This window comes from Marinoscillum furvescens DSM 4134 (assembly GCF_003386095.1).
Classification (GTDB): domain Bacteria; phylum Bacteroidota; class Bacteroidia; order Cytophagales; family Cyclobacteriaceae; genus Marinoscillum; species Marinoscillum furvescens.
Genome location: NZ_QREG01000014.1, coordinates 57,672 through 115,342, shown reverse-complemented (window position 1 = coordinate 115,342; position 57,671 = coordinate 57,672). Strand labels below are relative to the sequence as shown.

49 protein-coding genes (2 of these 49 cut by a window edge) are annotated in these 57,671 nt (G+C 43.9%); 28 read left to right on the top strand and 21 right to left on the bottom strand.

Annotated elements, in window-relative coordinates:
• A protein-coding gene (gene miaA, locus C7460_RS14920; protein WP_115868917.1) for a tRNA (adenosine(37)-N6)-dimethylallyltransferase MiaA crosses the window boundary here: on the top strand, positions 1-266 show its end. The gene continues 658 nt to the left of window position 1, outside the view; 266 of the gene's 924 nt are visible here — the last part of the coding sequence; its start codon lies beyond the left edge, outside the window; the stop codon is at positions 264-266.
• On the opposite strand, the gene pfkA is transcribed toward miaA, so the two are convergent.
• Complete coding sequence (pfkA, locus tag C7460_RS14915) at positions 255-1,226, bottom strand: 6-phosphofructokinase (protein ID WP_115868916.1); 972 nt, start codon at positions 1,224-1,226, stop codon at positions 255-257. The genes miaA and pfkA overlap by 12 nt on opposite strands.
• Positions 1,227-1,371: 145 nt before the next feature.
• Here pfkA and C7460_RS14910 point away from each other — a divergent pair, with 145 nt between their 5' ends.
• Genes C7460_RS14910 through C7460_RS14890 form a run of 5 tightly spaced genes read left to right on the top strand, consistent with a single transcriptional unit; the run spans position 1,372 to position 6,452 of the window.
• Positions 1,372-2,685, top strand: coding sequence for a glycosyltransferase family 4 protein (locus tag C7460_RS14910; RefSeq protein WP_115868915.1), 1,314 nt, complete (start codon positions 1,372-1,374; stop codon positions 2,683-2,685).
• Positions 2,682-3,722 (top strand): Gfo/Idh/MocA family protein, encoded by a 1,041-nt coding sequence (locus C7460_RS14905; protein WP_115868914.1) that lies wholly within the window; start codon positions 2,682-2,684, stop codon positions 3,720-3,722. The genes C7460_RS14910 and C7460_RS14905 overlap by 4 nt, the downstream gene beginning before the upstream one ends.
• Positions 3,688-4,152 (top strand): acyltransferase, encoded by a 465-nt coding sequence (locus C7460_RS14900; protein WP_115868913.1) that lies wholly within the window; start codon positions 3,688-3,690, stop codon positions 4,150-4,152. The genes C7460_RS14905 and C7460_RS14900 overlap by 35 nt, the downstream gene beginning before the upstream one ends.
• Positions 4,149-5,249, top strand: coding sequence for a DegT/DnrJ/EryC1/StrS family aminotransferase (locus C7460_RS14895; protein WP_115868912.1), 1,101 nt, complete (start codon positions 4,149-4,151; stop codon positions 5,247-5,249). Before C7460_RS14900 ends, C7460_RS14895 begins: the two co-directional genes overlap by 4 nt.
• Positions 5,250-5,276: 27 nt before the next feature.
• On the top strand, positions 5,277-6,452 hold the full coding sequence (locus C7460_RS14890; RefSeq protein WP_115868911.1) for a glycosyltransferase family 4 protein: 1,176 nt from the start codon (positions 5,277-5,279) through the stop codon (positions 6,450-6,452).
• A gap of 10 nt (positions 6,453-6,462) precedes the next feature.
• On the opposite strand, the gene C7460_RS14885 is transcribed toward C7460_RS14890, so the two are convergent.
• The 12 genes from C7460_RS14885 to folK form a co-directional block, all read right to left on the bottom strand.
• Complete coding sequence (locus C7460_RS14885) at positions 6,463-7,386, bottom strand: sulfotransferase family protein (protein WP_115868910.1); 924 nt, start codon at positions 7,384-7,386, stop codon at positions 6,463-6,465.
• 48 nt (positions 7,387-7,434) lie between these two features.
• Positions 7,435-8,262, bottom strand: coding sequence for a glycosyltransferase family 2 protein (locus C7460_RS14880; RefSeq protein ID WP_115868909.1), 828 nt, complete (start codon positions 8,260-8,262; stop codon positions 7,435-7,437).
• An 18-nt stretch (positions 8,263-8,280) separates the two neighbouring features.
• Positions 8,281-9,018 carry a cephalosporin hydroxylase family protein gene (locus C7460_RS14875; protein WP_115868908.1) on the bottom strand — a complete coding sequence of 246 codons (738 nt, stop codon included), beginning with the start codon at positions 9,016-9,018 and terminating at the stop codon, positions 8,281-8,283.
• A gap of 7 nt (positions 9,019-9,025) precedes the next feature.
• Positions 9,026-9,820: an NAD-dependent epimerase/dehydratase family protein gene (locus C7460_RS14870; protein WP_115868907.1), complete on the bottom strand. Its 795-nt coding sequence runs from the start codon at positions 9,818-9,820 to the stop codon at positions 9,026-9,028.
• Positions 9,817-11,043, bottom strand: coding sequence for a class I SAM-dependent methyltransferase (locus C7460_RS14865; protein WP_115868906.1), 1,227 nt, complete (start codon positions 11,041-11,043; stop codon positions 9,817-9,819). Before C7460_RS14865 ends, C7460_RS14870 begins: the two co-directional genes overlap by 4 nt.
• Before the next feature lie 10 nt (positions 11,044-11,053).
• Positions 11,054-11,593 (bottom strand): dTDP-4-dehydrorhamnose 3,5-epimerase, encoded by a 540-nt coding sequence (rfbC, locus tag C7460_RS14860; RefSeq protein ID WP_115868905.1) that lies wholly within the window; start codon positions 11,591-11,593, stop codon positions 11,054-11,056.
• Positions 11,590-12,675 carry a CDP-glucose 4,6-dehydratase gene (gene rfbG / locus C7460_RS14855; protein ID WP_115868974.1) on the bottom strand — a complete coding sequence of 362 codons (1,086 nt, stop codon included), beginning with the start codon at positions 12,673-12,675 and terminating at the stop codon, positions 11,590-11,592. The genes rfbC and rfbG overlap by 4 nt, the downstream gene beginning before the upstream one ends.
• On the bottom strand, positions 12,675-13,454 hold the full coding sequence (gene rfbF, locus C7460_RS14850; protein ID WP_115868904.1) for a glucose-1-phosphate cytidylyltransferase: 780 nt from the start codon (positions 13,452-13,454) through the stop codon (positions 12,675-12,677). The genes rfbG and rfbF overlap by 1 nt, the downstream gene beginning before the upstream one ends.
• A gap of 48 nt (positions 13,455-13,502) precedes the next feature.
• Positions 13,503-14,684 carry a lipopolysaccharide biosynthesis protein gene (locus C7460_RS14845; protein WP_170148030.1) on the bottom strand — a complete coding sequence of 394 codons (1,182 nt, stop codon included), beginning with the start codon at positions 14,682-14,684 and terminating at the stop codon, positions 13,503-13,505.
• A 306-nt stretch (positions 14,685-14,990) separates the two neighbouring features.
• Positions 14,991-17,306 (bottom strand): YfhO family protein, encoded by a 2,316-nt coding sequence (locus C7460_RS14840; RefSeq protein ID WP_221409538.1) that lies wholly within the window; start codon positions 17,304-17,306, stop codon positions 14,991-14,993.
• Between the two features lie 238 nt (positions 17,307-17,544).
• The gene (locus C7460_RS14835; protein WP_115868901.1) at positions 17,545-18,294 is read right to left on the bottom strand and encodes a sulfite exporter TauE/SafE family protein; all 750 of its coding nucleotides are present in this window, start codon (positions 18,292-18,294) and stop codon (positions 17,545-17,547) included.
• On the bottom strand, positions 18,291-18,788 hold the full coding sequence (gene folK / locus C7460_RS14830) for a 2-amino-4-hydroxy-6-hydroxymethyldihydropteridine diphosphokinase (protein ID WP_115868900.1): 498 nt from the start codon (positions 18,786-18,788) through the stop codon (positions 18,291-18,293). The genes C7460_RS14835 and folK overlap by 4 nt, the downstream gene beginning before the upstream one ends.
• A gap of 93 nt (positions 18,789-18,881) precedes the next feature.
• Between folK and sppA the strand changes: the two genes are divergently transcribed.
• The 7 genes from sppA to cydB all read left to right on the top strand — a co-directional run bounded on the left by sppA (position 18,882) and on the right by cydB (position 27,517).
• On the top strand, positions 18,882-20,615 hold the full coding sequence (gene sppA / locus C7460_RS14825) for a signal peptide peptidase SppA (RefSeq protein WP_115868899.1): 1,734 nt from the start codon (positions 18,882-18,884) through the stop codon (positions 20,613-20,615).
• Between the two features lie 336 nt (positions 20,616-20,951).
• On the top strand, positions 20,952-21,935 hold the full coding sequence (gene bioB / locus C7460_RS14820; RefSeq protein WP_115868898.1) for a biotin synthase BioB: 984 nt from the start codon (positions 20,952-20,954) through the stop codon (positions 21,933-21,935).
• 5 nt (positions 21,936-21,940) lie between these two features.
• Positions 21,941-23,647 (top strand): ATP-binding protein, encoded by a 1,707-nt coding sequence (locus tag C7460_RS14815; RefSeq protein WP_115868897.1) that lies wholly within the window; start codon positions 21,941-21,943, stop codon positions 23,645-23,647.
• A complete protein-coding gene (locus tag C7460_RS14810; RefSeq protein ID WP_115868896.1) occupies positions 23,644-24,273 on the top strand; it encodes a response regulator in 630 nt (209 codons plus the stop codon). Before C7460_RS14815 ends, C7460_RS14810 begins: the two co-directional genes overlap by 4 nt.
• Positions 24,274-24,409: 136 nt before the next feature.
• Positions 24,410-24,694, top strand: a complete 285-nt coding sequence (locus tag C7460_RS14805) for a hypothetical protein (protein ID WP_147302967.1) — start codon at positions 24,410-24,412, stop codon at positions 24,692-24,694.
• Between the two features lie 402 nt (positions 24,695-25,096).
• Entirely contained in the window at positions 25,097-26,473 is a 1,377-nt protein-coding gene (locus C7460_RS14800; RefSeq protein WP_115868894.1) for a cytochrome ubiquinol oxidase subunit I, read from the top strand.
• 9 nt (positions 26,474-26,482) lie between these two features.
• Positions 26,483-27,517 carry a cytochrome d ubiquinol oxidase subunit II gene (gene cydB / locus C7460_RS14795; RefSeq protein ID WP_115868893.1) on the top strand — a complete coding sequence of 345 codons (1,035 nt, stop codon included), beginning with the start codon at positions 26,483-26,485 and terminating at the stop codon, positions 27,515-27,517.
• On the opposite strand, the gene C7460_RS14790 is transcribed toward cydB, so the two are convergent.
• Genes C7460_RS14790 through C7460_RS14775 form a run of 4 tightly spaced genes read right to left on the bottom strand, consistent with a single transcriptional unit; the run spans position 27,514 to position 29,604 of the window.
• Entirely contained in the window at positions 27,514-28,428 is a 915-nt protein-coding gene (locus tag C7460_RS14790; protein WP_115868892.1) for an EamA family transporter, read from the bottom strand. The two genes, cydB and C7460_RS14790, sit on opposite strands and share 4 nt — an antisense overlap.
• On the bottom strand, positions 28,425-28,643 hold the full coding sequence (locus tag C7460_RS14785; RefSeq protein ID WP_170148028.1) for a YgjV family protein: 219 nt from the start codon (positions 28,641-28,643) through the stop codon (positions 28,425-28,427). The genes C7460_RS14790 and C7460_RS14785 overlap by 4 nt, the downstream gene beginning before the upstream one ends.
• On the bottom strand, positions 28,640-29,125 hold the full coding sequence (locus C7460_RS14780) for a GNAT family N-acetyltransferase (RefSeq protein WP_115868890.1): 486 nt from the start codon (positions 29,123-29,125) through the stop codon (positions 28,640-28,642). The genes C7460_RS14785 and C7460_RS14780 overlap by 4 nt, the downstream gene beginning before the upstream one ends.
• Positions 29,122-29,604 carry a MarR family winged helix-turn-helix transcriptional regulator gene (locus tag C7460_RS14775; protein WP_115868889.1) on the bottom strand — a complete coding sequence of 161 codons (483 nt, stop codon included), beginning with the start codon at positions 29,602-29,604 and terminating at the stop codon, positions 29,122-29,124. The genes C7460_RS14780 and C7460_RS14775 overlap by 4 nt, the downstream gene beginning before the upstream one ends.
• A gap of 156 nt (positions 29,605-29,760) precedes the next feature.
• On the opposite strand from C7460_RS14775, the gene C7460_RS14770 reads away from it, so the two are divergent.
• Together C7460_RS14770 and C7460_RS14765 are read left to right on the top strand one after the other, a co-directional pair.
• The gene (locus tag C7460_RS14770) at positions 29,761-31,857 is read left to right on the top strand and encodes an OmpA family protein (protein WP_115868888.1); all 2,097 of its coding nucleotides are present in this window, start codon (positions 29,761-29,763) and stop codon (positions 31,855-31,857) included.
• A 23-nt stretch (positions 31,858-31,880) separates the two neighbouring features.
• Entirely contained in the window at positions 31,881-32,063 is a 183-nt protein-coding gene (locus C7460_RS14765) for a hypothetical protein (RefSeq protein WP_115868887.1), read from the top strand.
• Positions 32,064-32,067: 4 nt separating this feature from the next.
• Here C7460_RS14765 and C7460_RS14760 read toward each other — a convergent pair whose 3' ends face one another.
• Together C7460_RS14760 and C7460_RS14755 are read right to left on the bottom strand one after the other, a co-directional pair.
• On the bottom strand, positions 32,068-33,207 hold the full coding sequence (locus tag C7460_RS14760; RefSeq protein ID WP_115868886.1) for an MFS transporter: 1,140 nt from the start codon (positions 33,205-33,207) through the stop codon (positions 32,068-32,070).
• 139 nt (positions 33,208-33,346) lie between these two features.
• On the bottom strand, positions 33,347-35,074 hold the full coding sequence (locus C7460_RS14755) for a polysaccharide lyase family 7 protein (protein ID WP_317127698.1): 1,728 nt from the start codon (positions 35,072-35,074) through the stop codon (positions 33,347-33,349).
• A gap of 469 nt (positions 35,075-35,543) precedes the next feature.
• On the opposite strand from C7460_RS14755, the gene C7460_RS14750 reads away from it, so the two are divergent.
• From C7460_RS14750 to C7460_RS14700, 11 genes are all read left to right on the top strand, one after another.
• The gene (locus C7460_RS14750; RefSeq protein ID WP_115868973.1) at positions 35,544-36,284 is read left to right on the top strand and encodes a FadR/GntR family transcriptional regulator; all 741 of its coding nucleotides are present in this window, start codon (positions 35,544-35,546) and stop codon (positions 36,282-36,284) included.
• 197 nt (positions 36,285-36,481) lie between these two features.
• The gene (locus C7460_RS14745) at positions 36,482-39,619 is read left to right on the top strand and encodes a SusC/RagA family TonB-linked outer membrane protein (RefSeq protein WP_221409536.1); all 3,138 of its coding nucleotides are present in this window, start codon (positions 36,482-36,484) and stop codon (positions 39,617-39,619) included.
• Between the two features lie 19 nt (positions 39,620-39,638).
• Positions 39,639-41,072 carry a RagB/SusD family nutrient uptake outer membrane protein gene (locus tag C7460_RS14740; protein ID WP_115868971.1) on the top strand — a complete coding sequence of 478 codons (1,434 nt, stop codon included), beginning with the start codon at positions 39,639-39,641 and terminating at the stop codon, positions 41,070-41,072.
• A 19-nt stretch (positions 41,073-41,091) separates the two neighbouring features.
• Complete coding sequence (locus C7460_RS24405; RefSeq protein WP_170148027.1) at positions 41,092-43,470, top strand: PKD domain-containing protein; 2,379 nt, start codon at positions 41,092-41,094, stop codon at positions 43,468-43,470.
• Positions 43,471-43,472: 2 nt separating this feature from the next.
• Positions 43,473-44,435 (top strand): polysaccharide lyase family 7 protein, encoded by a 963-nt coding sequence (locus C7460_RS14730; RefSeq protein ID WP_115868883.1) that lies wholly within the window; start codon positions 43,473-43,475, stop codon positions 44,433-44,435.
• A 73-nt stretch (positions 44,436-44,508) separates the two neighbouring features.
• A complete protein-coding gene (locus C7460_RS14725) occupies positions 44,509-46,749 on the top strand; it encodes a polysaccharide lyase 6 family protein (protein WP_115868882.1) in 2,241 nt (746 codons plus the stop codon).
• Positions 46,746-48,971, top strand: coding sequence for a heparinase II/III domain-containing protein (locus C7460_RS14720; RefSeq protein ID WP_115868881.1), 2,226 nt, complete (start codon positions 46,746-46,748; stop codon positions 48,969-48,971). Before C7460_RS14725 ends, C7460_RS14720 begins: the two co-directional genes overlap by 4 nt.
• 1 nt (position 48,972) lies before the next feature.
• Positions 48,973-49,347 (top strand): cupin domain-containing protein, encoded by a 375-nt coding sequence (locus tag C7460_RS14715; RefSeq protein ID WP_115868880.1) that lies wholly within the window; start codon positions 48,973-48,975, stop codon positions 49,345-49,347.
• Between the two features lie 21 nt (positions 49,348-49,368).
• Positions 49,369-50,631, top strand: coding sequence for an MFS transporter (locus tag C7460_RS14710; RefSeq protein ID WP_115868879.1), 1,263 nt, complete (start codon positions 49,369-49,371; stop codon positions 50,629-50,631).
• Positions 50,632-50,666: 35 nt separating this feature from the next.
• A complete protein-coding gene (locus tag C7460_RS14705) occupies positions 50,667-51,431 on the top strand; it encodes an SDR family NAD(P)-dependent oxidoreductase (protein ID WP_115868878.1) in 765 nt (254 codons plus the stop codon).
• Positions 51,432-51,488: 57 nt separating this feature from the next.
• On the top strand, positions 51,489-52,241 hold the full coding sequence (locus C7460_RS14700; protein WP_115868877.1) for an SDR family NAD(P)-dependent oxidoreductase: 753 nt from the start codon (positions 51,489-51,491) through the stop codon (positions 52,239-52,241).
• 83 nt (positions 52,242-52,324) lie between these two features.
• On the opposite strand, the gene C7460_RS14695 is transcribed toward C7460_RS14700, so the two are convergent.
• Both C7460_RS14695 and C7460_RS14690 read right to left on the bottom strand, forming a co-directional pair.
• Entirely contained in the window at positions 52,325-53,359 is a 1,035-nt protein-coding gene (locus C7460_RS14695; RefSeq protein ID WP_115868876.1) for an agmatine deiminase family protein, read from the bottom strand.
• Complete coding sequence (locus C7460_RS14690; protein ID WP_115868875.1) at positions 53,356-54,234, bottom strand: carbon-nitrogen hydrolase; 879 nt, start codon at positions 54,232-54,234, stop codon at positions 53,356-53,358. The genes C7460_RS14695 and C7460_RS14690 overlap by 4 nt, the downstream gene beginning before the upstream one ends.
• 256 nt (positions 54,235-54,490) lie before the next feature.
• On the opposite strand from C7460_RS14690, the gene C7460_RS14685 reads away from it, so the two are divergent.
• Complete coding sequence (locus C7460_RS14685; protein WP_115868874.1) at positions 54,491-55,573, top strand: glycoside hydrolase family 43 protein; 1,083 nt, start codon at positions 54,491-54,493, stop codon at positions 55,571-55,573.
• Positions 55,574-55,641: 68 nt separating this feature from the next.
• Positions 55,642-57,671, top strand: the 5' portion of a protein-coding gene (locus C7460_RS14680; RefSeq protein WP_115868873.1) for a TonB-dependent receptor plug domain-containing protein. Its footprint extends 292 nt past the window's final position; the window shows 2,030 of its 2,322 coding nt (coding positions 1-2,030); the start codon lies at positions 55,642-55,644; its stop codon lies beyond the right edge, outside the window.

Sequence of the window (57,671 nt, the reverse complement as noted above, 5' to 3'; positions counted from 1 at the left end):
TTGCTCAGGGATTGTTTAAAGAAGCAATGGATCTCATGCCGTATAAGGATCATAATGCATTGCAGACCGTGGGCTATACGGAGATTTTCAGGTATCTGGAAGGTGCTTACGATAAAGAAGAAGCTATTCGTTTGCTCAAACGCAATAGCAGAAGATATGCTAAACGTCAGATGACGTGGTTTCGGAGAGATGAGGAAATCAAATGGGTAAAACCGGATGACTTCCAAGAAGTCATCCGGAGTGTATCTGAGCTATTAGATGCTTAGTATCTCTACCAGGCGCATGAGCTCCTGGTTGATAGGTTTGGCTTTTGATATAGCCAGTTTAAAGCTTGTGTAAGTGATTTTGTCGTTGATCACACCTACCATTACGTTTTTCTCACCGTTGATGAGTCCTTCCACCGCAGCCATTCCCAGGCGAGAAGAAAGAATCCTGTCGTAAGAGGTAGGGGAGCCGCCACGCTGGATGTGCCCGAGTGTAGACACTCTAATGTCCAGGTCGGGTAGCTCTTTGATTACATGAGAAGCGATCTGGTGTGCATCGCCCTGGTCTCCACCTTCAGCCACTACTACGATAGATGACGTCTTCTGTTTGTCACGTCCTTCTTTGAGTGTGTTGATCACGTCTTCCATCGTGATGGAAGTTTCAGGTACTACCACGAGTTCAGCACCTCCACCTATACCACTTTGTATAGCGATATAGCCAGAGTGTCTACCCATCACTTCGATGAAAAACACCCTGTCATGGGAGTTGGCTGTGTCACGTATCTTGTCGATTGCATCGAGGGCAGTGTTTACCGCAGTATCAAAACCAATGGTATAGTCTGACCCGTAGAGGTCATTGTCGATCGTGCCAGGCGCTCCTACGATAGGAATACCAAACTCTTCATGGAAGATATTAGCACCTGTGAAGGTACCATCACCACCGATAGCCACCAGGCCTTCGATTCCACGCTTGGTGAGCTGCTCGTAGGCTTTGGCTCTGCCTTCTTTGGTCATAAACTCTTTCGAACGGGCCGACTTGAGTATAGTACCTCCACGCTGTACAATATTGGATACCGAATAGGACTTCATCTTGTAGATGTCCCCATCGATCATGCCATTGTAACCGTATTTGATACCATATACGTCCAGACCCAAAGATAGCCCTGTTCGCACCACGGAGCGTATACACGCATTCATACCGGGCGCATCACCTCCTGATGTAAAAACACCAATACTTTTCATATTCCTTCAATCAATTAAAAATTAGGGGCTATGTTGTTAATTTGCCTTTCGGGGCTCAATATTAGTGAAAATAAAAAAGGTATAAAATGGATTTGGGACTCACGTTGAATGAAATCGATAATAGAATGATGAATGCCAATAAAATATGAGTAAAAAACGGGTTTTAATAATTACTTATTATTGGCCACCAAGTGCGGGTGTGGGCGTTCAGCGGTGGATGCATTTTGCTCTAAACCTTGTAAAAGAAGGTTATGAACCAATTGTTTTTACTCCTTCTAACCCCCAATTTGATTTGACTGATCAGGGGTTGTGTGATAAGGTAGCTAGTATAGAAACTATAACAGCACCAATATGGGAGCCGTTTAATTTTTTTCATAATGTAACAGGGGGAAGAAATAAGCAAAACGTTAAGCAAGGGCTCGTACTCGAAAAGAGCAAAAAGAGCTTGTTGGATTCTATGATCATATGGGGTAGAGGTAATTTGTTCTTGCCCGATCCTCGGGTGTTTTGGGTGAACTCATCAGTTAAGAAACTTCAAAAAATAATCATACAGCGGGATGTTGACACGATAATCACGACAGGACCTCCACATAGTGTTCATTTAATAGGATTAAAGCTCAAAAAACTCCATTCTTTCGTTAGGTGGTTTGCAGATTTTAGAGATCCCTGGTCAGATTGGGATGTGTTGGATAAGCTCAAGGTAGGGCGCTTGGCCAGATCGTATCATCAGAAAATGGAGCGTAAAGTACTTCAAAATGCTGATCAGGTAATCACCGTCAGTAATCGATTGGCATCCGAACTGGCTTTGAAAGCTGTCACGAAGAAACCTATTGAAGTAATTGCAAATGGGATATCTGACCATCGAACTAACATAAATCATCAAACTTCTAATACCTCCAATAAGTTTGTGGTCGGCTATTTTGGGATGTTGAATGAACTTCGTGATCCTAGTTCATTCTGGGATGTTCTAGAGAGTTTATGCAAATCACATCCAGATTTCCATGATGCTTTAGAAATTCGAATAGGAGGGATAGTGTCCCAATCAATTAGAGAAAGGCTAGAGCAAAATGATATATTGAAAAGTAAGGTTCGTTTTTTGGGGTATTTGACACATGAAGAAGTGTTTAAAGAATATGCCAATTGTAGTTTACTCTTGCTACTGTTGAATAAATCCTCGAATGCAAAATGGATTTTGCCAATGAAATTTTTTGAGTATCTCACAGTGGCAAAGCCCATACTAGCGCTAGGGCCACTAGATAGTGATTTAGCTGAAATTATGGAGGGAAAAAGCATTGGTCGAATATTGGAATTTGACCAGCAATCAGAAATGCGTTCTTTCCTGCTCTCTATATTTTCAAACACACATCAACTTAATCAAGAGGATTATATAGGTTTGTTGAAGGCTTTTTCTAGGAGCCAACAGACAAAAGAACTTACCAGACTTTTAGATAAAAAATGACATCAGTGGTCAAATTTGGAATTGTAGGATGCGGAAGAATAGCATTTCGTCATGCAAAGCATATTAGTAATTTGGGTAAACTCGTGGCGGCTTGTGATGTAGATGAAAATAGGGCTGAGACTCTTACAGACAAGTATGGTGGTCGTGCATATGGATCCTATGAAGAAATGCTTGATGCTTGTGGCGAAATTGATGTGATTTCAGTTTGTTCACCAAATGGATTGCATTCAGAACATAGTATTACGGCTTTGAAAAGGGGATTTCATGTCTTGTGTGAAAAACCAATGGCAATTTCAGTCCAAGATTGTGGAGAAATGATAAAAGCTGCCGAAAAAGCTAACAAGCGATTGTTTATTGTTAAGCAAAACCGGTTCAATCCCGCAATCGCTGAAGTAAAACGATTAGTGGATGAGGGTAAACTTGGGCGTATACTATCAGTACAGTTAAACTGTTTTTGGAATAGAAACTTTGATTATTATCGAAACTCAGAGTGGAAAGGGACCAAAACTCTGGATGGAGGTACTCTTTACACACAATTCAGCCATTTTATTGACTTGCTTTATTGGATAGTAGGGGATGTGAAAGAGGTTCGAGCAATCACTGGAAATTTTATTCATCAAGATATTATAGATTTTGAAGATAGTGGAGTAGTTCTATTAGAGTTTTTTAGTGGAACAATAGGAACGGTGAATTACACCGTTAATTCATATGAGAAAAATATGGAAGGTTCCCTTACCCTCTTTGGGGAAAAAGGTACCGTAAAAGTTGGAGGACAGTATTTAAACAAGCTTGAATATCAGAACATTGAAAACTACACTATAGGTGAGCTCTCTGAGGGAAATCCAGCCAATGAATACGGCGATTATCAAGGGTCAATGTCTAATCATAATCAAGTGTATGAGAATGTCATTTCAGTTTTGACTGATAGTGGGGAGATAGCGACTAATGGTTTTGAAGGTCTGAAAACAGTGGAGATAATTGATAAAATATATAGAGCAGCTCATGTATACTCCCAAACAACTTCAAATAGGCATTAAAGATGTTCATTTTGGGCCGGATGTGACTGTGGTCAATCCTGTGAACCTGTACGGATGCGAAATAGGGGCAGAATGCTTTATTGGTCCATTTGTAGAGATTCAGAAGGGAGTTAAGATAGGGGCAGGTACTAAGGTGCAATCGCATGCTTTTATTTGTGAACTGGTGCGAATCGGGCAGAGATGTTTTATTGGTCATGGAGTGATGTTTATCAATGATTTATTTCAGAATGGCGGTCCTGCAGGAGGTGATAAGGCAATGTGGAAATCGACCAACATTGGAAATCATGTTTCGATAGGTTCGAATGCCACAATTCTACCTGTGGCTATTTGTGATCATGTGGTGATTGGGGCAGGAAGTGTCGTTACAAAGTCCATAGAGTCACCAGGGGTTTATGCTGGAAACCCAGCCAGGAAAATTAGAAATTTATGAAAATACCCTTTGTAGATTTAAAAGCTCAATATGAGTCAATTAAATCAGAAATTGATAGTGCTATCACGGAAGTTATCTCCAATTCTTCTTTTGTAGGTGGAAGAGTGGTTCAAGAATTTGAAGAGGCATTTGCTAGCTACATTGGTGTCGATTATTGTGTTTCTTGTGCCAATGGTACAGACTCCATGGAGATCATCCTTAAAGCCATGGGCATCGGGTCAGGTGATGAAGTAATTGTACCTGCTAATAGTTGGATTTCCACTGCAGAAGTCGTGAACAATGTAGGTGCTGAACCAGTCTTTGTGGATGTTTTGCCAGATGAGTATACCATAAACCCTGAACTGATAGAGTTAGCCATCACCTCCAAAACCAGAGCCATTATTCCAGTTCACCTATATGGACTACCGGCACGTATGCCAGAAATTATGAAGTTGGCCGCTCGATTTGGCCTAAAGGTTATTGAAGATTGCGCTCAGGCACATGGTGCAGAAATAGCAGGGAAAAAAGTAGGTGCTTTTGGTCATGCGGGATCATTTAGTTTTTACCCTGGTAAAAATTTGGGGGCTTATGGTGATGCGGGTGGTATTGTTACTGATGATCAGGAACTGGCTATTAGATGTAAGCAAATCGGAAATCATGGGCAATTAAAAAAGCATGATCATCAGGTAATTGGTCGTAATAGCCGCATGGATGCCATTCAAGCTGCGGTGTTAAATGTAAAGTTGACATACTTAAACGAATGGAGCCAAAAGCGAATTATTGCTGCCCACTGTTATTCCGATCTATTGGCAGAGAAGATTTGCTGTCCTACAACACCCAAAGAATATAAGCATGTTTTTCATTTATACGTGGTAAGGTTGGGGGATAGGAAACGAGTCATGGAGGCCTTTACAAATGCAGGGATTGGATATGGAATACATTATCCACGACCTCTTCCATTTGTTTCGGCGTATGCTTATCAAGGACATGAACCTTCGGAATACCCGGTGGCTGATGCTCTATCCAAACAAATATTGTCATTACCTATTTTCCCCGAGATTAGTGAGCTTCAATTGAAACAGGTTAGTGAGGCCCTTATCCATTCCAGAGGTGAATGAGTAATTTTTACAGAAAGGAAGTACACTATGGGTAGAAGAATAGCTATGATACTGGATATGCCTTTCCCTCATGACGCTCGTGTGGAGCGTGAGGCGCTAGCATTGGTAGAGGAAGGTCATGATGTATTTTTATGGGCATTCTCCGCAGGTGGATATCCTGAAAAATTCGACTGGAAGGGTATTCAGGTTACTACCTTTAAACCCTCTATTTGGGATATTAAGTTCTCCGCATTGGCCAACGATTGGCCCCTGTACCATTTTCTCATGAGAAAACACCTTCTAAAGTTTTTGAAAGTGGTAAAGCCGGATGTGACTCACGTACATGATATCGTTATTGCAAATGCTGTTTTCAAATTAAAGGCAAATGCTGGCAAGATTGTACTCGACCTCCATGAGAATAGACCCGAAATCATGAAGCATTATCCTCACCTTCACCGTTTTCCAGGAAATATCCTGATTAGTCCTAATAGATGGAAGAGAGTAGAACGTGATTTGGTGGCTGGTGCTGATGCCGTGGTTGTAGTTACTCAAGAGGCGAAGGAAGAATACAGCGAGTGGAACCGCAGAGTTTACACCGTGCCGAATACTCTGAGTATGTCTATGGTAGACGATATTTCTATAGATGAAGCTATTGTTGAGCGCTTTAAGAATTGTTTTGGTGTCGTTTATATTGGGGATCTTGGGCGGAGAAGGGGCATCATGGATGCCTTAAAAGCTATTAATGAGCTTAAAAGGGAGGTGCCAGAGATTCGATTGGTGTTAGTAGGGGACTCCAGTCAAATGGGTGATTATCAAGAATACATTGAAGCAAATTCACTTCATGAATATGTGTCCCTGGAAGGCTTTCAGCCATACGCTAAACTATTTTCATATATCAAAGCATGTCAAGTTGGTATAAGCCCACTCCACCGCAATGCTCATCACGACACCACCTTTGCCAATAAAATTTTTCAATACATGAGTATGGGTGTTCCTCAGGTAGTAAGTGACTGTCCAGCACAAGCTAGAGTAGTGATGGAGTCAAATGCTGGTTTGGTGCATAGGGCTGAGGATTATCATGATTTAGCTAAAAAGCTTCTTAATCTTTATAAAAATTCGGATGAAGCGAAAGCAATGGGCGAAAACGGGGAAAGAGCCATTCGTGATGAATGGGAGTGGGGTAAACAACAAAAAGACCTACTAAGGTTGTATACAGAGATATAAAATGAACTGCCTAACACTTCCAGTGAGAAAGGTTTCGCTCCGTAATGCTTTCTATAATTTCAACTTCTTCCCGAAATATGTCAATTAACTCGTTCCTGAATTCTTCTCTTAAAGGAGGTCTTTCTACTTGTTTTTGATTGAAGGAGTTCCACCAGGTAATCACAGCAAATTCATTTATATTAAATGCTTGTTTGATTGCAGTAGTTATTTTTTTAATTGGTGACGGCAGGTTGTGCAAGAATGCCTGAATTGATTTGAGCTTATAGGAGCGGTTTTTATTGTGTATAGTGAATGATTTTCTGCCATCATCGGGGATGTTTAGGAAAGACAAGGTGTCAAGGTAAAGGTCTCGAGGAGCTGATTTTAAGTCTTCGAAAAAAAGGAAGCGTACTCTTGATCTATCAACCATGCTGAGCAGGGTTGTAATCTGGGAGCCTACTTTAGCCAGATCATGGTATAAAAGTTCTTCCTTCATAGAGCAATTTTTAGGTATGTTTTTACCTTCTCTACGTTGCTCCTGTAGTCTCCATGCTTTCTCAAAATCTTGGATGTCTTCATCACCACTCCGCAGACGCTGTGAATGATGTGCCTGGGCTACCTCTATTAGATTTCTGATAATGACCAAAAATTTAGCATCAGGTCTATACTCCAAAATTTGTTTGATTGCCTCTGGAGAATGGAGATAGGAAACTGACCCTTCTACCAGTGTTTCACATTCCTTGGCATGCCCGAAGCATTGGAAGTACTTTTCCCAGGTATTGATTTTTCTGTACGAATCAGGAAAATGAGTAGCGAAAAAATTAGTTTCTTTTGGTTGGGAAAAACATATGTTAGGGTGCTCTCTGAGGTAGATGCTTAACGAAGTGGTGCCACTTTTGGGAACACCTATTAGGAAATGTTTGGGTATTCTGTTCGGATCGATTTCCAGACTCATGAATTTGATATTCGAAAATTAAAAAGGCTATTTGATCGGATGCTTTGATTAAAGGGAAATCCAATTGAATTTTAGTCCATATCTACGAACCAGGCTCCAGTAAATCATAAGTTTATCGATTAGAGATATTTCCTCCATTTTGTTGATTAGGGTGAATAACCTTTTAATGTACCGATTCATCTCTTTTGAAGCATTCGCTTGTGTTATTTTGGCCTCCTTATACCTTTCTGATTTAGCTTGTTTGGATTCTTTTCGGACTATCCGTCGATTTAGTCCTTGAGATAATTGTTTTATTTCCCCTTTTTCGGCCGTTTGATAGATGATCAAATTATCGAATCCTACTCCTTTGTGAAATTTTAAGTTGAGAAGTGTTTCTAGTTTGAAAATTCCATGAATTGAAGAACAGTCATACAAGTTTCTACTTATTTTATAAATCGCTTTGCCTCTGGAAAGCCCGATTGTGTCAATGTCACTTGATGGTATAGGTAAAGTGCCACTTTCATCAAAAAACACCGTGTTTGGGTAGGCCAATACCGATTCAGGGTTCTGTTCTAAATATTCAACACCTTCTTTGAAATAATGACTTTCGAATATGTCATGACCTCCGGCCCACATGAAGTATTTGCTTTTGGCTCGTTTTAAAACACTGATAAAGTTATCAATCACCCCAATGTTTTCCTCCTGCTTTACCACCGTCACCCGGTCATCTTTTTTCGCATATTCTTTGGCTATTTCATAGGTATAGTCTGTGGAGCAGTTGTCAGAAACAATAAGGTTAAAGTCTTTAAAACTCTGACTTAAAAGTGAGTCTAAAGTAGCCCTTATAAATTTCTCCTCATTGTAAACTGGTACACCTATTGTCAAAAGCGGTTGCATGTGAGTGAAATTTTACGACTACACCTTTAATAAATACCCACTAGGGGCTACAGATAGAAGTAGCTGATTGTCAATCTGCTCATTTATCACAAAGGTATCATTGCCCTTCAAAAACTCCTTTACCGCTGTTTTGGGGTTATTTCCTACGGCCCATGGGCGGTCGTGATTGAGCGAATCATCAAAGTCTTCCACCATTGTGTCCATGACAGCCAGGTAATTTCCCTTTGTTACCAGAGTGGAGTACAACTTCAGTTCGTCTAGAACATGCTCGTGGGTATGGTTGCTATCCAGTATTACCATCACTTTGGAATGGCTCTTTGCAAAGGATTTTATCTTATCAAAAATTGTTTGGTCTATGGACGAACCTTCAATCATCTCTATCCAACCTTCTTTATATAAGGGGTGCTCCATAATCGCCTCTTTATTATGGTTTCGAATGTCAATATCCACTCCCAGTACTTTTCCTTTGCCCGTGGTGAGTTTGAGCATTGAAGCACTAAAGATCAATGAGCCACCATGTGCGATACCGGTTTCGATGATCAGGTCTGGCTTAGTAGTCCAGATGATCTCCTGGAGTGCCATGATATCCTGTGGGTATTGGATAATGGGTCTGCCTAGCCAGGAAAAGTTGTAAGAGTACTTTTCCTTAATGCTTTCCAGCATAAAATCCTTTGCTGTTGCTTTTAGCCTTTGATTATCTTGATAAGATGCAATTCTGTTTTTTACTTCCTTCTTGAAGTTTTCAATTTGATCCATGTTTGTTCTATTTAGCCCAAAACCTCATTGGTTCATAATCTGGGTAATCATAAAATCCTAAATCTAATTTGATGGGAGAGTTTTGTCTTTTAATCTCCATCTCTACAAATTCTTTGACGGTCAGAGGCTTTCCTGAACCGATATTGGTGATTTTAGTTGTTTTTAGCTCGGCTAAACTAACTAATCTTTTGGCTACAGTCTCTACTTCTACGAAATCCCTTTGTTGATCCCCTTTTGACATTCTAAAGACGGTTTCTTTGGCATGAATGGCGCGTCTAAGCTGCGGAAGTAAAGAGGTTTTTGACTGTCCTTTTCCGTAGACGTAAAATATGCGTCCCCACTTTAGGTAACGAAGTGAAGGGTGATGCTCCAGGTATCTTCTGAGCGTATCTTTAGCCAGTCCATAGGGGGTTGTAGGGGCTGTGGGCGTGTTGGGCGAAATGGCACCCTCTACCAGTCCGTATTCTAGACACGTGCCTGTGAATACGATATTGTCAATACCATATCGGATCAGCTTTTCTAACACATTAATGGTTTGCGGTAAGGTTTCTGTGAGGTGTTCTACAGCTTTGAAGTTGCTGAGGTGAGGCCAAGTCAGGAAAATTAAGGCGTCCGCTTGCGCTATTAGGTGCAAATCCTCTTCACTACAGTCATATACATCTATTTTGAAGCTTTCCAAGTTCTTGTCTGAAAAGTTCAATCCGTTTCTGGAAATGGCTTTCACATGATGTCCTTGTAGCAAAAGCTCTCTCACAGTGTGCTGCCCGATAAATCCGGAGGCTCCTATTACTGATACTTTCATTTGACCACAGTAAGCTCAGGTATTGGAATTATAAATTGACCTCCCCATGACTTTATATAGGACAATTGATCTGTGATTTCAGTCTGTAGGTTCCATGGTAATATAAGTATGTAATCAGGTTGATCTTTTTTAATTTCACTTTCTGCCACCACCGGAATGTGACTTCCTGGTAAAAACTTCCCTATTTTATGAGGAGAAGCATCGATTACTTTTGGCAATAGATCCTGTTTTACACCGCAATAATTAAGTAGTGTATTTCCTTTGGCGGCAGCCCCATAGCCGTATACCGTTTTGTTATGCTTTTTGCAGTCAACTAAGAACTCCAGAAGCTGTAATTTTATATTCAGGACTTTTTTCGGGAACTCTCTATAGGTGGACAGTTTGTTTAACCCAAACTTGATCTCTTCGTCTAGTGTGTTACCTACAGAAGGTAGTGTTTTCTTAGATGTATCACCGTTATGGGCTATGTACAAGCGTAAAGAGCCGCCATGCGTTTTGAGTTGCTCTACGTCATATACAAATAGGTCATGAGCTTCAAAAACCGGAAGCAAGGCATATAATGAGAAATACCAAAAGTGTTCATGATATACAGTGTCAAATTGTCCTTCGCGCATTAAGCACAACAAATGAGGAAATTCGAGGTTAATTGTTCCTTTCTCAGATAGAAGGGTTTTCAGCCCCGAAACGAAATCGTTGATATCTGGTACGTGAGCGAAAACATTATTTCCTATGATAAGATCAGCTTTTTTATCTTCTGCTAGTTCGTTGGCTAAGTTCTTTCCAAAGAACTTTGTTATGGTTCGAATTCCAAGTTTTTCTGCTGCAGCTGCAGTGTTAGCTGTAGGTTCTATCCCAAGGCAAGGTATTTGTTTGGATACGAAATTTCTTAACAAGTACCCGTCATTCGAAGCTATCTCAACGACAAAGGAATCTTGGGTGAGATTCAGTGTGTCTACAATTTTTTCTACATATGTTTTGGCATGATCTAACCATGAAGAGGAGTATGATGAGAAGTAAACATAATCATGATCAAATATTTCTCCAGCTTTTTTATACTCTTCCAATTGCACCAAAAATGTGCGCTCACTAACGTAAAGCTTTAAGGGGTAAAAAACTTCTGGCTTATCTAAATCTTCTTCAGCCAAAAATGAGTTTGATGGAGGTGAATTAAATAAATCTAAAAACTCAGTTTCAATCGGTTTTTTATCAAATCTGCAGATCATATTATTTTAGTCAAAGTCCTTCAAAGTCTGATTGGATAAATGGCGTGTTTTTGTCTTTTTCTGAAATAACTTGAACGTCCTTTGGGAGTTGAATTTCCAATGCTGGATCGTTTAGGTTAAGGGCTCCTTCGTGATTCGGTGTGTAATACTCGGAGTGGAAGTAGATTAGATGGGTGTCTGGTTTTAATGTGAGGAAACCATGAGCAAATCCGTGGGGGATATAGATAGACTTGCAGTTTTCCTCAGTCAGGTTTACCATCAAATGTTTCAGGTAAGTATCAGAGTTTTTTCTAAGGTCAACCACTATGTCCACGATTGCTCCAGAAATACATTTCACCAATTTGTTTTCCATAAACGGGGGGTATTGAAAATGTAGCCCTCTGAATGTTCCCTGCTGTTTGTTGTATGAGTGATTCACTTGTACAAATTGAGGGTTAATTGAATTTAACTCTCTATGGCAGATTACTCGTTCAAAAAATCCTCTGTCATCTGAGTGTGCCTCGGATTCGATTATAAAAACACCTTCAAAAATGGTATTGGTAATATTCATTTTAAGTTTTTGAGGTGAGATTTTATGTCTGAATTAACCAGTTTGGTTACATCTGCCATTGCGTGGAAATCTTTATACCATTGAATCGTATGCTCAATGGCAGCCCACCCGTCATATACGGGTTTCCATGCGAGTAATTTGGAAGATTTGGAAGCATCTAGTGTGAGTAGTGAGGTTTCATGTTGCAGGTGGTCTTTAGGAGCTCTGTATTGCTCAAATTCACCTTCTCCCCAAATTTGTATGGCTTGTTTTGTGAGTTGCTCTACGGTAATATGTTCTGTGGACATTGGAGCGAAGTTCCATGCTTCAGAGAAGTGCTCTGGAGATTCCGAAAGCTTTGCACCTAGCAACAAATACCCATAAAGTGGGTCTAATACATGTTGCCAGGGTCTTACTGATGCGGGGTTTCTCAGTGTGATGGTTTTACCCTCCACCAATGCTCTTACAATGTCTGGTATGATTCGGAACTCAGACCAGTCTCCACCGCCGATCACATTGCCAGAGCGAGCTGTAGCTATCGCCGTTTGATGTTGTTTGAAATCGGGAACTGGAAAGAATGAGTTTCGAAATGAGGCTGTGAGGAGTTCACAGCAGGCTTTGCTAGAGCTGTAAGGGTCATATCCGCCTAAGCGATCATTCTCCCTATAGGGATATGCCCATTCTTCGTTGTGATACACTTTATCCGTAGTAATTACTACCACAGCGCAAGAACCTTTTATACCTTTTGTAGCTTCTAAAAGGTTGGCAGTACCCAGTACATTGGTGCTGTAGGTATCTATTGGGTCTTCATAAGAGCTTTTGACCAGCGCCTGGGCGGCTAAGTGAAAAATAATATCAGGTTGAAAATCATTGATCACTTTTTTTAAATTGGGTAGGTTCCGTATGTCACCTATCGAGTGCTGGCATTTATTTTCTAATTCCAGAAGGTCAAATAGGTTTTGCTCTTTCTTGGGAGCCAGGCTATACCCTGCTACTGTCGCATTTAACTCCAGCAAGTAGGACACCAGCCAGGAACCTTTGAATCCAGTATGTCCTGTAATCAGAACCCGTTTGTCTCTATAGAAATTATTAAGATCACTCATTACTTCCATGTTTTCCATGGGGATTTGTTTGCCTCCCACATTCTTTGTAGTTCCATTTTATCCCTTAAAGCGTCCATACATTTCCAAAAACCGGAATGCTTATAGGCCATGAGTTCACTTGATTTTGATAGATGAACTAAAGGGTCTTCTTCCCACATAACATCATCTGCATTCTCAGGTATAAACTCGAAGACACGTGGGCTCAGCACGAAAAAACCACCGTTAATCCATTTTCCATCTCCCTTGGGTTTCTCAATGAAGTTTTTGACCGAACTACCTTCTATATCCATGCCACCAAATTTGCCCTCAGGCTGAATAGCAGTTAGAGTGGCCGCCTTTTTATGGCTCTTGTGGTATTCGACCAGCTCGGTCAAGTTCACATCTGAAACACCATCACCATAGGTCATGAGGAAGTCCTCTTTCTCTGCTAGCAAATGTTGAATTCGTTTCAGTCTTCCGGCAGTCTTGGTGTTGAGTCCAGTATCTATTAAAGAGATTTTGAAGGACTCTGTTTTGCTTCCAAGCACCTCTACATTGTTTGTTTCCAGGTCTATTCTCAGATCGGAATTATGCATAAAATAATTAAAGAAGTACTCTTTAATATAATACCCTTTATACCCAAGACAGATAATGAAATCATTAAATCCATGTTTTTCATACATTTTCATTATATGCCATAGGATAGGCTTCCCTCCAATTTCTACCATTGGTTTGGGTCTAATGTCCGTCTCTTCACTGAGCCTGGTACCAAAACCTCCTGCTAATAGTACTACTTTCATGTCTTGCGTTTTGGGGGTGTCAAAAAATAGGATCCTAACAACTGTTTTCTATGGTTTTATTTTCTTAAGAGCTTTTTCTATCATTGACTGTATCTCTTCAGAGGGCTTTACTATGAATACATAGATCGAGAAAATTATAAGAAGTATCGATGATTTTATCAAAATTCCGATAAATGGATTTTCGAAACTCGGGTTTGCGAAATAAGCGCTGGTAATCAAAAGTACAGCTAATAGGATTGTCCATAGACTTTTGATTGTGAAATTAGTCAGTCTCAGTTTTGCGAAAAGCAAAGCAGAGCGGGTGACGTTGAACATCAAGAATGTGACTAAGGTAGCAATGGCTGGTCCCTCAAGCCCAAAATGGGGGATGAGTTGGAAGTTTAGCCAAACATTCATTGCACCAAAGATGAATAAAATAAGGGTGGAAAATCTGTAAAATTTGGACATTTGCAAAATAGCACCGTTTAAGCCAAAGCCAGCATCAATGATGCTAGTGCACCCCGCTATGTAGACTACCAGTGCTCCCGATGAATAAACGGTTCCATTTGGCATGATGGCGTAGATCTCGTTGAGGTTGAAAACAATTAGCGAAAAAATGAAGGTGGTTATTAGAAGTTGGTTTATGGAAGAGGATTTATAATACTTAGATACTTCACCTATCTGATTGTTGCTAAATGCTTTGGAAATCAACGGTGACGATATTTGCTCAATGTATCTAATCGGTATCAATATAACCGAAGTGAAATAGATGGCCGTTGTGTATATGCCCACTTCCTGAAGACCTATATATTCGGCAATCATCAAATTGTCTATACGCATGAAAAGTGCAATTCCCAGACTGTTGAGTATGGCAAATAGACAGTATTTCAGTATTTGTAGTGATTTGCGTCTGTTGAGTTTGAAAGGTATACCTAAAGTAAAGTAATGGCGAGAGCAGTTTTTTATAATCAAGATACTCACCATGATGGTGTAAATAATTAGTTGACAGTTGAGGTACCAATCGAAATTGATCAGGTCAAAACCATATAGCAAAATGATTAGGAGGTGAGCGGTCTTGTACACAACCTCTCGAACAAAATTTGGGGAAGTAATGTCTAGGTTCGCTTTATAGATGCTTTCCAGAAAGGTATAGACGGTCATCAAGCCTAAAAGGATGATGACATAATGGAAGTGGTTTTGAAAGACCTCACCGCTACCTTCCAAAACGATATGCAGCGTTGGTCTGAGCATTACGCCCCCGATGATTAATAAGCAAAAAGTGATGAAAACGTAAAAGAGAAGAGTAGTGACAAGTGTTTTTCTTTCTCTTTGACTAAATGATGGTAAGAAACGGGTAATGGCACTTTGAGACCCAATAAGGGACAGGGGGAGTAGAAACATTGCTGAGCTGAATAACGTGCGCCACAACCCAATTTCTCCAACGGTCATAAACTTAGGCATAAAAATCACCGCGTTCATGAAGCCTATACCAACACCTGCGTATCCGAGGATTGTTCCTATGATACTTTGCCTTATTACAATACCCATGATGAGAGACTAGGCTTGCTTAAAGTATTTTCGGGTTTCGAAACTGATAGCTCCTAAAAATAGTAGTAGAACCAATATATTAAAAACCAATGTCACCTTTGCACCCACATAGTAGGAGTTTGGCTCAAAAGATAGTGTAACTTCATGCTCTCCTGAAGGTAATACAATTGCCCGCAAAACATAGTTTACCCGTATTATGCTGGCTTCCTGACCATCGATTGTAGCTGTCCATCCCTCTGGGTAGTAGATTTCGGATAATACGCCGAGGGAGTTGCCACCCTGAGTGCTGGTCTTATATTTTACCATATTCGGAGTTTTATCTACTAGCGTAATACTCCCAGATCCGGACAGATTTTGTGAGACGTCAAATTGAGTAGCGTTGATAATGGCCGTTTCTTTTAAGTTAACCTCATCCAGGTTAGCGATTTCTTCGTCAGGCGTTTGCACTTTTTTGATATCATTCACAATCCAGGCCTCTCCATAAGCTTTCTTGTTTTCAAGAACTGCATTTTTGCCTTCTCCTGCCTTTAAAAAACGAGTGTTCAACATGTTGAGTGCAGGTATGTTGTCGAAAGTTCTCTCTCCTTCCTGTAGACCTGAAATGACCGAGGCTATTTCATTAGATAGATGGTGTTCTATCAAATCCTGATACCTCATCATCTTGGCGCCATGGTATCCCCCTATGGATTCATGAAAGAAAGAGGTACCAGCATCATTAAATGGGTTTTGAAGGTTTAAAACACGTTGGGCAGGTTTAGACTCATTCATTATAACCTGGTCTGCGGGTGTTGCCTGGAATGCCAGTTCGTTGGCAGGTTTTCGCTTAAAAACATTGTCTTTAAGAAACCTTTTGGAGAGTCCCACCACATCAAAAGTGAAGAGCAGCAGAACTGCCGCTAACAGAGCCGTTTGATTAAATTTCTCTTTAATTAATGCCCACAAAAGCCCTACGAGTACTAGAATCAAGATAATGGATCGCCATATATCCTGACGAAAAAGAGCAGCTCTGTCATCACGCAATGCTTCCACAAACCAATCAGCTCCAATTCGCTGATCAATAGCTCCTTTATATCCCAGGAAGGCAGAAAAAATCAATAAAAACAACACGAACCCACCTGAAATTGTGAAAGCAGTTTTCAGTTTTTTGAATTGGTTCTTATTCTCATCTGAAATGAACCGATCTAATCCCAATATGCTTATAAGGACAAGGCCAAACATGGCCATGATGATCGTAAAAGTTACGGATCGAAATTTATTATACCCGGGAACGGTATCAAACACAAAATCATTAAAACCAGCGAAATTGCTACCCCAGCTTAGGACAATGGCCAGGCAAACGAGTACAGAAATCCAGTATCGTTCTTTCTTGGAAGCATAAAGAAACCCTAGCACAAGTATGAGTAGTAGCGCCGAGCTGAGATAATAAGGTGCAGTAAGTGGTTGATCGCCCCAGTAGGTTGGGATGTTTTGAAGTTGTTGGTCTAGTTGTGCTCCATTATAGCCAGCATTTCGTAGAGCATTTCCTACATTAGAGTCTCTGTCTAGAGGAGTGGAGCTTGCACCTCCCAGGACATTCGGGATAAACATTACCAGGGGTTCAAATATCCCATTACTATATTGAAAAGCGTAACTCTTATCCAGACCAGTTTTATTTTCACTCACCTTTGTGAGTTCTTTTTGCCCTCGCGTAGAGTGTTCAGAATATTCTATGACTGTCCATAACTTCCCGAAATTTGCTCCGACAGCTAAAACTGCGCCTAAAACCAGTACACCAGCGGATTTAAGAAAAACAGGTGCATGCTTTTCACGAAGTGCAACTACAAACTCGGCTATTCCATATAAGATAGTAATGATCAGAAGGTAATAGGTGATTTGTAGGTGATCGGCATGTAGATTTAAGCCCAACCCTAAGGCAAAAACGGAAAGGCCTAAAAGCCATTTTTTGTCGAATGTAAGTTTCATGCCGGCAATGACTAGCGGCATATAAGCTACTGCTTGTATTTTGGCATTGTGCCCAGCAATAATCCCAATGACATTGAATCCATTAAAACCAAAGATCAAGGCTCCTATGAATGCGACCCAGGGACGCACACGAAATGCTAATAGCATCAAGTAGAAGCTCAAACAAGTGAGAAAAATGATTTGAGCAGGTCGAGGTATTCCTAAATGTAGAAGTTTTTGAACGTCATCCAGGAAATCCCCGGAGAATCGAACGCCGTTTAGATATGCGGGCATTCCACTAAACATATTGAACATCCAGAGTGCTTGCTCTCCAGTTAATTCCCTGTACTCTGAGAGCTGATGGGAGGCACCTTTGGCTTGCATAATGTCGTGAGCTGATATTGTCAGTCCTTTGCTGAACATTGGAAGGAATGCAATGATGACGATAGCTACAAATCCTAATAGGGCAAATAGGTGAGGTTTAAGAATTGACCACAGCTTTGAAATCATAGTTGAAATTGGGCTTTATTTGGAGTTCTAACGAATGTAGTATGCGTTTTTTCGAGGAGTGAAGTTAGTATTTATATTGCAATCTCTTATAGCGAAGGTAAAAGGGAACTGGTCAAAAAAACCACAGCTTCACAGCCATACCAAAAACGGTGATGATCAATATAAGCCGTATCCACTTGTCATCTTTGCCTACAGACCACCGGCTAGCGATCCATCCACCTGCCGAGTTGCCTGCAGCCAGTGTAAGGCCATAGTCCCAGCGGATTTGGTCTTCCCACCAAAAGATCCCTAATGCTACCAGTGTGTAAATCACTATTACAAAAGACTTGATGCTATTGGTTTTGGCCATATTCAAACCATGGATGCTCGTGAGAGTAGCAATGATCAAAAAGCCTACACCCGCCTGAATGAACCCTCCGTATAGTCCCACAAAAAAGAAAAGGAATATACTCAGTGCTTTTCGCTTAGGACTGAAAACCTCTTCCATTCCCTTTTTCATGAAGTAAGGTTTCAGCACCGTGAGCGTCATGACGATCACCATTACTACGGCCAAAATTTTATTGAAGAGCTCTCCTCGGATATCTACCGCAAAATAAGCACCTATTACACATCCTGCCAGAGCTGTGATGCTTACATACAGTGCAAAGGGAAAAACGGAAACTCCTTTGCTCTTGAAGCCTCCGACAGCCACTAAACTTGATAAGAATACTCCTATGCGATTGCTGGCATTGGCTTCAGTAGAGGGCAGACCCATAAAAATAAAAAGAGGCAGTGTAATCAGGGAACCTCCTCCGGCCAGGGTATTGATCACTCCGGTAAACAGCCCCACACCCAGTAAAATAATTCCGTCAGTCCAAGTCATGACATGATATCCAGTTCAGTAGCACGACATTCCAAAGTGTCTGGACAAATATTGAGCAATTCGGCCTGAGAAAGGTTGAGCAATGGGTGAGATTCTTTATCAGCAATTTCCACCATGGGCATCAGCGCAAACTTGCGCATAGGAATTCCCGGGTGAGGCAGTGTTAGCTCTTTGGTTTCCATCACATGATTGTCATAGTAGAGGATATCGATATCGATAATACGCTGGCCCCAGCGTTTGATGCGCTTGCGTCCCATCTGGTCTTCCGCAGCCAGGCATACGCCCAAAAGCTTTTCGGGTTCGTGAATAGTGTCTACACGCAGCACCATATTGAGAAACCAATCCTGATCGGGGTCTCCCCAGGGAGCCGACTCATATACCGACGAGTAGTCCACAATAGTCATTTCGTGAGACTCTAGTATCATCCGGGCGGTTTTCAGATTTGCCAACCGATCGCCCATATTGGTGCCTAAAAGCAAAAAGATTCCTTTCATCAAAAGCAAATAAACAAATTTGAGCTCAAGGCGTCTTTAAATTGCTGGATAATTAGTTTTGTAAAGCATCAAATTTTAAGATAAAAAATCACCATGGCGTTTTTACGTAATCTCCTTGCCACCATTTTGGGGCTATTTATTTTCTTTTTCTTACTCGTGATGATGGTGAGCGGAATAGCTGCATCGGCAGAAGCTCAGCCAGAAATCAAGTCCAATTCTGTACTTCACCTCAAGCTGTCAGGTGTGGTGGTGGAGAAGGCAGTGGACGACCCTCTACAAGAAGTGCTGGGTAACGGACCTGCTCCTATAAGCCTACTAGATCTCATCGACGCGATCAAAGCCGCAAAAGACGATGACAAAATTGAAGGTATCTACTTAGAGCCTCAGTTTTTGGCCGCTGGATATTCTTCACTTCAGGAGATTCGTGATGCGTTGCTGGATTTCAAGTCATCGGGTAAGTTTCTCTACGCTTATGGAGAATACTTGAGCGAAGGGGACTACTACCTTACTTCAGTAGCAGATTCTATCTATCTCAACCCCCAGGGATCATTGGAGTTTAATGGGCTCAAAGCGGGTGTAACCTTTTTTAAAGGGCTTTTTGATAAGCTGGATATAGAGCCAGAAATCTTTCGCGTAGGCGAATACAAGAGTTTTGTAGAGCCCTTCATACGAAAAGACATGAGCGAAGAAAATAAACGACAGTTATTGGAGCTCATTACTTCTGTTCATGATTCCTATCTGTCCAATGTATCAGAAGCTCGTCAAATATCAGTGGAGAATCTAAAGGCTGTTTCCGACCAGATGGAAGTTCGCTCACCAGAAGATGCCGTAAGCACTGGATTGATAGATCAGGTGGCCTACGAAGATGAAATGATGGATCTGATTAAAACCCGTATGGGTGTGGAGCTGGATGACAAAATTACGCTTACGTCTATTCGGAAATACATGAAAGTAGCACGTAGCAGGGCATATTCCAGCAATAAAATAGCGGTGATCGTAGCCAATGGAGATATAATAATGGGTGAGGCAGACGATGCAGTAGGCGGAGAGCAATTTGCAAAGGAGATCAGAAAGGCACGAGAAAGCAGCTCAGTAAAAGCCATCGTACTGCGAGTAAACTCTCCAGGAGGTAGCCTTACAGCTTCAGATATGATCTGGCGAGAAGTTATGCTCACCAAAGGAGTGAAGCCAATCATTGCTTCCATGTCCGACGTGGCAGCATCAGGAGGATACTACATTTCTATGGCTTGCGATACCATCGTGGCACAGCCCAATACCATCACAGGTTCTATTGGGATTTTTGGCATATTGTTCAACCTCGGAGACTTTTTGGAGAATAAGCTGGGTATCACCAATGAGACCGTGACCACTGGTGAGTTTTCCGACCTTATGACTGTCACGCGATCCCTTTCGCCTTATGAGCGCTCTATTATCCAAAACCAGGTAGAGGAAGGATATCGCACTTTCACTACCAAAGCTGCAGAAGGGCGTGATATGCCACTCAAAGAACTCATGAAACATGCCGGAGGCAGAGTGTGGAGTGGCGAACAGGCGCTGAGTAGAGGACTGGTAGATATGGTAGGATCTTTTGATGATGCCGTAGCTCTGGCTGCAGATAAAGCCGGACTAGACGATGATTATAGTATCCGGTATTACCCCAAGCAAAAGCCACTGGTAGAGCAGATCCTTTCAGAGTTGAGTGAAGCTGAAGCTCGGGTGTTTGGCGGGCCAGATCAGGTATTCACCCCGTATTTGGATCAGGTGAAAAGTTTGCAGCGAATGAAGGGAGTTCAGGCCCGATTACCAGGAGAAATTCAAATTCAATAATGAGGGTTTTCATTGGAGTAATCGTTGTACAGAAAAGTGATTACTCCAATGATTTTACTTGCCAACCTTTTTGCATTTCTAAGCCATTACGGTGTAGATAGAACTCCTACGTCTGAGCAGGGTATATCGGTGTTGTCTGCTGATGCGGCCATTTGTGAGTTTTTTGTTGCTATTGGCTGTGTTGTGATTCTAGTGGTGATTTTAAGACTTAGAAAGTCGAGTGAAAATAATTCAATCTAAGGGCAGTCTCTTTGCATAAACCCAGTCATTTGCCTTAAATCAGCCAAGAAATCATTAGTTTAGCCTCCGGATTAAATATGCTTTTAAACTGAGGATATGACCATAAGAAACGATTGGACGAAGGAAGAAATCAAAGAGATTTATAACAGACCTATCCTGGAACTTATCTATGAGGGTGCTACAGTGCATCGTGAGCACAACGAACCCTCTGAGGTACAGGTTTGTACGTTGCTTTCTATCAAAACTGGTGGATGCCCGGAAGACTGTGCATACTGCCCGCAGGCAGCCAGATACCATACAGATGTGAAAGTACACAAACTGCTGGATGTGGATCTGGTACTAGATAAAGCCAAAAAAGCTCAGGAAAGCGGGAGTACTCGTTTTTGTATGGGTGCCGCCTGGAGAGAGGTGCGAGACAATAAAGACTTTGACAAGGTGGTAGACATGGTCAAAGGAGTAAATGCCATGGGCATGGAAGTATGCTGCACCCTGGGGATGCTTACCGAAGATCAGGCTAAGAAACTTAAGGATGCAGGATTGTATGCTTACAACCACAATCTGGATACCTCCGAAGAACATTACGACGAGATCATCACCACCAGAACCTACGATGATCGACTAGATACTATTGAAAATGTAAGAAGTGCGGATATTTCTGTATGCTCTGGAGGGATCATCGGACTTGGTGAAACCAACGATGACCGCATAGACATGCTACATACTTTGGCTACCATGCGTGAGCATCCAGAGTCTGTTCCGGTAAATGCGCTGGTACCTGTGCCAGGTACTCCGCTGGAGGAGCAGCCAAAAGTATCTGTCTGGGACATGGTAAGAATGATCGCTACAGCGCGCATCATCATGCCTAAGGCCATGGTAAGACTTTCTGCCGGACGTGTGCGAATGTCAGTAGAAGAGCAGGCACTTTGCTTTTTGGCAGGAGCCAACTCCATCTTCGCAGGAGATGAGCTACTCACCACACCAAATCCCGAAGTAGATGCTGACAAAGAGATGTTCCAAACACTCAACTTGAAACCTCGCGAGTCTTTCAAAGGAGCAGCAGCTGAGAAATACATGGCATAATTGTCATGAACTACATTGACTTAAAAATCAGAAATAAGCTAGCCCTCATCATGATAGGGCTAGCGCTGATTTTGTCAACTATCCTATCCCTTATTTATTACCTGCAATTCAAACAAGCGTTACGTGAACGCGTGTTGTTGCAGTTGTCTTCCGTTAAGCAGCTGAAAATCACTCAGATCCGTCAGACCCTGGACGATCTGGTGGACACTTTTGAGGCTGGAATGCAGCTGCCAGTAGACCCAGACGTGGTGAGCTTGCTCCATTATGGACTAGTTCATAGTGATACCACCATAGGTGAATATGAAATTCGCCTTCCAGAAAATAAAATCCAGCGGGTTACACTCTTAGACTTATCAGATCAGGATCCATTGGGACGTATTACGCTGGGCATGCTTCGCATTCAGGCGGGCGAGTATCTGCTCGCAATCGTGCAGCCGGAGATTCAGGCCATTTTGATGGAGCGCACCGGATTGGGTGAGACCGGTGAATCCTACCTTGTAGGACCAGACCTGCGGATGAGGTCGAGTTCACGGTTTTTTCCCAGAAAGATCCCTACAGATATAATGGTTGATAGCCGGGGAGTAAGAGATGCTTTGAAAGGACTTAGTGGCTCCGGCCTTATTGAAGATTACCGTGGGGTGCGTGTATTTAGTGCCTATGAGCCTATTGGCATGCACGGACTCCAATGGATTATCTTGTCAGAAATCGATGAACAGGAAGCACTGTTTCCACTCAAGAGATTGCGCACTAATCTACTGGCCGTACTTAGTGTGGTATTGGTTTTTATCCTGATAGGTGCCTATGAGCTGTCACGGCAGCTGGTGAAGCCATTGGTAGATTTGGAGGCCAGGCTCAAAGAGATGGCAAAGGGGGTGTTTCAGCGAAATCAAAATGAGGAGTTTGGAGAAGACGAAATCGGGCAAATTTTTAGGGCATTGGATAAGCTTTCCATGGCATTGGAGCAGACGGTTACTTTTGCAGATCGGATAGGTTCGGGAGATTTTCAGGCCAACTATGATTTGCTCAGTGAAGAAGATAAGTTGGGTACGGCACTACTCAGGATGAAAGAGCGGCTTCAGCAGTATCAGGAAAACGAAAAACGGTTGAAACTAGAAAACCAACGATCTCTCATACAAGGTGCCGAAAAGGAGCGAAGCAGGCTTTCGCGTGAAATGCACGACGGGCTGGGGCCGCTGCTAACCCTGGCACGTATCCGCTTAGAAAACAGTGAGCTGCAGGCTACACGCAAACAAAACCTCACGAAGCTGATAGATGAAATCATCACCGAGATGCGCAAGATGAGTAATAACCTGATGCCGAGCGTACTTACAGACTTTGGTGCAGGTGAGGCCATTAGAAACCTCGTGGCACAGGTGGATAAAAAGCGTCTTGATATACGTTATCTCTATGATAAATCTGAAGATGTCGAAATTTCAGAAAATATTTCAATTGCCATATTTCGGGTAGTACAGGAAGCGCTCAACAATGTGCTGAGGCACGCAAAAGCTTCAAAAATGAGCATTTCATTCACTGAATTTCCAGACAGAGTGAGCTTATTTATAAAGGATGATGGGCAGGGATTTGATCCATCTATGACTTTTGGTAATGGAATTCGCAACATGCGTGAGCGTGTAAATGTAGAAAATGGTATTTTTGAGATCAGCTCAGGACCTCAGGGATCAACAATCGAAGTAGAAATTCCATTGAAATGAACAAAATCAAAGTTTTGGTCGTAGATGACCATCAGCTGTTTCGCGAAGGTATTAGCTCTTTATTCGCTGAAGACGACATGATTGCAGTGATAGGAGAAGCAGACTCTGGTAGTGCTATGGAAGCGCATTTTCAGCAAGAGGTGCCTGACGTGGTGCTGATAGACATCACGATGCCCGGTGAGGATGGTCTTGATCTGATCAGAAAGTTTAAGAAGGATTTTCCTGAGGTGAAATTTGTGGTGCTTACCATGCATGCCGATGGACAGTATGTGGTCAAAGCAGTAAGAAGTGGAGCTTATGGCTATTTGCTTAAAAATGCCGATAAGCAGGAGCTTTCTGAAGCCATTCGTACAGTAAATCGTGGCAAGAAGTACTTTAATGCCGAGATATCTCAGCTCATGGTGGGTAATATTGCTCTGGAAGGAAACAGCACACAGCGACTTTCAGAACGCGAACAACAGGTGCTACAGTTGGTTTCAAACGGAAAAACAACCAAAGAAATCGCCGAAGAACTGTTTGTGAGCTCACGTACCGTGGAGACACACCGAGTGAATATGATGAAGAAGCTCGAGGTGCAAAACACAGCTGAGCTTATCAAAAAAGCCGTAAAACTAAAGTTGATATAAGAGATGTGGCTAACATGAGGTAAGCTGAATTACGTATTTATACGGATGTCATTTTACCATTTTTTTAGGAACTTCTTCAGGTCGTAATCCTCGTTTATTTGGGTAGTGAAAGGATAATAATTAAACCCAAGTAAACATGAAACGATATATTTCAGCATTCTTATTGACAATTTTCGCTTTAGGAGTAATGGCAAGCACAGGTAATGACCTGAAAGGTCCTGAGTACAAAAACCGTAAGCCCTGGAAAAATCCACTTCCTAAAACCACTGTATACGTAAAGACTGGAGAGTCAGTAACTGGCCCAGAGGCTAAAAACCTAAGACCTCTAGAGCGTAAAGCAGGTGATGAAGTAGTGGTGAAAACTGTTACAAAAGAAAAGCTTACTGGCCCTGCATACAAAAACCGTAAGCACTTCAGATAAGCATAACCTTATTTAAGATTAACCTTAGCAGGTTAGGATGGTTACTAGTGAAGCCCGTCTCAGTTGGTGAATGAGACGGGTTTTTTATTTTTCAGAGACTTGTGGTAGCATTCACTGCGTTTAGCTACAGGTTGTAGTATTTCAACCAAGATCGGGTTTGCCTTCCCAACTGCAAAGAAGAAGATTTCAACATGCAAGTAGTATCTCATGGTTCAGAGGAGTCATACACCCAGCAGGCACGCCTCGACAAGGCAAGGAAAGATGTTGTCAATGCTAAAAAACATCAATTTTATTTAGGGAATTGGGGGATCCTGACCCACCTTTGAATGCGGAAAAGAAAGCACCGGAATAGTGAACCTGAGGGGCTTCCGGTAGGTTTATTTAAAGAAATACACGTAATCTATGGACGTAGAAGTCTTATCCCGCATTCAGTTTGCTTTCACTGTTGCTTTTCATTACATCTATCCTCCACTCAGTATAGGTCTCGGTCTCAACATGGTCATCATGGAGGGCTTGTATTTGCGTACAAAAGATCCTGCATATGAACGTCTTGCGCGCTTTTGGACACGAATATTCGCGCTCACTTTTGGTATTGGTGTGGCTACAGGTATCGTGATGGAGTTTGAGTTTGGTACCAACTGGGCCACCTACTCCAGGTATGTAGGAGATATATTTGGAAGTGCTTTGGCTGCTGAAGGGATTTTTGCGTTTGCACTGGAGAGTGGTTTTCTAGGCGTTTTATTATTTGGTTGGAACCGCGTAAGTCCTCGAGTGCATTTTATTGCTACACTGGGGGTTTGGTTGGGGAGTATGTTTTCTGCAGTGTGGATTGTGGTAGCCAATTCATGGCAGCAAACACCTGCCGGTTATCATGTGGTAGGTGAGGGTATGCAGGCTCGTGCCGAAATCACTGACTTTTGGGCCATGGTCTTTAATCCTTCCAGTGTAGATCGCTTGAGTCATGTATGGATTGGGGCATTTTTGGCTGGTTCGTTCCTGATTATGAGTGTTCATGCCTATTACCTACTAAAAGGGCGGCATCTCAGATTATCAAAAAAGGCTTTTAAAATAGCGCTAATTGTAGCTACCGTAGCTTCTTTGGCTCAGCTTTTTACAGGGCATAGGTCTGCTGATGGCGTTTCAAAAAATCAACCAGCTAAGCTCGCAGCTATGGAAGGGCACTATGATTGTCTGGGAGTAGCTGATATGTATTTGTTTGGCTGGGTAGATGATGAGACTCAGGAAGTTTACGGTTTGAAAGTACCAGGAGGTTTGAGTTTTCTGATTCATGGAGATTTCAACTCCACAGTGACGGGGCTCAATGCTTTTGATCGAAATGACCGACCCGGTCAGGTAAATGCCGTATTTCAGTTTTATCACCTGATGGTGATCATAGGCATGACGCTGATAGGCCTAACACTGCTGGCAGCTATCTTTTGGATACGAGGTACGCTTTTCGAGCAAAGGTGGCTGCTCAAGGTTTTTGTGTTTGCAGTGATCTTGCCACAAATAGCCAATCAGGTCGGGTGGTTTGCAGCAGAGATGGGCCGACAGCCATGGGTAGTTTATGGGTTGCTCCGAACTTCAGATGCCCTGTCAAAGGCGGTTACGGCCAATCAGGTTTGGTTCTCGTTGATTTTGTTTACAATCATTTATTCCCTGCTATTTGTATTGTTTGTGTATTTGCTCAATAAAAAAATCAAACATGGCCCTGATGATGGGGAAATGATCGATAAGCGACCAAGGCAGCGTCAAATTGCAGAGGTATATGCTTCTTAATTGAGTAATATGGAGACATTTTTAGGTGTAGATTATGCCACATTGTGGTTTTTGGTTATCGGTGGTTTGTTTACAGGTTACGCCATTCTGGATGGATTTGATCTGGGAGCAGGAGCATGGCATTTGTTTTTGAATACCGAAAAGGACCGCCGTATTGCGCTGAATGCTATTGGTCCTGTTTGGGACGGAAATGAGGTGTGGCTAGTCATAGCTGGAGGGGCCTTGTTTGCCGGGTTTCCAGTAGTTTATGCCACTGTGTTTTCGGCCATGTATGTGCCGTTTATGCTGTTTTTGACCTCACTTATTTTTAGAGCCATCTCTATAGAGTTTCGTAGCAAGGAGCCTATGCGCTGGTGGAGGCAGAGTTGGGATGTAGCTTATAGCTTGTCGAGTGTGTTACTGGCATTGCTGCTAGGCATTGTGCTGGGTAATGTGTTGCAGGGGATGCCTATTGGCGAAAACTTCGAATATGTTGGTAACTGGTTGGAGTTTTTGAACCCTTATGCCTTTATGGTAGGAGTATGTACATTGGGGCTATTTATGATGCACGGAGCTATATACCTCATTATGAAAACAGAAGGCAGGCTGTTTTTGCACCTGTCGGCACTTGTCCAAAAGGCCATTATTTTTTTTATCGTTAGTTTCGTCATCACCAGTGTTTACACATTGATTTATTTTCCCCATCTGTCAGATCGCTTCAAAGAAAGCCCGGCGTTGTTTGCTGTGCCTCTGGCTGCTTTTTTGAGCATAGCAAATATCCCAAGATTAATTACCAAGAAAAAATATGGCCTGTCGTTCGTTTTTTCATCCATTACGGTTTCTATGCTGCTGATCATGGTGGCTATAGAGCTTTACCCTGCCATCATAATGTCTACTTTTGACGCTGCATATACGATTACCGTGCATAATGGTAGTGCCAGTGAAAAGACTCTGGGTATCATGTTGTTGATGGCGGCTATTGGTGCTCCTTTGGTGGCGTTTTATACCGGGTTTGTGTACAAAACCTTTAGGGGAAAAGTACAGATGGATGAAAACAGTTATTAGCGGCTTACTTTATTTCGGTTGACATTGATCAGTATAGCACTCACAAGCACTACAGACATTCCAGAAAGTTGGAAAGCGGTGATCTTTTCATCGGCTAGTAGCCAGCCCAAAAACACAGCTACTACCGGGTTGATATAAGCATAAGTACCTACTATGGCTGAGGGTATCCGCTCCAGTAACCATGTGTAGGCTATAAATGCGGCAATAGAGCCTGCCAGTGCAAGGTATATCACTGCAGCCCACGACATCATATCTGTGCTTAGTGTAATATCCGGGTACTCCCCGCAGATCCCGCTGATGGTCATGCAGATAGCCGCCCCCATCAGTAGTTGCCATCCCAGGTTGTGCTGCATAGATCCAGGAGCAGGGTGAGAGCGGTGATAAAGTGTGCCACCCACCCAGCAGATACCTCCAGCCAGCACAGCTACCGATGCCAGTAGCTGAAGCATTACATCATCATCCTCCTGACCATTCACCAGTTGATCTCGAAATAGCATGGTTATACCCGCGAAACCAATGATAATACCCGCTAGAATGAATGGGTTGGAAAAATACAATGTCCAATGCCGGCGATCCATAACTACAAACCAAATGGGTAATGTAGCTATGAGCACAGAAGCATAGCCTGATGCAATATACTGCTCAGACCAAATGAGGAGGCCTTGCCCACCAGTAAGTACTACAAGACCGATAATAGCATTTTTTACGATAGAACTCCTGTCTGGTAGCTTCTCACCTTTGTATAAGCTAAACCCTACTAGCAACACGCCAGCAATAAGAAACCGCATGGCTGCCATGAAGAAAGGAGGGAAGCCATGCAGGCCTATCACGATGGCCAGGTACGTAGTGCCCCACACAAAATAGATGACAAAAAATGCCAGTATGACCAGTATTCGATCAGATGTATTCATGTTTTGTTTTTGCTAAACCGAAGCAAATGATAGCTATGAATCATCAGAAATAGCACTCCGCCGATGATAAGAGGTAATGCCTCAAGGTAGATGCCATAGCCTACATAAGAAATTGCTGAGAGCGCATGTAGCACCCTCAGCTTGATGATGTTGTTGTGTGCCATGGCCATCAGGCTAAAGCCTAGAGCCAGATACCCAATCCATTCTGCACTCATAGGCTGAGCTCCATTCGAATATTGCATCGCGTATAGGGCGAGTTTTCATTCGGAGTGATCACCTTAAACCCTGACTTTATGTATAAGTTGAGTGCTGGCGCCAGTTTAGTGTTGGACTCCAGCACCAGTTTACTCTTATCAGTAGTTCGAGCAAACGCAATGGTATGCTCAATGAGTTTTTTTCCTATTGAAAGTCCACGATATCTAGTGTCTACGCCCATTTTGGCGAGTTCAAAAGAGGCTTCATCTTCTACAATAAGGGCGACAGTGCCCACAATCTCTTCTCCGTATCTGGCAAAAAAGATATGGCCACCGCGCTCTATGATATATGCTTTAGGGGCATCGAGCATTTCCCGGTCATGTGGCTCCACCTCAAAGTATTGGTTGAGCCATTCGTAATTGAGTCGTGCAAAATCGGAAGCATATCGCTCTTCGAATGGGAGTATTTGCACAGCCAGGTCTGTTTTTGAAAGTGCGTTCATGAGTTTTTGTTAAGTTCTTCAATGGTACGTTCCCGGAAACCTTTTTCGCTAAAGCGTTGCTCTATCAGCGAAAGTATCTCCATAGTGTTGGTGCCTTCCAGGGCATTGATGACACCCCGTTCGCCAGCATTCCATATTTCTTCTAGTTGGGGTAGGGCTTCCAGGGCTTTGTCAGAAAGGTTGAGTAATCGGCGCCTGCTGTCATCTGTGCATTGGTTGCTGCTGAGGTATCCGGCTTTCATCATTTTGTTGGTGAGCGCTATTACAGATGGATGAGCCATGCCTATTCGCTCAGAAATTTCTGTGACTGACATTTCTCCCTCTCGCTTTAAGAGCCTAAAGATTACATACCAGTTAGGCTCTATATCTACCCCAAGTTCTTTATACATGCGCTTTCCGTCCTGGATCAGCGCATCTGCCAGGCGTTTTAGGCGCATGGTGAATCCAAGGCAGCCAAGTTCTAATGCGAAATCTTTCATAAGTTATGTAGTTAACTACATAAAAGTAGAGAAAATATATGTAGTTAACTACATAGTTGAGCTAAAAAAATCGCGGTAGGGCATTATACCGTCTTCACGGTATGTTTTTGCTTGTCTGCGAAATCTAATTTTACAGAGATCAAAACATACACTGCCATGAAAATCCAATTATTTGCCCTCATACTTTTCCTTTCAAGCACATTAGAAGCACAGCGTGTAGCCTTTCGTGACGATTTTCGCGACAACCGAAACCAATGGAGTATTGAGGCTCGTGAGGAGTATGCTTCCTATTTGAGTGGAGGTCATTATTACATATCAAAAAAGACGGAGAGCGGTGGCCGGCTTTTCTATAAAGACATATATACGGAGTATGATCATGATTATGATTTGGAGGTGGAGATCAGGCAGGTGAGTGGTGTAGATAACAACGGGTACGGATTGCTTTTTGCGACCAGTAGTGGGCAGGAGGCTAACTTCTTTGTCGTCTCCTCCAATGGATACTATCGTGTGGCGGGGTACAAAGCGGGGAAATATGTATCGGATATGGAATGGAAAAAGAGTGATTTCGTGAGTGGGATGAATGAAGTAAACAGTCTCAATGTGACTCGAAAGGGCGATGAAATCCTGTTTGCCATCAATACCCATGTAGTGCATAAAATAGATGCATCTGATTTGGATATTCGCGGCCCGAAAGTCGGGTTTATTCTCTTCAATGAAATGAAAATCAAGGTAGATTATCTGCAGGTACGCCAGGAATATCGCGATATTCGGCTGGTACCTGGGGCTGATACCGTTCAGCTGGTAAAAGAAAATATGGGTGATGCGATTAACTCACCATATGTGGAAAAAACACCCGTGATTTCAGCAGATGGTAAAACACTTTATTTTGTGCGTGAAGACCACCCGCAAAACATAGGTTCCGGAGAAATGGCTGATGTTTGGTATTCGAGGCGCATAGATGGAGTGTGGCAGCCGGCCCAGAATATCGGCGCTCCTATAAACAATGATAGCCATAATTTTGTGATCAGTGTGACGCCAGATAATAACGCCTTACTGGTAGGAAATACCTATCATTCAGATGGTAGCAGCGCGGGGGCGGGTTTTTCCTATGCTACACGTCAGCATAACTCCTGGAGCGTACCAAAAAAAGTATCAGTAGAAAACTATTACAACGACAATGACTATACGGAGAGTTGTTTGTCTTCATCACGAAAGGTGCTGCTCAGTACTGTAGAGCGTAAGGATACTCGTGGGTCTAAAGATATCTATGTGTCGTTTTTGCAGGAGGATAGCACCTGGTCTGAGCATGTAAATATCGGTGATGTGATCAATACTCCGGCCAGTGAAGCAAGTCCGTTTTTGGCAGCAGATGACCAAACCCTCTATTTTTCTACTAGTGGGCACCCAGGATTTGGAAGCAATGATATTTTCATGACCCGAAGGTTGGATGATACCTGGCTCAATTGGTCCGAACCGCTCAATCTAGGTCCTCAGATCAATACCCCAAATTGGGATGCATACTATACCATGCCTGCAAGTGGTGATTATGCTTATGTTGTCTCCGAATCCTATTACGAAGGAGACCTGGACCTGTTTAAGATAAAGCTACCACAAGCTGCAAAACCTAAGGCTGTAACGCTCGTGTATGGCAAAGTGCTTAATGCCAAGACCAATGAGGCTCTTGCTGCCGAAATTCGCTATGCAGACCTGGAAACTGACCGTGAGCTGGGTAGGGCTACTTCTTTGGCTGCTGATGGTTCCTATCAGATCGTATTGAGTTCTGGTAAATCATATGCTTTTTTGGCTTCAAAAGACAATTATGTGACGGTAAGTGAAAACTTAAGCATTGCAGAAGCTGATACCTACCAGGAGGTAGAGCGTAACCTGTATTTAGCCCCAATCGAGGTGGGGCAAACGGTGTTAATCAACAATATTTTCTTTGATTTTGGAAAGGCAACCTTGCGAGAAGCTTCTCACGCCGATCTCAATCGGCTTGTAGCATTGCTCGAAAAATACCCACAGATGCAAATAGAGATCAGCGGGCACACCGACAATGTGGGGTCTGAAGCTTCTAACCAACTGTTGTCACAAAATAGAGCGGCGGCAGTAGTGAGTTATTTAGCGAGTCGAAAAGTGGCAGCACAAAGGTTAAAGGCTGTAGGATACGGAGAGGCCAACCCTGTGGCCGAGAATGAAACGGATGAAGGTAGGCAAAGAAACAGGAGGGTGGAGTTTACCATTACCTCCATGTAGGGGCGCTGCATTACCTTTGAGATATGAAAAAATATAGCTTATTCGTTCTGCTAAATATAGGTGTATTGTTGGTGGGGTCTGCACAGGATCAACATATAGCTGCCGAGCCAACTACCAGTCAACAAATGATTCTTTATGGAATGACGGCTCTTGGCGTGGCGCTTATCTTACTGGCTTTTCGAAATAAATTTTTGAAAAGAAAGTAGCGAATTAGGTCTTTGATTTGATTCGGAAAAAGAGTCGGGATACCGGAATCATACCCAATCCCATCAGGAGCAGAAAAAGAAAAGCCATACGCAAGTTCATGGCATGGGCAAGGTAACCGATGATGGGAGGCCCTATGAGCATGCCGGAAGTAGCATAAGTGGCGATAATCGATACGGCTATTCCGGTGCTGTACTTTTTTGACTCTCCTGCCTGAAGAAGTGCCATGGGGATGATGGGTGCTGTGCCAAACCCTACTAGCGCAAAGCCTGCCATTGCTGGGTAGAGTGAAGGAAACCCCACGGCAATGCCAATGCCAAGCCCTATCAATAAAGCACAGCAAGTGAAGGTGCCTTTCATGCCAAGCCGCTCAATGACCCAGTCGGATATAAACCTTGAAATGGTCATGCAAATCATAAAAAGCAAAAAGCCAAACGTAAATATGTCGGTGCCAATCACTTCTTTAAAGTAGATTCCACTCCAGTCAAACATGCCGCCTTCACAAATGGCAGCAAATAAGATGAGTAGCCCCAGTGACATGATGTACGGGTCTGGTTTTCGAATTGTGAACTTATTGCCAGACGAAGATTGATCACCTCGGATGAGCCGGGTAAACGCCCAAAATCCAACAGGAAGGGTGACTAGCGTGAAAAACAACAAGTGGGCTTTCATAGAAACATCCAGCCAAATGAGTAGGGTAGTAATACCTACTCCGGTAATTCCGCCCAGACTCCATAGTGCATGAAAGGATCCATTGATTTTTTTGGTGAATAGTTTTTGAACCGTGATTGCCTGGGTGTTCATGGAGATGTTGACAATACGCATAAAAAAAGCGACCAAAAAAACCGAAATGACCAACATCGTGACAGTTTCTGCATAGGCGATGGTGTATAGAGAAAGGGCATAGGCCAGAAAACCGAGTAGCATAGGCCAGCGCGTTTCGTATTTGGTAACGAGCACTCCGGATAGAGGAAGTCCCAGAATAGAGGCTATCGGCATCACCAATAAGATAGAGCCGAGCTCTGCTTCATTGATTTGGAGGTTTTCTTTGATGGTGGGAATGCGGGAAGTCCATGTGGAAAACCCTACACCCGTAAGGAAAAAGTAGGCGCTAAGCGCGATGCGGCGTTTGGTTCTCTGCTCCATATAAGGGGGCAAAGATAGTAGAAGGAGCTAGATCATGATGGCCTGCCTTGTTATGTAGTCATGAAAAAACAAGGGTCGCTCCAAATGAAGCGACCCGGGAAATTAGGTTGGGAAATAGGTTTGACAAACAGGTTTTTGGTTAATTGTGCGAAACATAGAAGTCATAGACCACCACTTCTCCATAGTTGTTAGGGTTGTCTGTATCGCTTCCTTCTCTGTCGGCATTACTTTGGGTGTAATTGCCCACTTTGAAGTAAGCATCACCATAACTCCGGTCCATCACATGGTTGTTGCTTCCATCTTTCACCAGGTAGCTAGAAGCACTTCCATTAGCATAGGCATTTTTCAGGTTCCCATCTTCACTGTAGTAGCAGTAGTGCTTGCCATTGATCACCTCGAAGATCACCTCATGCGTGGTGCCCAGGCTGTAGTTCGTTTTTATGGTGTGGTCGCTTCTCAATTGTCCACCATTGAAACTTAAAAACAGATGACTGCCTTCAAGTCTCAAAACCATAGCATCATCAATTCCCTCTGATTTGTTGCCATGGATTTGTGTGGCTACCAGATGGTTTTTGTTCATAGGTAAGTGAGTGATCGCTTGCTTTACATACACTACGTGCGTTCCTGATGTGGTCCAGTAGACGTCAGAGCTGCCATCGGGTTTGCGTTCACGCAATTCTGAGCGAACGTAGCTGGAGTTTGGTGTAGTGCCATTGTTGCTTCGGATGGGCGCTTTAAATACAATGCCGTCTCCAGTGCCGTTTACGAAGAAGTACTCATTGTTTGGTTCGTTGCACAATGTCTTGTCTTCAGTGCCATCAGGGTATGTGATCTTCCATTGGTTACAGTTATCCATAAGATCTGATGGTACACTGGCAGATCCGCCGCCTCCACCGGAGCCACCGTCACCACCTCCTGAGCCGCCATCTCCGCCTCCAGAGCCACCATCAGTGCCATATATTTCCACTTCTGTGATCGAGTTCCAGGTGTTTTGGCTGTTGCCAAACCCAGTGATGCGCACATAGCGTGCATTCGTTGTAGTAAAGTCGTAAGTTTCAAGGTTGAGGGTAGATCCACTGCTGTTGCCTACGTAAACATCCGAAAGTGAGGAAGTAGTGTTGCCGAGCCTGATTTTAAACGAAGCTGATCGTTGGTCGCCTTTGTACCACGCCACCTTGAGACTGCTTACATCCTGAGAGGAGCCTAAATCAAAGGTAATGTACTGACCACTTCCATTGGCGGACCAGCGCGTACTCAGGCTTCCGTCTAGTGTGTTTTCAGGTACATTGCCATCATGTGCGCTGGCACTTACAGAGGCCACGGACAGTTGGCCACTGCCACTACCGCCTCCGGATCCACCTCCACCAGAGCCTGTTTCGATCATGGCAAAATCATCAAAGCGACCAGTGCCACCATTATAAGCTCCGAAAATAGTGACAGAAGAATTCGACCCTGAGTTGAAATTTACAGTCACCTTGGTCCAGGAGCTAAAGTTGCCACCATCACTATAAGTAGTGCCACCGGCTGTGACGCCTATGGTGCCCTCGTCTCTTACATATGCTGTGAGTTCATAGTCTGTGTTTGAGCTGACTGATACTGACTGTTCAAATCGCCCGCCAGACCCGGTGATCTTTGCAGATTTAGAACCCGAGTTGGCTACACCTGAAATGGAAGATGGATCTGTGTCATTCCACCCAGACCAGCTGCTTTCAAAGCCGGGGTTGGTAATGGGGACTGGATCATTTACGGCTAGTTTAGCCATTGGTTCTGTGAGTGGCTGTACGTCGGTTGAGTCCGTGCAGCCCAGCAGTGTAGTCATCAGAATGATGACTCCTGCGATGTGCTGGTTTACATTCGATTTTTTCATTGTTGTGTTATTGATTGGTTTGGAATTAAAATGTTGGTAAAAACGCTCGTTAAAGCTCCTATTACAGGTGTTCTTCGAAGAATGAATTGTTTGGTATTCCATTTTCTGGAGTACCATAAACTGGTTAACCAGTTACCAAGTAACACGATATCAATGACTTATCCAAATGATGTGTTATAAAAATTGCAAATGAAAACGTATGCAAGTTGTGTAAACTGTAATAAGACTCCTTAAAAGCAGTATGAGAATGCGAAAAAAATAATTTACTAGTGAATTTTGGTGTGAGGAAAGGTGTGAGGTGTTGAGAATCGCTTTATACGGGCTTTAAACAGTGTTTTTGTCTAGATGGTAAATGGCAAGGTGTGAATTGGCGCTGAATTGTAGATTTAGAAATTTATGACTCAAATTTTGATATTTTGTTGGATTACCCTAAATTGGTTGACCAGTTCATGGTTGACTAATGGAAATTATGAAAAAAGACTTAATACATAACTTTAAAGAGATAGTCATCGAGACTCCGGTTGACAAGATCATTCAGCAGATCAAAGAATTGATCTCCAGCGGTCAGCTAAAGCCTGGTGATAAACTACCATCTGAGCGAATGCTCAGTGATTTGTTCAATGTAGGCCGTTCGCACGTTCGGGATGCTATTCGAAAACTAGAGTTTTATGGTATTCTCCGGACACTTCCTCAGAGTGGTACAGTGGTGGCAGGTTTTGGTATCACCGCCCTCGAAGGACTTATTACAGATGTATTGCAACTGGAGGGGAACGATTTTCACGCATTAGTTGAGACTCGGGTATTGCTAGAAACCAACGCAGCTCGAAATGCCGCTATGCGCAGATCGGACGATGACCTGGTAGCCATTAGTAATGCACTCAATGATTTCGAAAAAGCAGTACAGGCTGAAAAAGACACGGTAGAAAATGACTTGCTTTTTCATTTGAAAATAGCCGAAGCAAGCAAGAATTCAGTGTTGAAATCACTCATGTTGATTGTAACACCGGACATCCTAACATACTTTAAGGAGAACAATATCTGTGGTGGAAATCGGCCGGTTTCTGCTTTAGATGAGCACTATAAGATTTTGGAGCATATTGAGCGCATGGAGCCAGACAAGGCTGCAGACGCTATGAGTACACACCTAAGTGACATTTTAAACTTTTCACTAACCGAACAACAACAAACGAATGGGAGTAACGGTAAATAGGTAAAAAAAATGGACTAGCGAAAAGCTAATCCATTGAGGGCAGCCCGCAGAAAATACTTTCAATCGGCAAACTGAAGCAGTATTTTCCAGCGTTCTGAACTGCGTTGCAAATATAGGCATCTCTGTCGCTATTCTCAATGCTTTCCCGCCCTTAGTACGTCTTTTTCCGTCATTTTCATTCACAAAATGATGTTATTATGAAGCAAAAATTACTAGCAACTTCTCAATGGAAGTCTATGTTTATGGCAGGACTTCTGGGGTGTTTGGCATTTCTGGCAAAAGCACAGGATGCACAAATCGTCTCCGGGCAAATTACCTCCGAAGAAGGAGATGGATTACCCGGAGTTACCGTGATTGTACAGGGCAGTACACAGGGGACTGTCACAGATATTGATGGGAATTTTCGAATTCAGGCTGAGGATGATGATGTTTTGATTTGTTCTTTTATTGGTTTTCAGACGGTAGAGGTGCCAGTTAATAACAGGTCTGTGATCGATATTACCATGGAAGAAGACCTTACCGAACTCGAAGAAGTAGTCGTGATCGGATATGGTACCCAAAAGAAATCTCACCTTACAGGGTCTATTTCCAAAGTAAAAGGAGAAAGACTCGAGCAGCTGCCGGTGTCCAGAGTGGACGATGCGCTTGTAGGTCAGGTTTCAGGGGTAAATATTCAGGCCACTGATGCTTCGGCTGGAGCAGCACCTACCATTACGGTTCGTGGTTTTGGGTCTGTTACTGCAGATTCAGGTCCGGCTATCGTGGTAGATGGTGTGATCGTAGATGCCGACTTCCTGGGCACGATGGACATGAACAACGTAGAGTCTTTTGAGGTATTGAAAGATGCTGCATCGGCAGCCATTTATGGTAGTGAGGGCTCTAACGGCGTGATCTTGATCACTACCAAAAGTGGTCAGGCTGGAAAAACCAAAATGAGCTATCAGACATTCATCGGATTCAAGGAAGCATTTGGAAGCGAAGCTTATAAGAAAGATTTGTACGCCTGGGCGGCAAAAGAAGAAGCTGAAGAAGGTGCGCTGAGCGATGGTACGCAGCAAGCACTGGCTCTTTCGGAGGCACTGGGAGGTTACAACAAAGATTGGCAGGACATTTTCTTTGATGGAGGAACTATCCAGAGTCATTCCTTTTCTGCACGTGGAGGTAACGCCACCACAGATTTCAGTGCATCACTGCGCTATGTACACGATGAGGGAGTAGTGCTTACAGATGATTATAAGCTGTACACTGCTGACTTGAAGTTAAATACCAAGTTGACAAAGGACTTGAAATGGGGCTTGAGCATGACGCCTTCTTATAGAAAGAGAAGACAGTTGCCTACTTCAGTGCATAACCCAATTCGTCAGTCTCCCTGGTTGCCCAAGTATCACACAGAAGCGTCTTTAGCATTTGTAAACCAGGACGATCCAGATGATAACTACTACTTCCCTGATCTAAAGCCAGGTGATTACTTCAGAGAGCAGCACCTGATGAATGAGGACTATGATGGTGATGGCACTCGAGGTAGAGCGCGTACCTCTGGTGATTCCAACCCATACGCTCAGTATGTAGAAAGAGAGCATTATGAGTATACAACTAACCTGCTTGGTTCTACCTACCTGAAGTGGGAGATCATTCCAGGCCTTACAGCACAAACGAGATTTGCCGCTACGTTGGAGAATAGAAAGCGAACCAGATACGATGGTACCAAGCACCATGCAGCTGGCAACAGTAGAGCAGAGTATAGCTTGCAAAATAGAATTCGTACACGCTTGATTTCTGATAACACGCTGATGTACAATAAGAAACTTGATAAGCATGATTTTGGCGGTATGCTTGGACTTACCGTCCAAAGACGAGGTGCTGAAAACAGTGTTGTTGAAGCAAATGGATACACCAACGACAGACTTAAAAACCTGGAAGGTGCTACGCAGATTGGAAGCTTTACTGAGACCAACATCGTACGGAAGAAAATTGGCTACTTCGCAAGAATTAACTACGCTTTCAATGATAAGTACTTGTTCAATGCTTCCTTTAGAAGAGATGGGAGTTCGGTATTTGGAGTAGACTCTAAATGGGGTAATTTCCCAGCGGTATCTGTAGGCTGGAATGCTCACAATGAAACGTTCATTTCCAATACAATCGGAGATGTATTAAGTACTCTGAAATTTAGAGCTAGCTACGGACGTACTGGGGCTGAAAACTTTGACGTAGGGGATGATATCGTGGATACCTGGCCATACCTGGCACTTTTAAATTCCTCAAATGCTATAGTGAATGGTGCGGTAGTTCCTGGCGTTTCGCCAAGAAACATTGCCAACACTTTGCTGCAATGGGAAGCATCTGAAGAACTCACAGTAGGGTTGGACTTTGGAGTGCTTTCAGATAGAATTTCAGGTTCGGTAGATTATTACCAAAGAGTTAGTGACAACCTGCTTTTGGAAAACCCAGTGTCTTATGTGACAGGATTTACCAGTGGGATTGTAAACCTTGGTGAGGTAGAAAATGAAGGACTTGAGTTTGAGCTGCGAACAAACAACATAGTGAAAAGCAATTTCTCATGGAATACTACGGTGGTAGCTTCTACCAACGAAAATACACTAACAGCTTTTGGAGATTCTGACGGTGCCCTATTAGAAGATTCTTACGGACGTAACTCTCAGTGGATCAATCAGGTAGGTTCTCCTATATCTTCATTCTACGGATATGTAGTAGACCGTACCAAAGAGGTGCCAAGACAGTATATCAACTCGCCCTGGTTCCCTATCAATGGACAGCCTGAGGATGCCATCGTTGTGGATTTGAATGGTGACGGCATCATCACGGATGCAGACAAAACGATCCTTGGAGACCCTTATCCGGACTTGGTTTGGAGTGTTACCAACAATTTCAAGCTTGGAAACTTTGACCTGTCTGTAATGATACAAGGTGCCAATGGATATGAAGTGAAAAACATCGGTGATCAGTATTTCTATACCTGGTGGCAAGGAGCTACTACAAGCCCTGCTCAGCTGGTAGAGGATGGTATCATTCCTCACACTTCTTTCCTAAAAGAAAAGGTGCTGACAGATCAGGTAGTACAAGACGCGAGCTATTTCTCACTGAGAAACGTAACCGTAGGCTACAACATGCCAAACGCTCTGACTTCCAGACTAGGATTGACAGATCTCAGAATTTATGCTTCAGGTCAAAACCTGATCTACAAGACTTCAGATGAGTACAATGGTTTCAACCCTGAGTTTGTCGACAATGACGACAATCCTAGAAAGTATGGAGAGCAAAGAGCTGGTACTCCGTTGTTCAGAACGATCACTTTAGGTCTGAATGTTAATTTTTAATTCTAAAGGAAAAGAAACTATGAAATCATTAAATTATATAGTCCTTGCCATTTCAGGATTGATTGCATTCTCCTGTGATGATGAGTTTTTGAACCCACTTCCTGATACAGCCATTACCGTGGAGTCATTCTTCGCTACAGATGCAGATGTAGAGCAGGGAGTAGTAGGTATCTATGATGCGATTCAGGGTGTAAACGAAAACACCAATACCAATACTTCTGAAGTAAACAGAGGAGTACAGTTTGAATACCTCCTGACTGAGCACAGAACGGACAATACACGAAGTGCTACGCTTGAGGGGTCTCGTGCAGACTTCCACAGGTATTTGGTAGACCCTAACAATGTACAATCTGAAGATTACTGGGCATCCATGTATGAGGTGATTTTCAGAGCCAACAACATACTTGATTATATCGATGTGGCCGATGAGGCAAATAGAGCAAAATATGCTGGGGAAGCTAAGTTTCTCAGAGCCTATGCCTATTTCAACCTGATTAGATTGTATGGTGATGTGCCATTGGTTACTGAAGTGGTGGTGCCCGACGATACAGAGAAATTGTTTACCAGAGTAGCTACAGCCACTATTTACGAACAAATAGTAGCGGACTTGCAAGAGGCTGTAACTGCATTGGACAATTCGTTTAAATCCAGAGCTTCAAAGGCTGCAGCTCAGGCGATGTTGGCCAAAGTATACCTTTCTCAGCCTTCGCCTAATTACTCTGAAGCTCAGCGTCTTTGTGAGGAGATTATCAATAGCGGTGAGTATGACCTCATGTCGAATTATAGAGACGTATTCTACAACGAGCTGAATGATGAAATCATCTTTGCGATCCAATATCAATCAGGAAACGCACAAGAGAGCCAGGGGTTTTCTGCTGAGTTTACTTCTGCAGTAAGAGCAGGTAGACAAGATGGTCTTAACATCCTAAATGACAATTTGATTGCTGATTTCCAGGCACATGGTGGTGATAGATCGTCGGTTTCTTATGTGACCATAGGCTCGTCCAACGAAGTGGCCAAGTTTCTGCCAGATGGATTTGGTGTAGCTGATAGTTACGGTCCAAACTCTAGAAACGCCGGCAATGACTGGATTGTACTGCGGTATGCAGATGTGCTCCTGATGCATGTAGAGGCCATTATGGCTGGTGGTAATTCCACTGGCAACACAGACGCACTGAGTTCATTCCAGAAAATCAGAGACAGAGCAGGGTTTACCGATGCAGTGACGACCATTTCAAAAGATGACTTGCTTACCGAACGAAGAGTAGAGCTGGCTTTTGAAAACCATCGCTTTTTTGATCTTCAGAGATTCGGTGTAGCAGATGCAGTGTTGAGCGCACATGCAGCCGAGATGGGGTATAGCGATTACAGCGCTCGGGCATTACTATTACCGATCCCTTCCAGAGAGATCAACCTGAGCCGTGGAGTACTCACCCAAAACCCTGGATACTAATTCTTAATTGATGATGATTATGAAAAATATAGCAAATAAATTTTTGAAGAAGATTTCGCTGCTAGTAACAGGGCTGATGGTTGTTGGTCTTGTAAATAGCTGCGATGACCTGGATTTGCCAAAGGCTGGGTCGATAGCAGATACGGAGCCTCCCGTGGCGGCATTTTCATATGCTTCAGATGCTGACAATGCGCTAAAAGTACAGTTTACTAACCTTTCTACTGAAGCGATTTCCTTTACCTGGGATTTTGGTGAGGAGGGAAAGACTGCTCCTGATAGTGTGAAAAACGCTCAGGATCCGGTGTATACCTACAGTGAACTTGGAACTTATACCGTTTCCTTAACTGCCACAGATGGATTGGGTGTTTCTACTACGTATTCGGAAGATATCGTGGTAGAGGAGGGACCTTATCAGCCTGTGATCATGGAGGCCGGCTTTGAAGACGGCATGCTCGGAGATGGCACAGGTGATGGTAGAGATTCCTGGAGAACTTCTTTTGAAACAGTTATCCAAATTTCGTCTAGCCCAGTAGTGTCTGGAAGTCAGGCAGGTAAGCTTACCGGTGACCCTAACGACCAACGGGTAGGCTATCAGGAAATTGTGGTTGGCCCGGATACACAGTATGATTTGAGTTTCATCTACACGCTTGTAGCAGCTCCTGCTGGATTCCTTACTGTAGATGTACTGGATGTATCGCGCTATGCCAAAGACAATGAAATCGAACCAGATGGTGATACCTTCGCCGATAATGGAGAGACCATTGAGTCTTCACAAGATTACGTATTGGGATCTATTACGGTAAACAACCAGGACGATCCACAAGAGTACCTGCCTGCGAGCTTTAGTTTCGAAACAGGAGAGAGTACTGTAGTAGCTATTTTATTCTACAACAAAGGGTCCGTAGAAGCACGTCTTGATGACTTTGCCATCAACATTGGTGCTGGTGGTGCTATACCTCCTTCAGTATCGTTCAGTGCAGAGCAGAGCAGTGAAAATTACCTGGAGTACACTTTTGTGAACAACACGAAAGGTGCGGACACTTACCTATGGGATTTTGGTGATGGTAACACTTCTACTGAAGAAAACCCTACACACATATATGAGACGCACAACGTGTATGAGGTGTCGCTAAAAGCAACAGCTAGCAATGGCCTCAATTCATCGTTCAGTACGTCTATTGACATACAGGCTCCGGTTACAGCAGACTTTACCTTTGAGGCTTCAGCTGATGATTACCAAACTATCAATTTCACAGATGCTTCGGTGGGTGCCGAATCACTTCTATGGGAATTTGGTGATGGCTTTCAGTTTACTGGAGATAGTCCTTCGCATACCTACATGTCCGATGGCTCATACGAAGTGAAATTGACCGCTACGAGCGTGACAGGTAATACGGATGTGAAAACAGCCACCGTGACGATTTCTAAAGTGTTTGTGCCGGTGATTCTGGAAGCAGGGTTTGAGGATAATTCTCTGCCGGATGGTACGGGCGACGGACGAGATTCCTGGAGAGTACCAAGTGGTTCAGATCTTGGTGGGGTTATTCAGATTACCAGTAGTCCTGTATTGAGTGGTAGCCAGGCAGCAAAATTCCCTTCTGACAACTCTAGAGCAGCTTATCAGGAGGTTACCGTAGAAGCCAATACCAATTATACGCTCAATTTCAACTATACCATGAAGACAAGCCCTACAGGTTCCCTCACGGTAAGTGTATTGAACGGTCCGGTGACAAGCAAGGCTGAAGTAGCAGGAGCTACGATCGCCTCAAAAACGGTAAATGATCAGTCTGATGCCAGCGCGTATATATCCGAGTCACTTGGATTCAATTCTGGCAGTAGTACTACGATTGTGATCTACATCACCAATACCGATGTGGAAGCCAGAGTGGACGACTTGTCAATCATGCAGACGAAGTTGCCTGAGGTTCTAGAAGCGAGCTTTGAGGACAATTCATTGCCTGATGGTACTGGTGATGGACGTGACTCCTGGAGAACGCCTAGCGGATCTGATCTCGGTGGTGTGATTCAGATCACAAGTAGCCCTGTACTGACAGGAAGCCAGGCGGCTAAGTTGCCTTCTGACAATTCCAGAGCAGCATACCAGGAGATTGAGGTTGAAGCCAATACCGATTACGTGTTGAACTACAACTACACCATGAAAACGAGCCCTACAGGTTCGCTTACGGTAGCTGTACTGAATGGTCCGATTACCAGTAAGGCAGAAGTGGCAGGTGCTACCATCGCCTCAGAAACGGTAAATGATCAGACTGACGCGAATACGTACATCGCCGAAACCCTGGCCTTCAATTCCGGAAGTAGTACCAAAATTGTGATTTATATCACCAATACAGATGTGGAATCCAGAGTGGATGATATATCTATAACATTAGGTAATTAATAATGACTAATACCATTATAAATAAATTATTCAGTTACCCAGGCTTTGTCCTGGGTAACTTTACCTTCGCTTTCATCCTTGCCGGGCTTTTAGCAGGATGTAGTACAGATGAAGTGTCAGCTTCAGATTTTAACGTTTCGAGACCTGATGAAGATGAGGTCGAAGACACTGACACAAACGATACTACGGATGATGGTGAAACACCCACTATAGATCTGAGTCACTGGAAGGTAACACTACCTATACCAAGAGAAGATGGAAAACCTCTTGAGGTACAACCTCCAGAAATCCTGGACTATGCTACCAATGAAACGTTAAAACCTTTTATGTACAATGACTCCACTGATGGATCTATTGTATTTTACACTTACCCTGCGGCATCCACTGCTAATTCATCGTATTCACGTACTGAGCTCAGGGAGCAGATGACACCAGGCAGTAATCATGACAACTGGACCTTTGAACAGGGTGGAAAGATGCGTGGCACACTTTCAGTGCCAGAAATTTCCAAAGATGGAGACGGTAAATTCCACCGCACCATTATCATGCAAATTCACGGAAGGCTTACCAACGAACAGCGTGATTTGATCGGGGAGGATGACAACAACGCACCTCCAATACTAAAAATATACTGGGCGTTCGGCAAGGTACGCGTAAAGACGAAAGTACTAAAAGACCTGGACGCCACCTACGAAGAAATGCTACACACCAGTGCCTGGGGAGATGACGAGGGTGTGTACTTTAAAGAAGAAGTAGGTCACGAAAAATTCACGTTAGAGGTGAATGTCACTAAAGGTAAGATGACAGTAACCCTCAACGATGATGAAACACTCGTTTATGAGGACATCCATATGGAGAAATGGGGAGTGTTTGAAAACTATTTTAAAGCAGGTAACTATCTGGTTACGAGAGATGAAGGTGCCTTTGCCAAGGTGAAATATTATGAATTAGAAGTTTCGCATTAAAGATAACGTTAGGAATCTTCTCATACTTTAAAGGGGGCTGCCTCTCAGGTGGTCCTCTTTTGAAAAAACATTTATGAAACGACCAAGCCTATTATATATAGCCCTTTCTTTTTGCTTAGCGCTGCTTACTTTTTCATGCAGCAGTACCAAAGATGGAGTGGTGACCAATAAAGAGGAGCTGCACCGGGCCATAGCCATAGCCAAACCCGGAGATGTCATTACCATGGCTGATGGAGCTTGGAAGGATATAGAGATTCGGTTTCGCGCTTCGGGTACGGCTGAGGAGAAAATTACTCTGACAGCACAAACACCCGGTCAGGTAACTATAGAAGGCCAATCCAACCTGTCACTCTCTGGAGAGCACCTTGAAGTTTCTGGATTGGTATTCAAAAATGGCTATTCGCCTACCAGCTTTGTGATCGCTTTTCGTACGGCTGATGATGAGCTGGCCTACCATTCCCGTGTTACCAATTGTGTTATTGACAACTTCAGCAATCCAGAGCGATTTGAGTCGGACATCTGGGTGACCATGTATGGCAAGAACAACCGATTTGACCACAACAGCCTGATCGGTAAAAGGAACCTGGGTGTGACCATGGCCGTGCGCCTAAATACCGAAGAAAGCCGCGAAAACAACCATGTAATCGAATACAATTATTTTGGCCCGAGACAAAACCTCGGCGCCAATGGAGGAGAAACATTACGAATAGGCACCAGTCACTATTCCCTCACTGACAGCAAAACCATTGTTAGAAACAACTATTTCGACAGATGCGATGGCGAGCATGAAATTATCTCGAATAAATCAGGGAATAACAGCTTTAAAAGCAATGTCTTTGACCAATGCAGAGGTACGCTGACCATGCGGCATGGCAAATACACCCTGGTAGAAAATAACTACTTTTTGGGAAATCGCAAGCCCAACACCGGAGGAATTCGAGTGATCAATGAATACCAAACGGTGAAAAACAACTACATGAGCGGACTCACAGGCTACCGGTTTCGAGGAGCGCTGGTGGTGATGAACGGCGTTCCCAACTCACCTATCAATCGCTATAATCAGGTAGTAGATTCTGAAATCAGTGGCAATGTACTGGTAGACTGTGACCATGTGCAGCTGTGTGCTGGAAGTGATGAGGAGCGAAGTGCTGTTCCGGTAGGCACCACCATGATTAATAATATTTTCTTAAGCCAGACAAACCCTAAGCCATTTACCATCTACGATGATATCACGGGAATTGAATTTGCTGACAATCTGATCAATAAAGAAGCGGAGCCACCACTTCAAACGGGTTTTGAAAAGGTCTCCTATGAAGTGCAAGTCAATGAAAATGGTCTCAAAGCCCCCGCTGATCGTTACCTCAGTCAGATTGGTTTTGGGGAGCCAAAACTACCAGTAACCAAGACTGATGTAGGCGCATCATACTATCAGCATGATATTTCTGAACCTACCTTTCGTACAGGTAAAAGTATATTGGTGCAGGCAGGGACTAATACCCTGTTGGAGGCATTGAGCAATTCTTCTTCTGGAGACGTGCTGCTATTAGAAAATGGAGCCAGATACCTCCTGACTAAGGATTTTGTGGTACCACACCTTGTGACCATTAAGACCCCTGATGGAGCAAAGGCTACCATATTTTCCAGAAAAAATACCTTCTTCAAAATTCATAATGAGGGTGGGCTTGAGCTCGAAAATGTACGTATGTCTGGCGCAGAGTCACCAGACATGGCTGGAAATACGGTGGTGAGTACCAGCAAGTACTCCATGAACCGCAACTATAAGCTGTTTGTCCGGAACTGTGAGATTGTAGATCTGGATATCAATCATTCGTTTGATTTTTTCAGAATCTATAGGAGTACGATGGCCGATACGCTGCTTATAGAAAACTCTACCTTCAAGAATATCACAGGGTCTGTAGCTACCATGGCTCGTGAAGTGGAAGACCTGGGCATGTACAACGTAGAGTATGTGCTACTGCATAACAATTCGTTTGAGCAGGTGCAGGGAGCTGTAGCCAATATCTACCGCGGAGGCACTGATGAGAGCACCTTTGGACCTATTGCTATCGTAGCAAATAATGAATTTGATGAAGTAGGAAACGGTAAAAGAAATAAGATAGGAGGGTCACTATACTTTCATGGAGTACAAAACCTGAAGGTGCAAAACAATACCTGGAGAAACAGTGCTCCGCTAAAGCTACACCTGACTAATGGTGAGCCTGTGACCCAACTCGAAGACTTGACATACATCAATACGCCAAAGCATGAAAGCAACAGTACGGCGTATTCACAACAAAATATAGAGGTGCGATGACTTTAAGATTCATAGTAGTTTTCTTGTGTGGGATTTCGGCTCTTTTGGTAAGTGGTCAACCGTCGTTGATCCTTACCGAAAAAGGGCTGAACGAAATCCGAAATCAGCTGGGAAAAGCACCATTGTTTGACGCTTCACTAGAGAAAGTGAGGGCACAAATAGATGCCGAAATAGCCAGACCTATCGACGTACCCGTACCTGTGGATTTGGCCGGTGGCTATACACACCAGCAGCACAAAGCCAATTTTTTCAACCTACAAAAGGCGGGAGTGCTGTTTCAGATCACAGGTGAAGAAAAATATGCGCAGTATGTAAGAGATGTACTCATGGCTTACAAAGAGCTCTACCCTCAACTGGACAGACATCCGGCGGAGCGATCCTATGCACGTGGGAAGTTTTTCTGGCAATGCCTCAATGACGCCAACTGGTTGGTATATGTCAGTCAGGCTTATGATTGTATCTACGACTGGCTGCCGGCTAAAGAGCGAAAAGCGCTCAATAAAGAATTGTTTCGACCCTACGCGGACTTTTTGTCTGTAGAGACACCACAGTTTTTCAATCGCATACATAACCACAGCACCTGGGGTAATGCTGCTGTGGGCATGATCGGGCTGGTGATGGATGATGAGGAGTTGGTACAGCGAGCGCTTTATGGCGCACGGGAAGCATCTGTCACCGGTCCTGCTCAAGACAATGACGGAGGTCAAATACTGGATAAGGACCAAAAAATGGGATTCCTCGCACAGGTAGACGAAGCTTTTTCGCCGGATGGCTACTACACTGAAGGGCCCTACTACCAGCGATATGCCATGTACCCGTTTTTGATTTTCGCTCAGGCACTAGCCAATAACAAGCCAGAGCTGGGCATCTTAAATTACCGGAATGGCTTGCTGATCAAAGCTGTATATGCTTTAGTCAATCAAACCAATGCGCAAGGGGAGTTTTTTCCAATCAACGATGCACAGAAGGGCATGTCATTGCTTTCGCGAGAGTTGGTATTTGGCGTGAGCATGGCTTACCACTACGGTGGCAATGACCCAGAGCTGCTATCCATCATCGAAAAGCAAGGAAGAGTGCCCTTGAATGATGCAGGCATGGCTGCAGCCAAAGGAATAACCGAAGGTAAAACTCAGCCTTACACTTTCAAGAGCATCGAGCTTACTGATGGTGCAGCAGGTGATGAGGGGGCTATTGGCATCATCAGGGCAGACAACCTAACGCTGCTGATGAAATACGCCAAGCATGGCATGGGGCATGGTCATTTCGACAGGCTGGGCTTTTTGCTGTACGACGCACACGGAGAGGTGATTCAGGACTATGGAGCTGCCCGCTGGGTCAATATAGAGCATAAAGATGGCGGTGGCTACCTCAAAGAAAATCACAGCTGGGCCAAGCAAACGCTGGCGCATAACACGCTGGTAGTAGATAAAGACTCGCATTTTGATGGGAAGGTAAAGGCTGCTGATCAGGTGGCCGGAACACCCTACTATTTCTTGCCGGGCGACGATGTGCAAATCGTCAGTGCCAAAGAAACTAATGCCTACAAGGATGTAGCGATGCACCGAACCATGGCAGTAGTTCGTGTGCCGGAGCTCGAAAATCCTTTGGTAATCGACCTGTTTGCCGTTCAGGCCCCTGAGGGCACGAGATATGACTTGCCGCTGTACTACCTGGGAGAGTTTATGTCATCTAATCAGGATTTTGAGACCAACGATACGCTGACCCCTATGGGGGCACACGATGGATACCAGCACTTATGGCAAGAGGCACAGGCTATTGCCAAAGGGAAAGTATTTCGGTTTACATGGTTTAACAAACGAAACTTCTTCACGATGCACTCCGCAGTACGAGAGGGAGATGAGCTTTTGCTCACCAGGATAGGAGCCTATGACCCTAATTTCAATCTCAGAAGAGATCCGGGGTTGATTCACCGTAGAACAAGCGGCAATACGCTTTTTGCTAGCCTCTATGAGCTGCACGGAAGCTACGACTACACTACTGAGCGTCCTTTAAACTTATTTACTGCTATAGCTGATTTTAGGGTTTTGCATGAGTCCGCAGACTATGTAGCCGTACAGTTCGAGCTAAAAAATGGGAATCGATACGTGTTTGCCTTTTCGCTCACAGATGATGACGAAAGCAGCAGACATCAACTACAGATAGAAAATAAAAACCTGGAGTGGACGGGTATTTACAATTTTTATAAAACAGATAACGAATAACATGGAAAGACAAAGCGAAAAATACATTTTGACAGAAGGTAAAGAATGGCAAGATCTGGGTGGTGGAGTATCCAGAAAGATGCTAGGCTATGACAATCAGATCATGATGGTACTGGTGAAGTTTGAAAAAGGTGCATTGGGGTCTCCTCATAGCCATTTTCATACACAGGCCACTTTTGTTGTTTCTGGAGAATTTGAATTTGAAATAGATGGAGTGAAGCAAGTGGTAAAAGGGGGAGATGGCGTCTATATAGAGCCTAACCTGCTACACAGTGCGGTTTGCCTGGAAGAAGGGATGCTGATCGATACCTTCAGTCCGGTGCGTGAGGACTTCCTGTCTGGTGACGGCCCATCGTATTTCGGAGACAAAGATTAACAAACCATAAATACCTTAGGTATGAAAATCAAAGGACTTAGATGGTGGATTATAGGGCTTGTATGCCTGGCCACCATCATCAACTATATAGATCGATCGGCACTTTCGATCATGTGGCCAGATATTTCTAAAGATCTGGGCATGACCAAAAATGACTATGCGCTTATCCTGAATGTTTTTTTGGTGGCGTATGCCGTAGGCCAATCGGTATCGGGTAAGATGTTTGACAAGATCGGGACGAAAGCCGGCTTTGTGGTTTCCATCACCGTATGGGGACTGGCTACAGCGCTACATGCCCTGGCACGTGGAGTGCTTTCGTTTAGCGTATTTCGCGTTTTGCTAGGACTTGGCGAAGCAGGCAACTGGCCTGGAGCTGTCAAGAGTAATGCAGAATGGTTTCCTGTAAATGAACGAGCCTTTGCTCAGGGAATATTCAACTCCGGCGCGGCGATGGGATCTATCGTAGCTCCTCCACTTATTGCGATCGTGTGGGTGGCCATTGGCTGGAAAATGACCTTCTTGTTGCTGGGCTTGTTGGGGCTGGTTTGGGTGATTCCGTGGTTGATATTCAATAAAGCACTGCCTGCCAAACACAAGTGGATTACAGATGAAGAACGCGCATATATACTGGCAGGTATAGAGCAAAAAGATGAAGACGATCAAAAACCCGGACTGAGCATGGGACAGATTCTGTCTCACCGTGAATCCTGGGCGGTACTGGTGTCGCGCTTTTTTGTAGAGCCCATCTGGTGGCTGTTTGTAGGCTGGATGCCTATCTACCTGGCAGATGTCTATGGCTTCAATGTAAAAGAAATTGGTCTCATGGCCTGGGTGCCCTATGTAGGTGCAGCGCTTGGAAGCTTGTCTGGAGGGTATTTTTCCGGACGCCTGATGACCAATGGTGCTTCAGTGGATCAAGCACGTAAAAAGACCATTTTGGTAGGCTGTGTGATCATGTTTCTTGGAATGATTGCGACGATCTTACTTGGAAATACGCCAATCAAATTTGTGGTCATCGTGGCGGGTGTCTTGTTTGGCTTCCAGTTTGTAATCTCCAATATCCAAACCATACCTAGTGATTTGTTTAGTGGCAAGTCCGTTGGGTCATTGGCAGGACTGGGAGGAACGGTAGGTATCTTTTCTGTGATCATTATGAACTTCCTGGTTCCTTTTATCACAGACAACTATTCATATACACCAATATTCGTGATGATTGCGGTATTTGTTCCTTTGGGATACCTCTCCATCAACTTTTTTGCTAAAGAAATAAAGCCTGTAGGCTGATTTAGTTATTAATTATTCAACTCAAAAATATTATCATGGGAAACGAACAAAAAAAGATAGCAATAGTCACCGGAGCAACCGGTGGAATTGGATTTGAAGTAGCCAAAAGCCTTGGAAAAAAAGGCTATGCGGTAATGCTCAATGGCATAGAAGATGACGCTGGAGCACAGCGTGTAGATGAACTTACTAAGGAAGGCATAGAAGCAGAATACTATGGATTCGATGTAACCAAAGAAGAAGAAGTGACGGCCAACATCAAAGCCATAGGAGAAAAATATGGCCGTATCGATGTGCTGGTCAATAATGCTGGAGGACTTGGCGGGAGATCACGTTTTGAAGAGATGACTACCGAGTTTTATCGTTTTGTGATGGCACTCAACCTGGACTCTGTTTTCTTTACATCCAGAGCAGCGATACCATATCTCAAGAAAGGTGAGAATGCTAGCATCATCAACTACACGTCCAATGCCGGATGGAATGCTGGCGGACCTGGAGCGGGTGTTTATGGTACATCTAAGGCTGGTGTGCACGCTATTACCCGAGCGCTGGCCAAAGATCTTGCCGAATACGGAATTCGCGTAAATGCCGTGTCTCCGGGTACGATTGACACGCCATTTCACGCTCAGATCAAGAAAACCAAGCCAGAAGTGTTTGCTTCCTGGAAAAACAATATTATGTTGGGAAGGTTGGGTGAACCAGAGGAAGTGGCGTCTGTAGTGTCGTTTTTGGCTAGCAAGGATGCTTCTTTCATCACTGCGGAGACCATTCAGGTAGGTGGTGGCCAGGCACTGGGCATCTAGTGACTGGAGGAGCAGAACTCAGCATACAGTATTTCAATAATCAAATCATTTAGTAAGATGAAGTTTAAAGGAAAAGTGGCGGTAGTAACCGGTGGAGCACGCGATATTGGAAAAGCGATCTGTGTAAAACTGGCGAAAGAAGGAGCTAAAGTGGTGGTAAACTATCACAACAGTGAAAAAGACAGTGAAGACACATTGGCGGCTATCAAAGCCGTGGGAGGAGAAGGCATCGCAGTTAAGGCTGATGTGTCGAGCCAGTCAGACATTGATAATTTAGTAGCTAAAACGAAAGAGGCTTTTGGTGATCATGTAGACATATTGGTCAACAATGCCGGCGGGTTGTTTGCGCGAAAGACGGTGGAAGAGTTGGATGAGGATTTTTACAACCTCGTGATGGACGTAAATTTCAAGGGTACTGTATTTGTCACGCAAGCCTTCAAAGCTTTGATGGGAAAAGGAGGAGCTATCGTAAACCTGGCTTCACAGGCAGGAAGAGACGGTGGTGGTCCTGGATCTGCCATTTATGCCTCGTCTAAAGCGGCTGTGATGACATTGACTCGCAACTGGGCCAAAGAGTTTGGCCCACAGGGAATACGCATCAATGCTGTTTGTCCGGGAATGATTGCTACCACTTTTCACGATACGTTTACCAAAGATCAGGTACGTGAAAATGTAGCCAATTCTACGCCTTTGAGAAGAGAAGGCCGTGCGGAAGAAGTGGCGGACCTGGTAGCGTATTTGGCCAGTGATGAAGCTTCGTTTATGACAGGCAACAATGTAGACATCAATGGAGGGTTAGCCTTCTCATAAAAAAATTACATTCGGGCCGGCAATTCCATGAGGCATCCGCTCCATACTCTGGTTTTTATTAAGCAGCTGGCTCGAATGTTTGTTTAGTGCTTTGGCTCCTGTTGGCTCAAGCAATGGAAGCTTCCAAGCCCCCATACGATATCAGTAGAGTCTATGCCAATCACCACTCGGTCGGTAAAGCAAGACTGGAGTATTTCCAGGGCTTCACCGTCGTGCTTTTTGTCTCTGTAAGTCGGCATTACCACACATTCATTCGCGATGTAAAAGTTTGCATACGAGGCTGGGAGGCGCTGGCCTTCATATACCACCGGCGCAGGCATCGGTAGTTCCACTACCTTCAGGGGTGTACCATCAGCTAGTTGAAAGCCTTTGAGTAGTTCCAGGTTTTCGGCCAGAGGGGCATGATTTTCATCGGCTTCATTGGGCTCCACTACAGTCACTACGGTATCATTGGATACAAATCGCGTGATGTCATCCACGTGTCCGTCGGTATCATCTCCTACGATACCATCACCTATCCACCAGATCTCTTTAGCTCCATAATAGTCCTTCAGGTAGGATTCTATCTGTGCTTGATTGAGCTGTGGGTTTCTGTTGGGGTTGAGCAGGCAGGCGGTAGTGGTGAGGATGATGCCTTCATCATTAAAATCCACAGATCCGCCTTCCATCACTATTCCCGGTTGGTATACCGGCAGGCTTAGGGCACCCCCAACTAGCTCCGGTATTTTGTTGTCCAAATCATAAGGTGGATATTTTTCGCCCCATGCGTTGTAGCCCCAGTTGACGATAGCCTTCTTTCCTTCACCTATGACGAAGGCAGGTCCATGGTCTCGGCACCAGGCATCATTGGTGGGGTGTTGATAAAACTTGATTTTGCTTAAGTCTGCGCCGACTTCCGTCAGGTAATTGCGCGCCTGCTTTTCCATCGTGGCATTGGCCAAATTGATACAGACCTCTTCCCCTTTGGCTACCTCTCTGATAAACTCACAATACGGCTTGTAGATACTTTCGATCTTGCCGGGCCATGAGTTCGTGTTGTGTGGCCAGCTCAGCCAGGTAGCGCGGTGTGGGTGCCACTCTGCAGGAAACCTGAGTCCATCAGCTTTAGGAGTACTCATTCTTCGTCGAGGTAGCGTTTTTCTATAGGGCTATAGGCGTCTATGCGTCTGTCGCGCAAGAACGGCCAATGTATGCGATAGCTGTCAGACTTAGACAGGTCCACAGGCACAACTTTTACCACTTCTTCGAGGTGTGGAGCTTTATAATCGAGCCATCCAAAGGCATTGGTAACGTAGGAGCCGCCCCAAAACTGCATGTCGCCTTCTACGCCCGTACGATTCACTCCAATCACAGGTATGCCATTGGCCACAGCGTGAGACTGTTGGATCGTTTGCCAGGCGTTGTGTTGTTCCTGGTTCGTTTGCTCATCCTGGCTTTTGTGCCAGCCTATAGCTGTTGGGTAAAAGAGCATTTCCGCACCTTTTAGTGCAGTGATTCGTGCTGCCTCCGGGTACCATTGGTCCCAGCATACTAACACGCCTATTTTCGCATATTTGGTTTGAAAGGTCTTAAACCCCAGGTCTCCTGGTGTAAAATAAAATTTTTCGAAATAGCCCGGGTCATCGGGGATGTGCATCTTTCGGTACTTGCCCAGATAAGTGCCATCTGCATCTATCACTGCTGCAGTGTTGTGATAGAGCCCTTCTGCACGCTTTTCAAAAAGTGAGGCTACGATTACCACGTCATGTTTTTTGGCTACAGCCGAAAATACCTCCGTACTGGGGCCCGGAATGGCCTCTGCCAACTGGAAATTATCATAGTCCTCCACATCGCAGAAATACTTGCTGCGAAAGAGCTCCTGCAAACACACAATCTGTGCACCCTGACTGGCGGCTTCTTCCACGCCAGCGATTGCTTTTTGCATGTTTTGGTCCAGATCATCACCACAGGATGTCTGTACGATACCGATGTTTACTTTTCGATCTTTTGTCATACCTCAATAGCACGTTTGTGCGATGCGAAGTTCGCGAAATGTTTGAGAATTTCTATAGGTCAGTTGATAACCCTAACTAAATAATTTTAAAGGTGTTTTGGCCGGGGAACTTCCTAAGCAGTAATGTGTGGTGGTTATCAAATCGTTCGGATCATGGACTGAAAAGTTTAGAATGTTGAGAACAGGACGCTAGCGGCAGAGTAATCGATTGATAAATCTTTAGGTTTAGGATTGAAGTAATAATCTTAACGTACATATGAATCGATTTAACGCATTGAATTTCTTTGTTTTGACCCTAATCATTTTGTCAGGCTGTCAGCCTGCCAGCAAGGAGGGGCAAACTGAAAAAAAGGAGGGTGCCTTGCCCGTAGGGAAAACGGATCCGTTGGTCACACATCTTTACACAGCAGACCCTTCTGCTCATGTTTTTGAGGATAAACTATACATCTATCCATCACATGATATAGAGTCGGGGATACCTGAAGATGACCTGGGGAGTCATTTTGATATGAAAGACTATCATGTTTTTTCTATGAAAGAGCCCGGTGCCGAAGTGAAAGACCATGGAGTGGCTTTAGATGTAAAAGATGTGCCCTGGGCTGCGCGTCAGATGTGGGCTCCGGACGCGGCGGAAAAAGACGGGAAATACTTTTTGTACTTTCCGGCAAAAGACAAACAAGATGTTTTTCGAATTGGTGTAGCTGTGGGGGATAGACCAGAGGGGCCTTTTACTCCAGAATCAGAGCCAATAGCAGGTAGTTTTAGTATAGACCCGGCAGTTTATGCAGATGATGATGGAGCTTACTACTTGTATTTTGGAGGTATTTGGGGTGGTCAGCTGCAAAACTGGCAATCGGGGCAGTATGACGCCAATGGTCAGCTGCCCAAACCTACTGAAGATGCGTTGCTGCCCAAGGTAGCGCGGCTGAGCGAAGACATGCGAGGATTAGCAGAAGAACCCAGGGATGTGTTGATTCTGGATGAAAACGGTGATCTCCTCAAGGAAGGCGACAATCATCGCAGATTTTTTGAGGCTGCCTGGGTGCATCAGCATGAAGGTGTCTACTATCTATCCTATTCTACTGGTGATACCCACAAAATAGTCTATGCGACGGGTGACAACCCTTATGGCCCATTTACCTACCGTGGAGTCGTGCTGAAACCCGTTATAGGATGGACCAATCACCACTCGATTGTTAAGTTTCAGGGGAAATGGTACCTGTTTTATCATGATAGCAGCTTGTCTGGCGGGCGTACTTTTTTGCGTAGCATCAAAATGGCGGAGCTGAAGCATCGAGCGGATGGGACCATAGTGGCCTATGATGCCTATGTGAAATAGTCACACCTGGGATTTACCCTGAAAGGGGTAGTTTGCATTCGCCCGGAAACAAATAACTTCGCTATATCATGTTCCGGGCGATTTTACTTGTTACATCGTTGTTCATTGGCAGTCAATCATTCTGTCAGGAAAAAGTACACCTTCAGGTGCAGGATACAGGCCGTGATCCACTACCATCTGCTACGGTAAGTACTTCGGAAGGCCTTTTTATAATTGCATCTGAAACCGGGAAAATCTCTTTCAGTCCAACGAAATTTCCAGTTTTCCTTTTAACAGAACATGTAGGCTATCGGGACCAGATCGATACACTATCATCTGCAGGAAGCTATTTGGTGACTTTGCGAGCTGAGGCTTCTGAAATGGAATCTGTGGTGATCAATGCCAGTAGCGCTGCGGCGCAATTGGCCCAGGCGAGTACCGACTTGAGTTTTCGACTAGAATCGGTAAAGCACTTGCCCTACCTTTTGGGAGAGCGTGACCCGATCAAATTTATCCAAACGCAGGCGGGAGTTTCTACAGGCACTGATGGAAACAATGGCTATTTTGTTAGAGGAGGAGGTATTGATCAAAATGCCATCAGACTTGATCACATGGAGTTTTACAATGCCAGCCACTTGTTTGGTTTCTTTTCCATGTTTAATGCCAATGCTATTGAACGTGCCACCTTCACCAAAGCTGGTTATCCGGCACACATAGGAGGGCGGCTTTCGTCAAGGTTGGATTTACAAACCAGCACCCCTTCGTACGAAAGGGTAGAAGGCCAGGTAGGTGTAGGGCTGCTATCAGCTAATGTGACGTTAGGAGTTCCTCTGTCTGAGCAGTCAGCGTTTATGGTGTCTGCACGCAGGTCATATTTAGATTTGATTACTCAAAATGCTTTTAAAGAAAACAGCGGAGTAAGGCGAAGTACAGATTATCGGTTTTCAGACCTTATCCTTAAATACGCCCAGCAAATAGGGGAAAAGCATCTTCTGTCTATTACCGGCTTTGTAGGTCAGGATGCTTATGACTACCGAAGCAGCCGCACGTTTAGAAACGATATGTACTGGAAAACCAGAAGCATAGGCATGGTATGGAAGTGGCTCATTCATGCAAATCAGGATCTGGAGTTTTATGCCAATGGCGGTACTTTTGATCAAGAGTTTGTGGCGGAAATCGTAAGCTTCGAATTGGCGATGAGTAGCTACATTCAAAACGTCCGCAGTGGGCTTCTGTATCATGTGGATATCAATAACCATTCCCTCACTTTTGGGATGGAGAGTACTTACAGAGGATTTCGTCCAAGTGAAGTAAAAGTTAATACCGGAAAGGTAGCGGTAGATTTGGAACATTCTGAAATGATGCATACAGCTGAATGGTCTGTGTCTGTTCAGGATGACTTAGCGCTGGATGTGCAGTGGCGACTAGGGATAGGGCTACGCATGAGCGGATTTTCACAGTTTGGTCCTTTTGAGCGAGTCAATGCCATAGAAGCGAGTGATCAGGTAGATACGCTTCGTTATAGACGCGGAGAGGTGGTGCAGACCTATGTAGGCCTGGAGCCCAGAATAAGACTGAGCTATTTATTGGATCCCAGGAGTTCAGTCAAGGCCAGCTTTGATCGTACTTTCCAATACATACACCTGTCGCCGCTTAGTTCGGTTTCCTTGCCTACGGACTTATGGGTGCCGTCTACCAGTCGGGTAAAGCCTCAAGTGGCCCATCAGCTGTCAATTGCCTATCACAGGGTAGCAGTAGAGTGGCCTGTCAGCTGGTCTATTGGTGCTTTTGGTAAACAGATGAGCAACCAGGTAGAGTGGCGGGATGGAGCTATAGCGGGCTATTCGGACAGTCCAAACCTGGATGATGACCTCATCTTTGGAAAAGGCTATTCGGTAGGGCTGGAAGCAACTATCAAAAAAGAACTGGGAGTAGTAACCGGTCAGCTCAACTATACCCTAAGCCGTACGCGTAGGCAGTTTGATGAAATCAATGGAGGAGATTTTTTCCCCGCCAAGTATGACCGTACGCACGATCTTAATGTAGTAGCAAGTTGGAAGAAGGACCAGTGGACCTTTGGTGCCATGCTAAAGCTGGCAAGTGGCACGGCACTTACCCT

What these genes read in the sequence shown, in the direction of transcription:
- pfkA (WP_115868916.1), bottom strand. Translation starts at nt 1,226, where the DNA reads ATGAAAAGTATTGGTGTTTTTACATCAGGAGGTGATGCGCCCGGTATG.
- C7460_RS14910 (WP_115868915.1), top strand. Translation starts at nt 1,372, where the DNA reads ATGAGTAAAAAACGGGTTTTAATAATTACTTATTATTGGCCACCAAGT.
- C7460_RS14905 (WP_115868914.1), top strand. Translation starts at nt 2,682, where the DNA reads ATGACATCAGTGGTCAAATTTGGAATTGTAGGATGCGGAAGAATAGCA.
- C7460_RS14900 (WP_115868913.1), top strand. Translation starts at nt 3,688, where the DNA reads ATGTATACTCCCAAACAACTTCAAATAGGCATTAAAGATGTTCATTTT.
- C7460_RS14895 (WP_115868912.1), top strand. Translation starts at nt 4,149, where the DNA reads ATGAAAATACCCTTTGTAGATTTAAAAGCTCAATATGAGTCAATTAAA.
- C7460_RS14890 (WP_115868911.1), top strand. Translation starts at nt 5,277, where the DNA reads ATGGGTAGAAGAATAGCTATGATACTGGATATGCCTTTCCCTCATGAC.
- C7460_RS14885 (WP_115868910.1), bottom strand. Translation starts at nt 7,386, where the DNA reads ATGAGTCTGGAAATCGATCCGAACAGAATACCCAAACATTTCCTAATA.
- C7460_RS14880 (WP_115868909.1), bottom strand. Translation starts at nt 8,262, where the DNA reads ATGCAACCGCTTTTGACAATAGGTGTACCAGTTTACAATGAGGAGAAA.
- C7460_RS14875 (WP_115868908.1), bottom strand. Translation starts at nt 9,018, where the DNA reads ATGGATCAAATTGAAAACTTCAAGAAGGAAGTAAAAAACAGAATTGCA.
- C7460_RS14870 (WP_115868907.1), bottom strand. Translation starts at nt 9,820, where the DNA reads ATGAAAGTATCAGTAATAGGAGCCTCCGGATTTATCGGGCAGCACACT.
- C7460_RS14865 (WP_115868906.1), bottom strand. Translation starts at nt 11,043, where the DNA reads ATGATCTGCAGATTTGATAAAAAACCGATTGAAACTGAGTTTTTAGAT.
- rfbC (WP_115868905.1), bottom strand. Translation starts at nt 11,593, where the DNA reads ATGAATATTACCAATACCATTTTTGAAGGTGTTTTTATAATCGAATCC.
- rfbG (WP_115868974.1), bottom strand. Translation starts at nt 12,675, where the DNA reads ATGAGTGATCTTAATAATTTCTATAGAGACAAACGGGTTCTGATTACA.
- rfbF (WP_115868904.1), bottom strand. Translation starts at nt 13,454, where the DNA reads ATGAAAGTAGTACTATTAGCAGGAGGTTTTGGTACCAGGCTCAGTGAA.
- C7460_RS14845 (WP_170148030.1), bottom strand. Translation starts at nt 14,684, where the DNA reads ATGCTCAGACCAACGCTGCATATCGTTTTGGAAGGTAGCGGTGAGGTC.
- C7460_RS14840 (WP_221409538.1), bottom strand. Translation starts at nt 17,306, where the DNA reads ATGCAAGCCAAAGGTGCCTCCCATCAGCTCTCAGAGTACAGGGAATTA.
- C7460_RS14835 (WP_115868901.1), bottom strand. Translation starts at nt 18,294, where the DNA reads ATGACTTGGACTGACGGAATTATTTTACTGGGTGTGGGGCTGTTTACC.
- folK (WP_115868900.1), bottom strand. Translation starts at nt 18,788, where the DNA reads ATGAAAGGAATCTTTTTGCTTTTAGGCACCAATATGGGCGATCGGTTG.
- sppA (WP_115868899.1), top strand. Translation starts at nt 18,882, where the DNA reads ATGGCGTTTTTACGTAATCTCCTTGCCACCATTTTGGGGCTATTTATT.
- bioB (WP_115868898.1), top strand. Translation starts at nt 20,952, where the DNA reads ATGACCATAAGAAACGATTGGACGAAGGAAGAAATCAAAGAGATTTAT.
- C7460_RS14815 (WP_115868897.1), top strand. Translation starts at nt 21,941, where the DNA reads ATGAACTACATTGACTTAAAAATCAGAAATAAGCTAGCCCTCATCATG.
- C7460_RS14810 (WP_115868896.1), top strand. Translation starts at nt 23,644, where the DNA reads ATGAACAAAATCAAAGTTTTGGTCGTAGATGACCATCAGCTGTTTCGC.
- C7460_RS14805 (WP_147302967.1), top strand. Translation starts at nt 24,410, where the DNA reads ATGAAACGATATATTTCAGCATTCTTATTGACAATTTTCGCTTTAGGA.
- C7460_RS14800 (WP_115868894.1), top strand. Translation starts at nt 25,097, where the DNA reads ATGGACGTAGAAGTCTTATCCCGCATTCAGTTTGCTTTCACTGTTGCT.
- cydB (WP_115868893.1), top strand. Translation starts at nt 26,483, where the DNA reads ATGGAGACATTTTTAGGTGTAGATTATGCCACATTGTGGTTTTTGGTT.
- C7460_RS14790 (WP_115868892.1), bottom strand. Translation starts at nt 28,428, where the DNA reads ATGAATACATCTGATCGAATACTGGTCATACTGGCATTTTTTGTCATC.
- C7460_RS14785 (WP_170148028.1), bottom strand. Translation starts at nt 28,643, where the DNA reads ATGAGTGCAGAATGGATTGGGTATCTGGCTCTAGGCTTTAGCCTGATG.
- C7460_RS14780 (WP_115868890.1), bottom strand. Translation starts at nt 29,125, where the DNA reads ATGAACGCACTTTCAAAAACAGACCTGGCTGTGCAAATACTCCCATTC.
- C7460_RS14775 (WP_115868889.1), bottom strand. Translation starts at nt 29,604, where the DNA reads ATGAAAGATTTCGCATTAGAACTTGGCTGCCTTGGATTCACCATGCGC.
- C7460_RS14770 (WP_115868888.1), top strand. Translation starts at nt 29,761, where the DNA reads ATGAAAATCCAATTATTTGCCCTCATACTTTTCCTTTCAAGCACATTA.
- C7460_RS14765 (WP_115868887.1), top strand. Translation starts at nt 31,881, where the DNA reads ATGAAAAAATATAGCTTATTCGTTCTGCTAAATATAGGTGTATTGTTG.
- C7460_RS14760 (WP_115868886.1), bottom strand. Translation starts at nt 33,207, where the DNA reads ATGGAGCAGAGAACCAAACGCCGCATCGCGCTTAGCGCCTACTTTTTC.
- C7460_RS14755 (WP_317127698.1), bottom strand. Translation starts at nt 35,074, where the DNA reads ATGAAAAAATCGAATGTAAACCAGCACATCGCAGGAGTCATCATTCTG.
- C7460_RS14750 (WP_115868973.1), top strand. Translation starts at nt 35,544, where the DNA reads ATGAAAAAAGACTTAATACATAACTTTAAAGAGATAGTCATCGAGACT.
- C7460_RS14745 (WP_221409536.1), top strand. Translation starts at nt 36,482, where the DNA reads ATGAAGCAAAAATTACTAGCAACTTCTCAATGGAAGTCTATGTTTATG.
- C7460_RS14740 (WP_115868971.1), top strand. Translation starts at nt 39,639, where the DNA reads ATGAAATCATTAAATTATATAGTCCTTGCCATTTCAGGATTGATTGCA.
- C7460_RS24405 (WP_170148027.1), top strand. Translation starts at nt 41,092, where the DNA reads ATGAAAAATATAGCAAATAAATTTTTGAAGAAGATTTCGCTGCTAGTA.
- C7460_RS14730 (WP_115868883.1), top strand. Translation starts at nt 43,473, where the DNA reads ATGACTAATACCATTATAAATAAATTATTCAGTTACCCAGGCTTTGTC.
- C7460_RS14725 (WP_115868882.1), top strand. Translation starts at nt 44,509, where the DNA reads ATGAAACGACCAAGCCTATTATATATAGCCCTTTCTTTTTGCTTAGCG.
- C7460_RS14720 (WP_115868881.1), top strand. Translation starts at nt 46,746, where the DNA reads ATGACTTTAAGATTCATAGTAGTTTTCTTGTGTGGGATTTCGGCTCTT.
- C7460_RS14715 (WP_115868880.1), top strand. Translation starts at nt 48,973, where the DNA reads ATGGAAAGACAAAGCGAAAAATACATTTTGACAGAAGGTAAAGAATGG.
- C7460_RS14710 (WP_115868879.1), top strand. Translation starts at nt 49,369, where the DNA reads ATGAAAATCAAAGGACTTAGATGGTGGATTATAGGGCTTGTATGCCTG.
- C7460_RS14705 (WP_115868878.1), top strand. Translation starts at nt 50,667, where the DNA reads ATGGGAAACGAACAAAAAAAGATAGCAATAGTCACCGGAGCAACCGGT.
- C7460_RS14700 (WP_115868877.1), top strand. Translation starts at nt 51,489, where the DNA reads ATGAAGTTTAAAGGAAAAGTGGCGGTAGTAACCGGTGGAGCACGCGAT.
- C7460_RS14695 (WP_115868876.1), bottom strand. Translation starts at nt 53,359, where the DNA reads ATGAGTACTCCTAAAGCTGATGGACTCAGGTTTCCTGCAGAGTGGCAC.
- C7460_RS14690 (WP_115868875.1), bottom strand. Translation starts at nt 54,234, where the DNA reads ATGACAAAAGATCGAAAAGTAAACATCGGTATCGTACAGACATCCTGT.
- C7460_RS14685 (WP_115868874.1), top strand. Translation starts at nt 54,491, where the DNA reads ATGAATCGATTTAACGCATTGAATTTCTTTGTTTTGACCCTAATCATT.